This is a genomic window from Acidovorax delafieldii, from assembly GCF_007993815.1.
Lineage (GTDB): Bacteria > Pseudomonadota > Gammaproteobacteria > Burkholderiales > Burkholderiaceae_C > Acidovorax > Acidovorax delafieldii.
Genome location: NZ_VJWE01000012.1, coordinates 171,178 through 227,718 on the forward strand (window position 1 = coordinate 171,178; position 56,541 = coordinate 227,718).

General features: G+C 67.1%; 49 protein-coding genes (2 of these 49 cut by a window edge). 28 read left to right on the forward strand and 21 right to left on the reverse strand.

What is annotated here, in order from left to right; genetic code table 11:
- Positions 1 to 218: the 3' end of a DUF3592 domain-containing protein gene (locus ATF69_RS10130; protein WP_146870847.1), read on the forward strand. Its footprint begins 895 nt before the window's first position; the window shows 218 of its 1,113 coding nt (coding positions 896-1,113); the start codon falls outside the window, past its left edge; it ends in the stop codon at positions 216 to 218.
- A 25-nt stretch (positions 219 to 243) separates the two neighbouring features.
- On the opposite strand, the gene alkB is transcribed toward ATF69_RS10130, so the two are convergent.
- The 5 genes from alkB to ATF69_RS10155 all read right to left on the reverse strand — a co-directional run bounded on the left by alkB (position 244) and on the right by ATF69_RS10155 (position 6,787).
- Entirely contained in the window at positions 244 to 897 is a 654-nt protein-coding gene (alkB, locus tag ATF69_RS10135; protein WP_146870848.1) for a DNA oxidative demethylase AlkB, read from the reverse strand.
- A 55-nt stretch (positions 898 to 952) separates the two neighbouring features.
- On the reverse strand, positions 953 to 1,708 hold the full coding sequence (locus ATF69_RS10140) for a 2OG-Fe(II) oxygenase (RefSeq protein WP_146870849.1): 756 nt from the start codon (positions 1,706 to 1,708) through the stop codon (positions 953 to 955).
- Complete coding sequence (gene ada, locus ATF69_RS10145; protein WP_167514344.1) at positions 1,705 to 2,838, reverse strand: bifunctional DNA-binding transcriptional regulator/O6-methylguanine-DNA methyltransferase Ada; 1,134 nt, start codon at positions 2,836 to 2,838, stop codon at positions 1,705 to 1,707. Before ada ends, ATF69_RS10140 begins: the two co-directional genes overlap by 4 nt.
- 227 nt (positions 2,839 to 3,065) lie before the next feature.
- The gene (locus ATF69_RS10150; RefSeq protein ID WP_146870851.1) at positions 3,066 to 5,876 is read right to left on the reverse strand and encodes a DEAD/DEAH box helicase; all 2,811 of its coding nucleotides are present in this window, start codon (positions 5,874 to 5,876) and stop codon (positions 3,066 to 3,068) included.
- Between the two features lie 38 nt (positions 5,877 to 5,914).
- Positions 5,915 to 6,787, reverse strand: a complete 873-nt coding sequence (locus tag ATF69_RS10155; protein ID WP_233193752.1) for a helix-turn-helix transcriptional regulator — start codon at positions 6,785 to 6,787, stop codon at positions 5,915 to 5,917.
- A gap of 162 nt (positions 6,788 to 6,949) precedes the next feature.
- Between ATF69_RS10155 and ATF69_RS10160 the strand changes: the two genes are divergently transcribed.
- From ATF69_RS10160 to ATF69_RS10170, 3 genes are all read left to right on the forward strand, one after another.
- Positions 6,950 to 7,426, forward strand: a complete 477-nt coding sequence (locus tag ATF69_RS10160) for a DUF3237 domain-containing protein (protein WP_146870852.1) — start codon at positions 6,950 to 6,952, stop codon at positions 7,424 to 7,426.
- Positions 7,427 to 7,496: 70 nt separating this feature from the next.
- The gene (locus tag ATF69_RS10165) at positions 7,497 to 8,534 is read left to right on the forward strand and encodes a Bug family tripartite tricarboxylate transporter substrate binding protein (protein WP_208758714.1); all 1,038 of its coding nucleotides are present in this window, start codon (positions 7,497 to 7,499) and stop codon (positions 8,532 to 8,534) included.
- A 189-nt stretch (positions 8,535 to 8,723) separates the two neighbouring features.
- Positions 8,724 to 10,403 (forward strand): DUF6351 family protein, encoded by a 1,680-nt coding sequence (locus ATF69_RS10170; protein WP_146870853.1) that lies wholly within the window; start codon positions 8,724 to 8,726, stop codon positions 10,401 to 10,403.
- Between the two features lie 102 nt (positions 10,404 to 10,505).
- On the opposite strand, the gene ATF69_RS10175 is transcribed toward ATF69_RS10170, so the two are convergent.
- The 3 genes from ATF69_RS10175 to ATF69_RS10185 all read right to left on the reverse strand — a co-directional run bounded on the left by ATF69_RS10175 (position 10,506) and on the right by ATF69_RS10185 (position 12,138).
- Positions 10,506 to 11,000, reverse strand: coding sequence for a hypothetical protein (locus ATF69_RS10175; protein ID WP_146870854.1), 495 nt, complete (start codon positions 10,998 to 11,000; stop codon positions 10,506 to 10,508).
- A gap of 95 nt (positions 11,001 to 11,095) precedes the next feature.
- A complete protein-coding gene (locus ATF69_RS10180; RefSeq protein ID WP_056062936.1) occupies positions 11,096 to 11,347 on the reverse strand; it encodes a GlsB/YeaQ/YmgE family stress response membrane protein in 252 nt (83 codons plus the stop codon).
- A gap of 83 nt (positions 11,348 to 11,430) precedes the next feature.
- A complete protein-coding gene (locus ATF69_RS10185) occupies positions 11,431 to 12,138 on the reverse strand; it encodes an adenylate/guanylate cyclase domain-containing protein (RefSeq protein ID WP_146870855.1) in 708 nt (235 codons plus the stop codon).
- A gap of 160 nt (positions 12,139 to 12,298) precedes the next feature.
- On the opposite strand from ATF69_RS10185, the gene ATF69_RS10190 reads away from it, so the two are divergent.
- The gene (locus ATF69_RS10190; RefSeq protein WP_244303698.1) at positions 12,299 to 12,748 is read left to right on the forward strand and encodes a hypothetical protein; all 450 of its coding nucleotides are present in this window, start codon (positions 12,299 to 12,301) and stop codon (positions 12,746 to 12,748) included.
- Positions 12,749 to 12,792: 44 nt separating this feature from the next.
- Here ATF69_RS10190 and ATF69_RS10195 read toward each other — a convergent pair whose 3' ends face one another.
- Positions 12,793 to 13,380, reverse strand: coding sequence for a C40 family peptidase (locus ATF69_RS10195; protein ID WP_056062930.1), 588 nt, complete (start codon positions 13,378 to 13,380; stop codon positions 12,793 to 12,795).
- A 195-nt stretch (positions 13,381 to 13,575) separates the two neighbouring features.
- Between ATF69_RS10195 and ATF69_RS10200 the strand changes: the two genes are divergently transcribed.
- The 4 genes from ATF69_RS10200 to ATF69_RS10215 all read left to right on the forward strand — a co-directional run bounded on the left by ATF69_RS10200 (position 13,576) and on the right by ATF69_RS10215 (position 18,108).
- Entirely contained in the window at positions 13,576 to 14,748 is a 1,173-nt protein-coding gene (locus ATF69_RS10200; protein WP_146870856.1) for a PQQ-dependent sugar dehydrogenase, read from the forward strand.
- A gap of 222 nt (positions 14,749 to 14,970) precedes the next feature.
- On the forward strand, positions 14,971 to 16,500 hold the full coding sequence (locus tag ATF69_RS10205) for a thymidine phosphorylase family protein (protein WP_146871103.1): 1,530 nt from the start codon (positions 14,971 to 14,973) through the stop codon (positions 16,498 to 16,500).
- A gap of 2 nt (positions 16,501 to 16,502) precedes the next feature.
- A complete protein-coding gene (locus ATF69_RS10210) occupies positions 16,503 to 17,417 on the forward strand; it encodes a ribose-phosphate diphosphokinase (protein ID WP_146870857.1) in 915 nt (304 codons plus the stop codon).
- An 88-nt stretch (positions 17,418 to 17,505) separates the two neighbouring features.
- Complete coding sequence (locus ATF69_RS10215) at positions 17,506 to 18,108, forward strand: isochorismatase family protein (RefSeq protein ID WP_056062923.1); 603 nt, start codon at positions 17,506 to 17,508, stop codon at positions 18,106 to 18,108.
- Between the two features lie 85 nt (positions 18,109 to 18,193).
- On the opposite strand, the gene chrA is transcribed toward ATF69_RS10215, so the two are convergent.
- Positions 18,194 to 19,546 (reverse strand): chromate efflux transporter, encoded by a 1,353-nt coding sequence (gene chrA / locus ATF69_RS10220; protein WP_146870858.1) that lies wholly within the window; start codon positions 19,544 to 19,546, stop codon positions 18,194 to 18,196.
- 186 nt (positions 19,547 to 19,732) lie between these two features.
- Here chrA and ATF69_RS10225 point away from each other — a divergent pair, with 186 nt between their 5' ends.
- Positions 19,733 to 21,634, forward strand: a complete 1,902-nt coding sequence (locus ATF69_RS10225) for a propionate--CoA ligase (protein ID WP_056062917.1) — start codon at positions 19,733 to 19,735, stop codon at positions 21,632 to 21,634.
- 25 nt (positions 21,635 to 21,659) lie between these two features.
- Here ATF69_RS10225 and ATF69_RS10230 read toward each other — a convergent pair whose 3' ends face one another.
- The 5 genes from ATF69_RS10230 to ATF69_RS10250 all read right to left on the reverse strand — a co-directional run bounded on the left by ATF69_RS10230 (position 21,660) and on the right by ATF69_RS10250 (position 29,335).
- Positions 21,660 to 22,106 carry a GNAT family N-acetyltransferase gene (locus tag ATF69_RS10230; protein ID WP_146870859.1) on the reverse strand — a complete coding sequence of 149 codons (447 nt, stop codon included), beginning with the start codon at positions 22,104 to 22,106 and terminating at the stop codon, positions 21,660 to 21,662.
- 93 nt (positions 22,107 to 22,199) lie between these two features.
- Complete coding sequence (locus ATF69_RS10235) at positions 22,200 to 26,021, reverse strand: EAL domain-containing protein (protein ID WP_146870860.1); 3,822 nt, start codon at positions 26,019 to 26,021, stop codon at positions 22,200 to 22,202.
- Positions 26,022 to 26,178: 157 nt separating this feature from the next.
- Positions 26,179 to 27,105 (reverse strand): DMT family transporter, encoded by a 927-nt coding sequence (locus ATF69_RS10240; RefSeq protein ID WP_099730309.1) that lies wholly within the window; start codon positions 27,103 to 27,105, stop codon positions 26,179 to 26,181.
- Complete coding sequence (locus ATF69_RS10245; RefSeq protein ID WP_146870861.1) at positions 27,102 to 27,653, reverse strand: methylated-DNA--[protein]-cysteine S-methyltransferase; 552 nt, start codon at positions 27,651 to 27,653, stop codon at positions 27,102 to 27,104. The genes ATF69_RS10240 and ATF69_RS10245 overlap by 4 nt, the downstream gene beginning before the upstream one ends.
- 80 nt (positions 27,654 to 27,733) lie before the next feature.
- Complete coding sequence (locus ATF69_RS10250; RefSeq protein ID WP_244303699.1) at positions 27,734 to 29,335, reverse strand: DNA-3-methyladenine glycosylase 2 family protein; 1,602 nt, start codon at positions 29,333 to 29,335, stop codon at positions 27,734 to 27,736.
- A gap of 163 nt (positions 29,336 to 29,498) precedes the next feature.
- Between ATF69_RS10250 and ATF69_RS10255 the strand changes: the two genes are divergently transcribed.
- Genes ATF69_RS10255 through ATF69_RS10265 form a run of 3 tightly spaced genes read left to right on the forward strand, consistent with a single transcriptional unit; the run spans position 29,499 to position 33,057 of the window.
- The gene (locus tag ATF69_RS10255) at positions 29,499 to 30,887 is read left to right on the forward strand and encodes a phosphomannomutase/phosphoglucomutase (protein WP_146870863.1); all 1,389 of its coding nucleotides are present in this window, start codon (positions 29,499 to 29,501) and stop codon (positions 30,885 to 30,887) included.
- Positions 30,888 to 30,907: 20 nt separating this feature from the next.
- The gene (locus tag ATF69_RS10260) at positions 30,908 to 31,687 is read left to right on the forward strand and encodes a carbon-nitrogen hydrolase family protein (protein WP_108497001.1); all 780 of its coding nucleotides are present in this window, start codon (positions 30,908 to 30,910) and stop codon (positions 31,685 to 31,687) included.
- Positions 31,684 to 33,057, forward strand: coding sequence for a 3-deoxy-D-manno-octulosonic acid transferase (locus tag ATF69_RS10265; RefSeq protein WP_146870864.1), 1,374 nt, complete (start codon positions 31,684 to 31,686; stop codon positions 33,055 to 33,057). The genes ATF69_RS10260 and ATF69_RS10265 overlap by 4 nt, the downstream gene beginning before the upstream one ends.
- A gap of 52 nt (positions 33,058 to 33,109) precedes the next feature.
- On the opposite strand, the gene ATF69_RS10270 is transcribed toward ATF69_RS10265, so the two are convergent.
- The 6 genes from ATF69_RS10270 to ATF69_RS10295 form a co-directional block, all read right to left on the reverse strand.
- Positions 33,110 to 34,444, reverse strand: a complete 1,335-nt coding sequence (locus ATF69_RS10270) for a TolC family outer membrane protein (protein WP_056744773.1) — start codon at positions 34,442 to 34,444, stop codon at positions 33,110 to 33,112.
- A gap of 117 nt (positions 34,445 to 34,561) precedes the next feature.
- A complete protein-coding gene (locus tag ATF69_RS10275) occupies positions 34,562 to 34,915 on the reverse strand; it encodes a rhodanese-like domain-containing protein (RefSeq protein ID WP_055401749.1) in 354 nt (117 codons plus the stop codon).
- 33 nt (positions 34,916 to 34,948) lie between these two features.
- Complete coding sequence (locus ATF69_RS10280; protein WP_056744775.1) at positions 34,949 to 35,662, reverse strand: protein-L-isoaspartate O-methyltransferase family protein; 714 nt, start codon at positions 35,660 to 35,662, stop codon at positions 34,949 to 34,951.
- Between the two features lie 41 nt (positions 35,663 to 35,703).
- Positions 35,704 to 38,886: an efflux RND transporter permease subunit gene (locus tag ATF69_RS10285; protein ID WP_056062888.1), complete on the reverse strand. Its 3,183-nt coding sequence runs from the start codon at positions 38,884 to 38,886 to the stop codon at positions 35,704 to 35,706.
- A gap of 14 nt (positions 38,887 to 38,900) precedes the next feature.
- Entirely contained in the window at positions 38,901 to 40,070 is a 1,170-nt protein-coding gene (locus ATF69_RS10290; RefSeq protein WP_056062885.1) for an efflux RND transporter periplasmic adaptor subunit, read from the reverse strand.
- 2 nt (positions 40,071 to 40,072) lie between these two features.
- Positions 40,073 to 40,819 (reverse strand): TetR/AcrR family transcriptional regulator, encoded by a 747-nt coding sequence (locus ATF69_RS10295; protein ID WP_108496998.1) that lies wholly within the window; start codon positions 40,817 to 40,819, stop codon positions 40,073 to 40,075.
- A gap of 241 nt (positions 40,820 to 41,060) precedes the next feature.
- On the opposite strand from ATF69_RS10295, the gene ATF69_RS10300 reads away from it, so the two are divergent.
- The 15 genes from ATF69_RS10300 to msrA form a co-directional block, all read left to right on the forward strand.
- Positions 41,061 to 41,873, forward strand: coding sequence for a GntR family transcriptional regulator (locus tag ATF69_RS10300; protein ID WP_199737480.1), 813 nt, complete (start codon positions 41,061 to 41,063; stop codon positions 41,871 to 41,873).
- A gap of 47 nt (positions 41,874 to 41,920) precedes the next feature.
- A complete protein-coding gene (locus tag ATF69_RS10305; RefSeq protein ID WP_099730298.1) occupies positions 41,921 to 43,123 on the forward strand; it encodes an ABC transporter substrate-binding protein in 1,203 nt (400 codons plus the stop codon).
- Between the two features lie 96 nt (positions 43,124 to 43,219).
- Positions 43,220 to 44,092 carry a branched-chain amino acid ABC transporter permease gene (locus tag ATF69_RS10310; RefSeq protein ID WP_056062878.1) on the forward strand — a complete coding sequence of 291 codons (873 nt, stop codon included), beginning with the start codon at positions 43,220 to 43,222 and terminating at the stop codon, positions 44,090 to 44,092.
- A complete protein-coding gene (locus ATF69_RS10315) occupies positions 44,089 to 45,060 on the forward strand; it encodes a branched-chain amino acid ABC transporter permease (RefSeq protein WP_146870865.1) in 972 nt (323 codons plus the stop codon). The genes ATF69_RS10310 and ATF69_RS10315 overlap by 4 nt, the downstream gene beginning before the upstream one ends.
- Entirely contained in the window at positions 45,050 to 45,811 is a 762-nt protein-coding gene (locus ATF69_RS10320; protein WP_056744787.1) for an ABC transporter ATP-binding protein, read from the forward strand. The genes ATF69_RS10315 and ATF69_RS10320 overlap by 11 nt, the downstream gene beginning before the upstream one ends.
- Positions 45,808 to 46,545: an ABC transporter ATP-binding protein gene (locus ATF69_RS10325; RefSeq protein WP_146870866.1), complete on the forward strand. Its 738-nt coding sequence runs from the start codon at positions 45,808 to 45,810 to the stop codon at positions 46,543 to 46,545. The genes ATF69_RS10320 and ATF69_RS10325 overlap by 4 nt, the downstream gene beginning before the upstream one ends.
- Before the next feature lie 84 nt (positions 46,546 to 46,629).
- Positions 46,630 to 47,592, forward strand: a complete 963-nt coding sequence (locus tag ATF69_RS10330; RefSeq protein ID WP_208758715.1) for a tripartite tricarboxylate transporter substrate binding protein — start codon at positions 46,630 to 46,632, stop codon at positions 47,590 to 47,592.
- The gene (locus ATF69_RS10335; RefSeq protein ID WP_146870867.1) at positions 47,589 to 48,878 is read left to right on the forward strand and encodes a 3-isopropylmalate dehydratase large subunit; all 1,290 of its coding nucleotides are present in this window, start codon (positions 47,589 to 47,591) and stop codon (positions 48,876 to 48,878) included. The genes ATF69_RS10330 and ATF69_RS10335 overlap by 4 nt, the downstream gene beginning before the upstream one ends.
- Entirely contained in the window at positions 48,875 to 49,384 is a 510-nt protein-coding gene (locus ATF69_RS10340) for a LeuD/DmdB family oxidoreductase small subunit (protein ID WP_146870868.1), read from the forward strand. The genes ATF69_RS10335 and ATF69_RS10340 overlap by 4 nt, the downstream gene beginning before the upstream one ends.
- The gene (locus ATF69_RS10345) at positions 49,377 to 51,086 is read left to right on the forward strand and encodes a hydantoinase B/oxoprolinase family protein (protein ID WP_208758716.1); all 1,710 of its coding nucleotides are present in this window, start codon (positions 49,377 to 49,379) and stop codon (positions 51,084 to 51,086) included. The genes ATF69_RS10340 and ATF69_RS10345 overlap by 8 nt, the downstream gene beginning before the upstream one ends.
- Positions 51,083 to 53,155, forward strand: coding sequence for a hydantoinase/oxoprolinase family protein (locus ATF69_RS10350; protein WP_146870869.1), 2,073 nt, complete (start codon positions 51,083 to 51,085; stop codon positions 53,153 to 53,155). The genes ATF69_RS10345 and ATF69_RS10350 overlap by 4 nt, the downstream gene beginning before the upstream one ends.
- Positions 53,152 to 53,787 (forward strand): cysteine hydrolase family protein, encoded by a 636-nt coding sequence (locus ATF69_RS10355; protein WP_146870870.1) that lies wholly within the window; start codon positions 53,152 to 53,154, stop codon positions 53,785 to 53,787. The genes ATF69_RS10350 and ATF69_RS10355 overlap by 4 nt, the downstream gene beginning before the upstream one ends.
- A gap of 8 nt (positions 53,788 to 53,795) precedes the next feature.
- Positions 53,796 to 55,208 (forward strand): FAD-dependent oxidoreductase, encoded by a 1,413-nt coding sequence (locus ATF69_RS10360; protein WP_146870871.1) that lies wholly within the window; start codon positions 53,796 to 53,798, stop codon positions 55,206 to 55,208.
- 4 nt (positions 55,209 to 55,212) lie between these two features.
- Complete coding sequence (locus tag ATF69_RS10365; RefSeq protein WP_146870872.1) at positions 55,213 to 56,076, forward strand: isocitrate lyase/PEP mutase family protein; 864 nt, start codon at positions 55,213 to 55,215, stop codon at positions 56,074 to 56,076.
- A gap of 105 nt (positions 56,077 to 56,181) precedes the next feature.
- Positions 56,182 to 56,541, forward strand: partial view of a peptide-methionine (S)-S-oxide reductase MsrA gene (msrA, locus tag ATF69_RS10370; RefSeq protein WP_146870873.1) — the 5' portion only. It continues 183 nt past the right edge of the window; the window shows 360 of its 543 coding nt (coding positions 1-360); it begins with the start codon at positions 56,182 to 56,184; the stop codon falls past the right edge of the window.

A 56,541-nucleotide genomic window follows, 5' to 3' on the forward strand; every position in this document is an offset into this window, starting at 1 on the left:
TCCGCTGGCACCAAGTGCCCCCGCACGACATTGCCCGGCTGCGGGTGGTGGAGAGCTACACGGTCGAAAGCAACGGCAACCGCCAAGCGTACTTCCGCATCGTGGCTGAGCTGCGGGGTGGGCGGCAGCTCACCATCGCCCAGGACCTGAAGGGGCGCGCCCAAGCCGACAAGCTGCTGGCATCCATTGGCGGCTGGACCGGCTACGCTACGCGCTGAGTTCAACAGGGTGGCTCAGGCGACTTCAACCGGCCTTTCTGAAGGTGAGGTTGATGCGGTGTGCACCCGTCAGCGGGTGGTGTGCTTCGGGCAAGGGCAGCACACCATGAAACCGCAAGCGCGCAGGCCCGCCCCAGACCACCACATCGCCGTGCAGCAGCGCAATACGGCGGGTGTTGTCCGCCCGCTGCGCACCACCCCACAGAAACATCGCCGAAACACCCAGCGACACCGACACGATGGGGTGGGCGTAGTTGCCTTCGTCGCGGTCCTGGTGCAGTGACAGGCGTGTGCCGGGGGCATAGCGGTTGATGAGGCAGGCGTCGGGCGCAAAGTGGGCAAAGCCTGCGGCCTGCGCTGCATCGAGCGCCAGCTGGCGAAACAGCGGCGGCATGGGGGGCCAGGGCTGGCCGGTCTGCGGGTCCGTGGGGTCATAGCGGTAACCGCTGCGGTCACTCACCCAGCCCAGCGCGCCGCAATTGGTCATGGCCACCGACATGCGCAGGCCGCCGGGGGTGACGAGGTGCCTGAAGGGCGCCTGGGCGGTGATCTGCTGCACCGCAGCCAGCAAGTCCGTCGCCTGCGCCAGCGCAAAGCCGCGCAACACCAGGGCGCCGGGCTCCAGCACCTCGGGTGGCCGGGCGGGCTGGGGTGCGTCGTCGAACAGGCTGGCGGTCATGGCATCTGTCATCTTTGGCGAGGGGCTGCCTGCAACGGCTTTGGCGGTGACAACCTCATTGAGCATCATGAAAGATGATGCCCAGCGTGTGCCGCTGCCCGCTGCGCAAGCGGCTCACGCCATGGCGCATCTGCACGCGGTAGGGCCCGCGCGTGCCCTGCACGGGGCGGTGTTGCACGGCAAACACCACGGCGTCGCCGCGCGAGAGCGGCACCACCTCGGCCCGCGACTGTATGCGCGGGCGCTGTTCGGTCAGCACGAACTCGCCGCCGGTGAAGTCGCGCCCCGGCTCCGACAGCAGGATGGCCACCTGCAGCGGAAACACATGCTCGCCGTACAGGTCCTGGTGCAGGCAGTTGTAGTCGCAAGCGGCGTACTGCAGCAGCAGCGGGGTAGGGCGCACCTGGCCTGCGGCGTGGCAGCGGGCGATGAAATCGGCATGCTGCGCGGGGTAGCGCACGTCGACGCCCATCGCGGTGTTCCATTGGTTGGCGATGGGGGCCAGATGCGGATACAGCGCCCCGCGCAGACCCGCCACCAGGTCGGGCAGCGGGTAGCTGAAATACCGGTATTCACCCTGGCCAAAGCCGTGGCGCTGCATCACCACCCGGCTGCGAAAGGTGCCCTCTTGCGCGTGGCCGTACAACTGCGCCAGGGCGGCGCACTCGGCAGTATTCAGCAACTGGGGCAGCACGGCATTGCCTTGCTGGCGCAGGGCCTCGCTGGCGGTTTGCCAGTCGATGGTGGCCGCGCGTTGGTGCCACACGCTATCCGCCAGCGTGCCCGGGCCGTAAAGAGCCGCCACGCTCATGCCACCTTCTCCGCCAGCAGCGGGGCCGCTTCTGCGTCGGACTCGCGCGCCAGCAGGGCGCGTTTGCGCTCCACGCCCCAGCGGTAGCCCGACAGCGCGCCATCGCTTTTCACCACCCGGTGGCAGGGAATGGCCACCGCCAGCGCATTGGCCGCACAGGCCTGCGCCACGGCCCGCACGGCAGTGGGCGCGCCGATGCCCTGGGCCACCTCGGCATAGCTGGCCGTCTGCCCGGCCGGGATGGCCTGCAGCACCCGCCACACCCGCTGCTGGAACGCGGTGCCGCGCACATCCAGCGGCAAGTTCAGCCCCAGGCCCGGGGCCTCGACAAACGCCACCACCTGCGCCACCAGGGCTTCAAACGCGGTGTCGCCGCCAATCAGTCGGGCCTGCGCAAACCGGTCCTGCAGCTCGCGCAGCAGCGCGTCGGGGTCGTCGCCCAGCAAGATCGCGCAGATGCCCCGGTCGCTCTGCGCCACCAGAATCGCCCCCAGCGAGCACTGGCCGATGGCAAAGCGGATGTCTTGCGATGCGCCCCGCGCGCGGTAGTGGCTGGGCCGCATGCCCAGCACCTGCGCAGACTGTTCGTAAAACCGGCTGCTGGACTGGTAGCCCGCGCCATAGATGGCGTCCGTCACCGAGTCCGTGGTCGGGCTGTCGAGCGCACTGCGCAGCCGCTGCGCGCGCTGGGCCACCGCATAGGCCTTGGGCGTGAGGCCCGTGGCCTGCTTGAAGATGCGGTGCAGGTGCGAGGCACTCAGGCCCACACGTGCTGCCAGTGCATCGAGGGTGGGTGCCTGACCGGGCGCGGCGCTTTCGATGATGCGGCAGGCCTCCGTCACCAGCGCCGCGTGGTGCGACAGTGCGGTGGCCTGGCGCGGCTTGCAGCGCTGGCAGGGGCGAAACCCGGCGCGCTCCGCCTCATCGCAGCTGGTGTGAAACAGCACGTTCTCCGGCCGGGGTGTGCGCGACGCGCAGCTGGGGCGGCAGTACACGCCCGTGGTCTGCACCGAGTACCAGAACGTTCCATCGGCCCCAGTGCTGCGCTCTACCACCGCCGCCCAGCGCGGGTCGGCCTGGGTGGCGGCTGCCTGCGCGGCTTTGGTGTTGGGGCGGTGGCGTGTGGGCATGGGGGCGCTTTGGGGCAGAAGGGTGGACACGTTCATCATGGTGCACGGCTCACTAGGTGGGTTGCAATGCCATGCACTCTAGGGACGGAGGCTGTGGGGCGCACTCCGAAGCTTGCTTTTGAATTCTGCGCTTTTGCGCAAGGCTCCCCGCACGGATGAGTGCGCTCATTTATTGATAGCTGCCAGCGTGTGATTTACTAGCGCTACAAGGTAAAAACGCCCCAAACTCAGGTTTCAGGTGGCTGCAGCGGCCGGGGCCGCCGTTTGCCCGTGCCACCCCAGCGCAGCGCGTCTTCGCCGGGTATGCCCAGCGGGTTGTTGGCCGGTTCGGTCAAGGGGGCCAGCAGCGCGTGCAGGTCGGCCTCGCTGAACTTGACTGCGCCTTCGGCATCGTGCCCCAGCACGCCCTGGGCCAGCGCGCCCTTGCGGGCCTGCAGCTCCAGCATGCGCTCTTCGATGCTGCCTTCGACCACCAGCTTGTAGACAAACACGGGCTGGTCCTGCCCGATGCGGTGGGCGCGCGCGGTGGCCTGTTCTTCTACGGCAGGGTTCCACCAGGGGTCCAGGTGGATCACGGTGTCGGCGGCCGTGAGGTTCAGGCCCAGGCCCCCGGCCTTGAGGCTGACCAGCAGGATGGGGGCGCTGGTTGCGTCCTGCGACTGGAACTGCCGCACCACCGCGCCACGCTGGCGGGGTGGCGTCTGGCCGGTGAGTGTGAGGTAGGGCAGGGCCAGGGTGTCGAGCATCTCGGCTGCCAGGCCCAGCATTTCGGTGAACTGCGAGAACACCAGCACGCGGCGGCCTTCATCAACCAGGGCGGGTAGCAGGTCGGCCAGCAGTTCGAGCTTGGCGCGCTCCATGGCGTGGGCTGTCTTCGTCGTCCCCTTCACCAATCGCGGGTCGCAGCAAACCTGGCGCAGCTTGAGCAGTGCATCCAGGATGGCGATTTGCGAGCCTTCAAAACCCTGCCGCTCCAGTGCGCGGCGCACCTGTTTGTCGGCGGTGGTGCGCACGGCCTCGTACAGCTCACGCTGTTTGCCTTGCAATTGCACGCGCAGGATGGTTTCGGTGCGCGGCGGCAGTTCGGTGGCCACGTCCTGCTTGCGGCGGCGCAGGATGAAGGGGCGCACACGCTGCGACAGCAGCTGGGCGCGCAGGGTTTCGCCGTTTTCCTCGATGGGCTTGCGCCAGCGGGCGTTGAAGCTGCGCACATCGCCCAGAAAGCCAGGCATCAAAAAGTCGAACTGCGCCCACAGCTCGCCCAGGTGGTTTTCCAGCGGCGTGCCGGTCAGGCACAGCAGGTGCGGCGCCTGCAGCTTGCGCAGGGCGCGGGCACTGCGGCTGCCGGCGTTTTTCACCATCTGGGCCTCGTCCAGGATCAGCAAGTGAAAGGGCTCGGCGGCCAGCGCCTCCACATCGCGCCAGAGCAGCGGATAGGTGGTCAGCACCAGGTCGTGGTCAGCGATGTGCAGGTAACGTTTGCCACGGTCCGCGCCATGCAGGGCGAGCACGCGCAGGCTGGGTGCCATGCGCGCGGCCTCGGCCTGCCAGTTGAAGAGCAGCGAGGTGGGTAGCACCACCAGCGCCGGTCGCTTCAGCCGCCCGGCCTCTTTTTCGGTCAGCACATGGGCCAGCGCCTGTGCGGTTTTGCCCAGGCCCATGTCGTCGGCCAGGATGCCGCCCAGGCCCTGGGCGCGCAGGTACTGCAGCCAGGCCAGGCCTTCAAGCTGGTAGGGGCGCAGCTGCACCTGAAGGCCCTGCGGTGCGGCCACCGGCTGGGGCGCACCGATAGAGCGCAGGCGCTTGGCGAGCTGCGCCAAGCCCACGTCGCCTTGCAACTGCCAGTCGTTGTTCCAGCCGTTCACCGTGCCCACGCGGTGCACCTGCACGAGCCCGGCACGCAGGGCCTCAATGCGGCGGGCCTCCCACGCGCCCAGGCGCAGCGGGTCGCCGTCCTTCAGTTGTTTGCGGGTGGGGTCGGTCAGCAAGTCCACCATGGCGCCCACGATGGCCTTGAGTGGCCCGGCAGGCGCCTCGATGCGCTTGCCGCCGGGCGCACGCAGCGAAATGATGGCGATGTCATCGATGGCGGCCATCTGCCGCGCGTTGAGCCAGCGGGCGTCGCGGCGCAGCAGGTCGGCCAGCATGGGGGCCAGGTCCAGCGTTTCACCGTCGATCTCGATGCCCAGGCTGAGCAGCCAGGCGCCCTCGCGCTCGGGCAGCATGAGCTTTTGCACGGGGCGCTGGCGTGTGCCCAGCGGGCCATCGACTTCCTTGGCCAGCAGCTCGCCAGTGTCGGGGGCGATGACCAGCTTCCAGCGCGACACGGGCACGCTTTCGTGCGCAAAGCCGGGGTGTACCACCACGCTCCAGCCCTCGGTGCGCAGCTGGGGAACTACGTCGGCCCAAAAGTCGCCAAAGTGCGCCTCCTGCGCCAGCGTCCACACAGGGCCCAGCGTGGTGGCGGCTGCGCGGTGGCGCCACTGCAGGCTTTTGGGGTCCACGGGGGTCAGGCCCAGGTCCCACACGCGGTCCACGGCATCGGCTTCAGCCGCCAGGTTGCGCTGCATGCGCACCACCGGGCCACCGGTGTCGAACAGGTCTTGCACCGGGGCCGGGCGCGCGTTGAGGATGGAGGTGGGGGCCGGCGTCTGCCAGGTGGCGCCATCGTCGGTGCGGTAGGTCCAGTCAATCTGCACCAGCGTCACGCTGTCACCACGCGGGCCCAGCTTGCCCTGGGGCGCCATGCCCAGCAGGCCATCGCCCCGGCCCAGCGTCATGAGGGTGATGCGCGGGCGAAAGTGGCCGGGGACGACGCCATCGGGTGTGTTGGGCGCCGGGCTGTGGCCCGGCGGGTGGCTGCCATCGCCCCGCAGCTGGGCCATGACCTGCGCGGCCTCGGCGTCGGTCAGCGGGGGCAGCTGCTGCAGGGCGGCGCTGTCAGCACGGTTGCGCAGGGCCTGGGCCCATTGCGCAACCACATGGGCACGGCCTGCGGGGGGCGTGGGTGGAACGGGTGACTGCGGCAGGCTGGGCATGGGCTGGCATTGTGCCCATGCGTGGCGTGCCTTTTCGTCTAGACGCTGCGTTGGGTGCCCAGCGCCAGTGCAAACAGTTCGTTGCGAAAGTGGATGCCCAGGCGGCTGAATGCGCGGTTGCGGTAGGTTTTGACGGTGGGAAGGCTCAGGCCCAGGTCGCAGGCAATGCCCTCCTGCGTCATGCCTTGCAGCAGGCGGGCGCACACGTCCAGCTCGCGTTCGGTCAGCCCCGCGTGAGCCCGCAGCAGGCGTTCGCGCAGCGCGGGCAGGCTGTGGGACAGCGCGGGGGCCGTGGCCTGTGGCGGGGGCTGCAGTGCGGGTTGCAACACCCCGGGGCGCTGGGCTAGGGCGATGTGCTTGCGGGTCAGCGCCAGCAGCACCGGGGCCATGCCCTCAAAGTCGCTGATCTGCCGGTCCTGGAACGGCTTTTGGTGCTGGTGGCGGTAGAAGTTGACGGCAAAGACCGAGCCATCGCTCTCGTGTTCGACCACCGACACCCGCTCGGCCACGCCATGGGCCTCGTATACGCGGGCGCGGTGTTCTGCGTCCACCTCGGGCGCCGTCAGGTGGCACAACTGGGTGGGCGCTTCGGCCGGGGCGGCTTCGTCCAGCGAGCGGCCCCAGGTGCGGTCGGTGCGGTAGGGGCCTGACAGGTAGGCCCACCAGCAGTCCTGCGTGGTGTCGGGAATCCCGTAACTGGCCGACATGAACAAGGTGGGTTTGCAATGGCGCCCGGTGCGGTACACCGACCACGACGCTGCGGGCAGCACGGGTGCCAGCTCCTGCAGCATGCCGCAGGCAAACCCGTCATCGCCCAGCTGGTGAACCATGGCGCCCAGGGCCGAGCCCGTGAGGTTGGGCGGGGGCGTGATGCCGCCGCCGGATGTGCTTGCAGGGAGCCAGTGCCTCATGGGTTGCGCGGGGTATGCCGGGTGGGCTTTGTCATTGCTGTCATCTTCAGGGATGACAGGGGTCAAGCGCCACGGGATTTACGCTAGGTGCAACCCCGCAAGCAGGCTGGGTGCACGCCGCCCCTGGCCGCTTGCCTGCCAGACACCCGAAAGATGGAGCCCATGACCGAACCCGTGCTCTTTGTGGAACCCCGTTTGCGATTTTTTGCCGACCTGCGCGTGGAGGTGGGCGTGCCCCAGGAGGTGGGCCGCACCGTGCACGGCCTGCGTCGGCTCATCCCCATCCTGGGCGGTAAGGCCCAAGGCGATGGCTGGCAGGCCCGGGTGATGCCCGGCGGGGCGGATTTTCAGCTCATCGTGAGCGACACCCTGGCCGAGCTGGACGCGCGCTACACGCTGGAGGCGGATGGCGGCGACTTGATCTATGTGCAAAACCGCGCCGTGCGGTCCGGCCCATCCGAGCTGATGGCGCGCCTGGTGCGTGGCGAGGTGGTGGACCCGGCGCAGATCTACTTTCGCTGCAGCCCCCAGTTCGAGACAGCGTCTCCCGCACTGCGATGGATCGGGGAGCGCATGTTCACGGGCACCGGTGCGCGGTTTCCCGATGCAGTAGCCATGCGGTTCTGGGAGCTGATGTAGCCGCACAGCAGTCACGCATTTCGCTTTTTTGATGACCGACAGCACACAACAACTCCCTGGAGACCTTGTCATGACCTCTTTTTCCACGCTCACCCGCACCCTGTCCCGCAACTTCTCCCGTCGGCATGCCCTGCGCAGCGTCTGCCTGGCAGCCACGGTGGTGGCGGGCCTGGCCCCCGCCACTGGTGCCCTGGCGCAGACGGCGGGCTACCCCAACAAGCCGGTGCGCATCATCGTGGGCTTTCCGGCAGGCACCGGGCCGGACATCGTGGCGCGGCTACTGGCGCAGAAGCTGTCGGAAGGCTGGGGCAACCTGGGCGTGATCGTGGACAACAAGCCCGGCGCCGGGGGGCTGATCGCTGCGACCGAGGCCGCACGCGCCACCCCTGATGGCTACACGCTGATGCTGGGCGAAACCGGACAGCTCAGCATTGCGCCCAGCAGCTACAACAAGCTGCCCTACGACCCGCAAAAGGACTTCGCGCCCGTGAGCCAGGTGGTCACCGCCGACTTCGCGTTGCTCGTCAACCCACAAAAGGTGCCGTCGCGCAATGTGAAGGACTTTGTGGCCTGGACCCAGCAGCAAAAGGGCCTGTTCCTGGCCACCTTTGGCGCGGGTACCCCGGGGCACTTTGGCGCCTTCATGTTTGGCGAGGCCGTGAAGCTCAAGCCCGAACCGGTGCACTACAAGAACACCACCGACGCGCTGGGTGGCCTGTTCAGCGGTGATGTACAAGGCGTGTTTGCCAGCGTTGGCCTGGCTGCGCCCAACGTGAAGGCCGGCAAGCTGGTGGCGCTGGGCACCACAGGTGGCACCCGGTCCAACGCACTGCCCGATGTGCCCACCATCAAGGAGCAGGGCTACCCCAGCCTGGAGTTCAACTCCTGGTTTGGCATCGTGGCCCCGGCCAAGACGCCCCCCGAGATCGTCGCCAAGCTGAGTGCCGACATCATCAAGGCCGTGCAGTCGCCTGAGGGCAAGGCCAAGATGGAAGAGGCTGGTTTCCGCGTGACGGGCACCAACCGCGAGGAGTTCACCCGCATCATCGCGGCCGACACGGTGACCTGGGGCAAGGCCGTGGCCGCCACGGGCTTCAAGGCCGACTGAGTCGGCACTGCCCAGTGATTGCCGGGCGCTACGCATTCCGCTCGCAGGGCGGCGCCAGGCGATAGGGGCAACGCCCTTCGATTTCCAAAAAATCCGCGCACCTTCCTCAGCGACGCCCTGACGGTCGTCGCCGGGCGTTCCTGCGCCAATGGTTCAACCCCACAAGACCGATCAACCGAGGAGACCACCATGCCGTCCCTTTCGCTGGATACCCCCATCGCGCAACGCGTTGCGCTGCCCGCCGCCGTGCTGCTGCCGTTATTGCTCAGTGCCTGCGGCGGCGGCAACGCTGTGCTGGTTGCCGAGAGCGCCAACCCGGCCGCCGCTTGCGCCGCATTGAGCACCAACGCGCAGCTCAGCAACACCAACTTGTCCACCAGCTATGTGCCACCGGGCACGCGCCGCCCCGGTGGCGCTGCCACGGGCGACTTTTTGCCCGGGCACTGTGTGGTCACGGGGGCCATCAACCCGCGTGTGGGTGTGGATGGCAAGAACTATGCGATCGGTTTTCAGTTGAGCCTGCCCGACCGTTGGAATGGACGCTTTCTGTTCATCGGCGGGGGCGGCAACGACGGCATCCTGCGCGACACCTCGCTCAGTTCCAGCATTTCGGGCGGCACGCCATCGCCACTGGGGCAGGGCTTTGCGGTGGTGTCCACCGATGCGGGCCATACCGGCACCAGCGCCAGCTTTGGCGCCGACCCGCAGGCGCGCACCGACCATGCCTACAACTCTTACGACAAGACGGCCGTGGCCTCCAAGTCGCTGATCAGCACGCGCTACGGCCGCAAGCCCGACTACTCCTACTTCTCTGGCTGCTCCGGCGGCGGGCGCCAGGGCATGATGTTCTCGCAGCGATTCCCGGACTACTTTGACGGCATCACCGCCGGAGCGCCCGCCATGCGCGTGTCCAGCGGTGCCACGGTGGCCGCCATGTGGAACACCATCCAGTTCAACGCCATTGCGCCCCAAGACGCCAGCGGCAACCGCATCCTGTCGCGCGCCTTCAGCAACACCGACCTGAAACTGGTGGCCAATGCGGTCAATGCCCGCTGCGACGCGGCCGACGGCGTGGTGGACGGCCTGGCCCAGAACGTCAACGCCTGCAAGGCGTTTGACCCCAGCGTGCTGCAATGCGCGGGCGGCAAGACCGACAGCTGCCTGTCGTCCGCCCAGGTGGGTGCGCTCAAGAGCGTGTTCGCCGGGCCCCGCAACTCGGCGGGCAAGGCGCTGTATGCCGGCCAGCCTTGGGACGCCGGGCTGGCTGCTCCCGGCTGGCGGTCCTGGACGCTGGGTAACTCGACCAGTGCCACCCCGGACGCACGCTACATCACGCTGATGGTGGATGCCCTGGTCAACGAGTTCTTCACACCGCCCGGTCTCTCGTTCAACCCGCTGGCCTTCAACTTTGATACTGACCCCGCACGCATGGCCGCGTACTCTGCCGTCTACGACACCTATGCCGACGACAAACTGGCGGCCTACAAGCAGCGCGGCGGCAAGCTGCTGTTCATCCATGGCATGTCTGACCCGATCTTCTCGGCGTTTGACACGGTGGACTACTACGAACGTCTGGCCGCGAACAACGGCGGCATGGCGGCCACGCAGAACTTTGCGCGGACCTTCCTGGTGCCGGGCATGAACCACTGCTCGGGCGGCCCGGCCACCGACAACTTCGACTCGATCCAGACCATGGTGGACTGGGTAGAGAAGGGCATTGCCCCACAAAGCATCGCGGCCAAGGCGCTGCCTACCAACGCAGACTTTCCCAACCGCACGCGTCCGCTGTGCCCCTACCCGCAGTTTGCCAAGTACAAGGGCTCGGGCAGTGTGGAAGACGCCAGCAGCTTTGTCTGCTCGGCCAGCTGACGCGCTGCCTGAGCGACGCTGCAATAAAGCGGAAAGGGCCCTCGGGCCCTTTTTTTGGGTCTGTACACCCGGGTCCTGGGGTCAGCGCTTGACCGTTGAGGACTACACGGGCGGCGGCAACCGCAGCTGGGCTTGTTGTACCACGCGGATGCAGTCGCGCAAATGCTGCTCGCCCAGGTAGCGCAGGGTGGCGTAGCCAAGGGTGGCCGCGATGGCCTGTCCCGCCAGGGGCACGTACTTGGCCGCCTGCTTGGTGCTGAGGCGCAAACCCACCGTCTGGGTGGCACGGATGACCAGTTCGCGGGTGATGAGCTTGCCGATCAGCACCGAACCCACCAGGCCCACCGCCTTTTGCACCTGCTCTCGCTTTTTTGGATCCAGTTGGTCGATCTGCTCGGCCGACAGGCCGAACTCGGTATTGATCTGTGGGATCAGGCGGGAAAGCAGGGCAGCATCGACCGCCCAGTCCAGCCCCGGCACCGGGACCACGCTGGCCGCTGCCGCCACCATGGCGCGGCGGTGCAGCAGCTTGCGGGCGCGGCGTACAACCGCAGCCAGTTCAGGGTCTCCAGCGGCCATTTGCAATGAGGTGGGCATGGGTGACAACGTGATGGAGGGTGATAGGACGAAAGTGCGTGATTCAAAGCGCAGATGGCGGGCAGCTCAGCGAGCGGGGCAAGATCCAGGACCTCTCAGGACTTGCCCTTGACCAGGCCGTACACCACCAGCAGAGCGACAGCGCCCAACACGGATGCAATCCAGCCAGCGCTGTCGCCCTGCGCATACCAGCCCATGGCCATGCCCACGTAGCTGGCCAGAAACGAGCCCGCTACACCGAGCAGCGCCGTCATGATCCAGCCCAGTTTGTCGTCCCCGGGTTTGACGGCACGGGCAATCAAGCCCACCACCAAACCAATCAGCAACATCCCCAGAAGTGACAGCATGTTTTTCCCCTTGATAGTTGGTTCAGACGATAGAGTCACTTTACAGATGGGGCAGTCAAAGCGCTGTCGGACAATGCCCCCTGTCAGCGTCCCCCAGGCAAGGTGGTGCTGTGCCGTGTGGAGTTCCACGGATGCAGGGGGCGTTCAAAAAGGCAGCGCTCAAAGCGGTGCGCATGCAAATCCATGCCCGATATCTGGTGGTCGGTGCGCGAGCACACGTAGCGCCCGTTCGGCAGGCTGACCCAAGCCGCCTCGGTGAGCAGGATCTCGTTGGCTGTGGCAATGTCTTCGCCCAGTTTGCAGGCGCAGTTCATCTCGGGGCCAAACAGGTCCTCGCGTGCAATCACCAGGGTGGGCCCAAAGCCAATGCCTGCGCTCACGTTCAGCGTCCGCTCGGGCGGTAACACGGTGTTCATGGCGCCCAGGGCGCGCAGGGTGTCCAGCGCGGCCTCCAGGGCTTGCTCGGGCGTGGCGAACACCGCAAACAGGTTATCGGCCTCCTGCTTGATGACCTCACCGCCGTTGCCTTCGATCGCAGGGCGCGCTGCCTGCTCCATCTGGTGGATCATCGCCAGGAAGTGAATGATGCCGTGGCGCTGGGTGATGCGGGAGAAGCCGCACATGTCCAGCACCAGGATGGCGACACTGCGCACAAACGCCTGTTCAATGGCGGCGTCAATCGCCCCGGTGCCGCTGGTGGGGGTCTGGTTGCGCTCTGACAGCAGGCGCCGGAGATAGCCCTTGTCGTGTGCAGTCGCAGCATCGGGGGGCCGCGCGGGGGTGTGGTGCATGGCAACGCCCTGTGGGTGGTGTCCGACATGGTAGCGCGGCCGGTGCTGGCGCCGCGCAGGTTGCGCCCGGGGCTACAGTGAGGCTCGCAAAGGGTGGTGGGGTGCTTGTCGTCCCCACCACTGCCGCAGACTTATCTCAAGACAGAAAGGTGTACCCACCATGTTCACTATGTCATCCACCCCATTCATTTCGTACTCCGTTGCACCGGCTGGGGCCCAGCGCTCGTCATGGAGCAGGTTGGTGGCTCGCCCGGCCGCCGTATTGGTGGCCGCCATGGCCTTGGGCGGTGCGCTGTCGTTTCCCACTGCCGCCCAGGCGCAAAGCGACGAGGCATCCCTGGCGCGCGGTGCTTTGCCTGACACCACGCCGCAGCAGCGCTACCAGTCGGCCATTCGTGAAGCGGGGGGCGGGCTCAAGGTAAGCCTGGAAGAGTGCCGGGCCATGCCGACGGCTGAGCGCAAGCGGTGTGAGTCCGAGGCCCGGGCGCGTTATCAGGCTGACATGGCAGCAGCCAAGGCGCTGCTGCGGGGCGATCCGTCTGCCGGGCCGGTCAATGTGACCGGCGGCCCGATCCGCAGCACCGAGACGGTGTACGTGGTCAAGCCCTGATCACCACGGCCCGCCAACGAAGGAAGCCGGGAGCGTTTTACGATTTATTTCTGCGCCTGGGGTGCCTGGGCGCTCTCGACACCTTCGCCCGGCGTCACACGGCGCGCGCCGTTGAAACGGCGTGCCCAGTAGGCGACGCCCATGTCTTCCACCCGGATCTCTGAGCCGCTTCGGGGCGAGTGGATGAACTTGCCGTCACCCACATAAATGCCCACATGGCTGAAGTTGCGGCGCATGGTGTTGAAGAACACCAGGTCGCCGGGTTGCAGCTCTTTCTTGTCGATGACCTGGGTGGCGGCTGCCTGCTGATCAGCACGGCGGGGCAGCAAAAGCCCCACCGTCTGCTCATAGATAGCGCGCACAAAGCCGCTGCAGTCAAAGCCGGTCTCGGCACTGTTGCCGCCACGCTTGTAGGGCACGCCCAAAAAACCCATGGCGTTGACCACCAGGTCACCCGCGCGGCCTGCCACGGTCTGGGCCTTGTCAGCCACCTTGTGGCTCACGTCTTCGAGTCGGGTAAACAGCCCTTTGTCCGCGAGCAAGCGGTCCATATCGTCAGAATTGGTGCCCTGGGGCGCCGCATGCGCAGCGGTGGCGCAGGCAAGGATGAGGATGCAAAACCATCTGGACATGGGGGCGAAGGGTAACACGGTATGGTTATTTATCAAAAATAAGCATTTTTGCAAGCTGTTGATTTGATTCAGATAAATCGATGGGCGCAGTGTTTTCACAGGCAAAAGCCGCTTGCAAGATGCGCGCCAGACCGGCTTGCCTCCGTCCCAGGTGCGGTCGGCGGCAAGGCTATGGGCCAAAAGGAGCTTGAGAGCATGGGTTGGACTCTAAATCGGCAGGTAGTGCTAGTGAACAAAGCACGGGTAGCTATATGTTTGATAGCAGCCAGTGCGCACGCAGGCAGCCAGGCCCAAGGCGTCCCCGTGCCGCCGCCGGCGGTGTCGCTGGTGCCGGTGGCCACCGGCCTGGCCCACCCCTGGGCGGTGGCCTTTTTGCCGGGCGGGCAGTTCTTGGTGACCGAGCGGCCGGGGCGTCTGCGCGTGGTCAGTGCGGCCGGACAGGTGGGGCCTGCGCTGGCGGGAGTGCCGCAAGTGGCGGCAGGCGGGCAGGGCGGCCTGCTGGACGTGGTGACCGACAACGACTTTGCCCGCAACCGCCGCATCTACTTCTGTTTTGCCGAGCCCGCATCGGGTAGCGCGGCAGGCAACAGCACGGCGGTGGCGCGCGCCACCTTGTCGGCCGACGCCAGCAGCCTTCAGGAGGTGCGCGTCATCTTCAGCCAGCGGCCCAAGGTGGAGAGCGCGCTGCACTTTGGCTGCCGCATTGCCCAGGCCAGCGACGGCAACCTGTTTGTGGCGCTGGGCGAGCGCTACCACCGCAAGGACGATGCCCAAAAGCTCGACAACCACCACGGCAAGGTCATCCGCATCACGCCCGACGGAGCAGCGCCGCCCGACAACCCTTACGTGAAGCAGCCCGGGGCCTTGCCCGAGATCTGGAGCTACGGCCACCGCAACCCCCAGGGCGCCACGATGGCCCCCGACGGCAAGCTGTGGATGCACGAACATGGCCCGCAGGGCGGTGACGAAATCAATCTGCCCCAGCCCGGGCGCAACTACGGCTGGCCTGTCATCACCTATGGCGAGAACTACGGCGGCGGAAAGATGGGCGAGGGCACGGCCCGCCCCGGCATGGAACAGCCACTGCACCACTGGACACCGTCGATCGCCCCCTCGGGCATGGCGTTTCTGACCAGCACGCGCTACGGCGCAGCGTGGCAGGGCAGTTTGTTCGTAGGGTCGCTCAAGTTCGGCACCCTGCACCGGCTGGAAGTGTCTGGCGGCAAGGTGCAAAAGGAGGAGCGGCTGTTGCAAGGCAATGGCGAGCGCATCCGCGACGTACGCCAGGGGCCAGACGGCTTGTTGTACCTGCTGACCGACAGCCCGCAGGGACGGTTGCTGCGCTTGCAGCCCGCTGCGGCCCCATGACCGGTTTTGCTTGATGCAGGTCAAGCAAGCCCGGAGATGGGTGACCGATCCGGCGGACCCGGGGTGATCCCGCAGGCTGGGCGCGTATTTTCGGTATAGGCTGGCGCGATGCATGCTGAGACCACCACCTCTTCCCCTGCCACGCCCTCCGCTCCTCCTGCGGCCTCGGTCAATCCGGGCACCGCGCCCGACCATCTGGCGAGCACGCCGGCCCGGTCTCAATTGGCCCTGCGCCGTGTGGCGATCGACACCTGGCGAGAAAACGTCGCCTACCTGCACCGCGACTGCGCCGTATACCGGGCCGAGGGCTTCCAGGCCCTGTCCAAGATCGAGGTTCGCGCCAACGGCCGCCGCATCCTGGCCACGGTGAACGTGGTGGACGACCCTGCCATCGTGGGTTGCAACGAGCTGGGCCTGTCGGAAGACGCGTTTGCCCAGCTCGGCGTGGACAACGGCCACACCGTGTCGGTCGCCCAGGCCGAGCCGCCCGAGTCCATGGGCGCGCTGTTCCGCAAAATCGCCAGCGAACGCCTCACTCGCGAGGACTTCGGTGCCATCGTGCGCGACATTGCCGACCACCGCTATTCCAAGATCGAACTCACGGCCTTCGTGGTGGCCTGCCACCGCAACGAGCTGGACCGGGAGGAGGTCTTCTTCCTGACCGATGCCATGGTGGCCAGCGGCCGGCGGCTGGACTGGCACGAACCGCTGGTGGTGGACAAGCACTGCATCGGCGGCATTCCGGGCAACCGCACCACCATGCTGGTCGTGCCCATCATCGCAGCGCACGGCATGTTGTGCCCCAAGACGTCATCGCGCGCCATCACATCCCCTGCCGGCACGGCCGACACCATGGAGGTGCTGGCCAAGGTGGAGCTGCCGCTGGAGCAACTGGCCGATATCGTGCGCGATTACCGGGGCTGCCTGGCCTGGGGCGGCACGGCCAACCTGTCGCCCGCCGACGATGTGCTGATCTCGGTGGAGCGGCCGCTGTCCATCGACTCGGCCGGGCAGATGGTGGCGTCCATCCTGTCCAAAAAGGTGGCGGCCGGCGCCACCCACCTGGTGCTCGACATTCCCATCGGCCCCACGGCCAAGGTGCGGTCCATGCCTGAGGCGCAGCGTCTGCGGCGGCTGTTTGAATATGTGGCGCGGCGCATGGGCCTGTCGCTGGACGTGGTCATCACCGATGGCCGCCAGCCCGTGGGCAACGGCGTGGGCCCGGTGCTGGAGGCGCGCGACGTGATGCGCGTGCTGCAAAACGATCCGCGCGCACCCGACGACCTGCGGCAGAAGGCGCTGCGCCTGGCTGGGCGCCTGATCGAGTGCGACCCTGATGTGCGCGGCGGCGACGGCTACGCGATTGCGCGCGACATTCTTGATTCTGGCCGGGCGCTGGCGCGCATGAACGCCATCATCGCCGCCCAGGGCAGCACAGGGTTTGACCACAACCACCCGGCACTGGGTGTACTGACACTGGACGTGGTGGCCCCCGCCAGCGGCGTGGTCGCGGGCATCGACAACTACCAGATCGCCCGCGTGGCCCGGCTGGCCGGGGCGCCCAAGGTGCCCGGCGCCGGGGTGGATCTGATGCACAAGCTGGGCGACACCGTAGCTGCCGGGGACGTGCTGTACCGCGTGCACGCCAGCTACCCCGCCGACCTGGAGTTTGCGCGCCATGCGTGCGAGCGTGACACCGGCTACCGCCTGGGGACCGCCGACGAGGTGCCCAAGGTTTTTGTGGAGTTCTGACAGTGACTGTTGCCCCCCACCAAGCGTGCCTGCTGTACTTTGCCGACGAAGAGGCCCCTGCGCTGCGCCTGGCGCAGGCAGCTGGCATGACTGCCCAGGCCATCGAGCGCCACCGCTTCCCTGATGGTGAACTCAAGCTGCGTTTGCCCGTCAACGCGGCGGGCCGCCTGCCCCGGCGGGTGGTGCTGCTGCGCAGCCTGCACCAGCCCAATGAAAAGCTGGTGGAACTGCTGCTGGCCGCGCGCTCAGCCCGCAGCCTGGGCGCGCAGCAGCTCACGCTGGTAGCGCCGTACCTGGCCTATATGCGGCAGGACATCGCCTTCCACCCTGGCGAGGCCGTGAGCCAGCAGGTGGTGGGCGGGTTTCTGGCGGGCCTGTTCGACGCGGTGATCACGGTGGACCCGCACCTGCACCGCATCGAGCGGCTGGAGCAGGCCATCCCTGTGCCGCAGCCCGTGGTACTCAGCGGCGCCGAGCCGCTGGCCGACCTGATTGCTGAACGCCGCCCGAACGCGCTGCTGGTGGGGCCCGACGGAGAATCCGCCCAGTGGATCGCCCAGGCCGCTGCGCGCCACGGCTTTGACCATGCCGTGTGCACCAAGGTGCGCCATGGCGACCGCCATGTGGCCATCGAACTGCCACCACTCAACGCCCAGGGGAGGGCGGTGGTGCTGCTGGACGACATGGCCAGCACCGGCCGCACGCTGGCGCTGGCCGCGCGGCTGCTGCTGCAGGCGGGTGCCGCCTCGGTGGATGTGGCGGTGACGCATGCGCTGTTTGCGGGCGATGCGCTGCAGGTGCTGCATGAAGCCGGGGTGGGGGAGGTGTGGAGCACGGACTGCATCCCGCACCCGAGCAACGCCGTGGCCATGGCCGGGCCGCTGGCAACGGCGCTGCAGTCCGTCCTTCGCACCTGAAAACCCCGGGCTCGGGCTGCGACAATGCGCCATTGCCTTCCACGCTGCGCCCGCACAGCGATTCAACGAACACAGAAACGGTCCCACCATGCTGCTTGACGCCACCGAATCCCAACTCGTCCTGGTCGATTACCAGGAGCGCCTGATGCCCGCCATCCACGAAGGCCCCGCCGTGCTGGCCAACGCCCGCCGCCTGGCCGAGATCGCCCGCATGCTGGATGTGCCCGTGTGGGGCACTGAGCAAAACCCCTCGCGCCTGGGCGCCAACGACGCCGCGCTGCGCGCCCTGTGCCAGAAGACCCTGGCCAAGATGCACTTCAGCGCCGCCGAGGAAGGCCTGGGCGAATGGCTGCGCCCTCCCGCCAAGCCCCAGGGCGGCAATGCGCGCAGCCTGCCCAAGCACCTGCAAAAGCCCGCACCGCTGGCGGCAGAGCGCGGCACCATCGTCATTGCCGGGTGCGAAGCCCATGTCTGCCTGCTGCAGACCGCGCTGGACCTGATCGACGACGAGTTTGAAGTGTGGGTGGTGACCGACGCCTGCGGCTCGCGCACCGAACGCAACCGCGACGCCGCCTTCGACCGCCTGGCCGGCGCAGGCGCTGAGCTGGTGACCACCGAGATGGTGGCGTTTGAATGGCTGGGCAGCTGCGAGCACCCGGCGTTCAAGGACGTGCTCGGGCTGATCAAATAGCGCTTTTCAAGCCAAATTGGCTGCTAGCGCATGATTTTCATGCGCTGGAAGCTATCAAAATAATAGTGACTGATGCAGGTTCCGGTCAGGCGAAGTAGGGCGTTGCCAGCTTGACTGCCAGGCCCACCAGGGCACAGCCGCCCAGCAGCGGCATGACGCCCAGCTTGAAGCGGAACAGTGCCACCAGCGCACCCACGGCGATCACCGCCGACACGGCATCGAAGTGGCCGCCAAATCCTTGTGGCCACAGCAGGTGGTAGGCAAAAAACAGCGCCAGGTTCAGGATCACGCCCACCACGGCGGCGGTGATGGCCGACAGCGGCGCCGTAAAGCCCAGCTTGCCGTGCGTGGCCTCCACCAGCGGGCCGCCTGCCAGGATGAAGATGAACGAGGGCAAAAAGGTCACAAACGTCACCACGGCGGCTGCCGCTGCGGCGCCGGCAAACAGCGCGTCTGCCCCCCACACCTGTTGCAGCCAGCCGCCCACAAAACCCACAAACGCCACCACCATGATCAACGGGCCAGGGGTGGTCTCGCCCAGGGCCAGGCCGTCAATCATCTGCGGGCCGCTGAGCCACTGGTAGTGCTCCACCGCGCCCTGGTACACATAGGGCAGCACGGCATAGGCGCCCCCAAAGGTGAGCATGGCAGCCTTGGTGAAGAACCATCCCATCTGCGTGAGCGTGCCTTGCCAACCCTGGGTGGCCACCAGCAGGCCCATGGCGGCGAGCCACAGCGCCAGCCCCGCCGCCAGCACCTTGACCAGGTGGACGCGAGAAAAGCGCGCATGGGCAGGCGTTGGCGTGTCGTCATCGATCAGCGCGGGGCCAAAGCCCTTGTGGGCATTGGCATGGCCGCCCCCCAATGCAAACACAGTGGGCCAGCGCTGCGCGCCCAAGTAGCCGATGAGCCCGGCCGCCAGCACGATGGCGGGGAAGGGCGTGTCGAACGCGAAGATCGCCACAAACGATGCGGCAGCGATGCCCCACATCCAGCCGTTCTTGAGCGCGCGGGTGCCGATGCGGTGCGCGGCATGCAGCACCAGTGCCGTCACTGCGGGCTTGATGCCGTAGAAGATGCCTGCCACCACGGGCACATCGCCAAAACGCAGATACACCCACGACAGCCCGATCAGGATGAACAGCGAGGGCAGCACAAACAGCGCCCCCGCCACGATGCCGCCCCAGGTGCGGTGCATGAGCCAGCCGATGTAAGTGGCCAGCTGCTGCGCCTCGGGGCCAGGCAGCAGCATGCAGTAGTTGAGGGCGTGCAAGAAGCGGTTTTCGCTGATCCAGCGGCGGCGTTCCACCAGCTCGGCGTGCATGATGGCGATCTGGCCTGCAGGCCCGCCGAAGCTGATGAACCCGAGCTTCAGCCAGAACAGAAAGGCGTCGCGGAACGGGACGGACGTGGGGGCAGCGGACGGTGCTGGGTGCATGGTCCGGGAGTGTGACAGGCCGGTATGACGTTTGCCGACATATCAATATGCCTTCTGTATCTGGAGCCATGGATGACGAGGCAGAGGGTTGGCTGCGTCAGTTTGCCGCAAGCCCGTCATGAATAATTATGAATTCAAAACCTGCTGTCCTGGCAGGGCGAGAGAGATGCCGAGGAGACACCCACAATGACCGCACACAGCACCTACGCCGACTTCTACCGCCAGTCCATCGACCACCGAGACACCTTCTGGAGCGAGCAGGCGAAGTTGATCGACTGGAAGACGCCCCCGCAGCAGGTGTGCGACTACAGCAACCCGCCGTTTGCGAAATGGTTTGTGGGCGGCACCACCAATCTGTGCCACAACGCGGTGGACCGCCATCTGGCCACGCGCGCCAGCCAGGCGGCGCTGGTGGCGATATCGACAGAAACCGACACCGAACGCAGCTACAGCTTTGCCGAATTGCATGCAGAGGTGCAGCGCATGGCGGCGGTGCTGCAAGGCCTGGGCGTGAAGAAGGGCGACCGCGTGCTCATCTACATGCCCATGATTGCCGAGGCCGCGTTTGCCATGCTGGCCTGCGTGCGCATTGGCGCTCTGCATTCGGTGGTGTTTGGCGGTTTTGCCTCGGGCTCGCTGGCCTCGCGCATCGAAGATGCCGAGCCGGTGGCCGTGGTCAGCGCCGATGCCGGGTCGCGCGGCGGCAAGGTGGTGCCGTACAAGCCGCTGCTGGACGAAGCCATTGCGTTGTCCAAACACAAGCCCAGCGCCGTGCTGATGGTGAACCGAGGCCTGGCCCCCATGCACCTGCAGGCAGGTCGCGACCACGAATGGGCGCCGCTGCGCGAGCAGCACCTGAACACCGTGGTGCCCTGCGAATGGGTGGAATCCACCCACCCCAGCTACACGCTGTACACCAGCGGCACCACCGGCAAGCCCAAGGGGGTGCAGCGCGACACCGGCGGCTACACGGTGGCGCTGGCGGCAAGCATGAAGCACATCTTTGACGCCAAGGCGGGCGATGTGTACTTTGCGACCAGCGACATCGGCTGGGTGGTGGGCCACAGCTACATCGTTTACGGCCCGCTGATCGCGGGCATGACCACTATCATGTACGAAGGCCTGCCCACGCGGCCCGATGCGGGCGTGTGGTGGAGCATCGTCGAGAAGTACCAGGTCACGCACATGTTCTCGGCCCCCACGGCGGTGCGGGTGCTGAAGAAGCAGGACCCGGCCTATCTGGCCAAGTACAACGTGAAAAGCCTCAAGGCCCTGTGGCTGGCGGGCGAGCCGCTGGACGAGCCCACGGCCCAGTGGATCAGCGACGCGCTGGCCGTGCCCATCATCGACAACTACTGGCAGACCGAAACCGGCTGGCCCATCCTCACCCTTGCCAACGGCGTGCAGCAGCAGACCACACGCTTCGGCAGCCCCGGCAAAGCCATGTACGGCTATGGCGTGAAGCTGATCGACGAGGCCACGGGCGAAGAACTGACCGGTGCCAACCAGAAGGGTGTGGTCGCCATCGAGGGCCCGCTGCCGCCCGGCTGCATGCAGACGGTGTGGCGCGATGACGCCCGCTTTGTGAACACCTACTGGAAGAGCATCCCCGGCCGCCTCATCTACAGCACGTTTGACTGGGGCATCCGCGATGCCGACGGCTACCACTTCATCCTGGGCCGCACGGACGATGTGATCAACGTGGCCGGTCACCGCCTGGGCACGCGTGAGATCGAGGAGAGCATTGCCTCCCACCCCAACATTGCCGAAGTGGCCGTGGTGGGCGTTGCCGACAGCCTGAAAGGCCAGGTGGCGATGGCGTTTGCCGTGGCGCGCGATGCGTCAGGGCTTACCGATGACGCTGCACGCCTCAAGCTCGAAGGCGAGGTGATGAAGCAGGTGGACCACCAGCTGGGCGCCGTGGCGCGGCCGTCGCGTGTGTACTTTGTGACCGTGCTGCCCAAGACCCGCAGCGGCAAACTGCTGCGCCGCGCCCTGCAGGCCGTGGCCGAGCGGCGCGACCCCGGGGACCTGACAACGATGGAAGACCCGGCGGCGCTGCAGCAGGTGAAGGACCTGGTGGGCTGAGTTCAGGCCCGCCCGGGCCGGCGGGTCACTGCGGTGGCCTGGCAACAAATGCCTGTTTACCCTGCCGGTCAAACCCCGCCTGCTCGTAAAAGCGCAGGGTGTTTTCGTCCTTGCGGCCCGTCATCAGCATGACCTTGTAGCAGTGCTCTCGCCAGGCATGGGCCAGGGCGTGCTGCAGCAGCGCATGCCCCCAGCCCTGGCCGCGATGGGACGAGTGCGTCACGACGTTCTCGATGACGCCGCAGGGACGGCATGCACGCGTGAGGTTGGGGATGACGGTCAGCGTGCAGGACGAGACCAGCGCACCCTCATCCCACCCACCAAAGTACCGAATGCGTGGGTTGGCGAGCGCCTCGGCCCACACGGTCTGCACCTCGGGTAGTGGGGGCAGCGGGTCGTCTTGCGCGTGCAGGTGGGTGTACAGACTGAGCAGGGGGGCCAGGTCTTCGGCGCTGAGTTCACGGATGTTCAAGGCCAGCCTCCAGGGGGCGAAGAATATGCTTGATTGCTACCAAACTCATAGCTGCTGACGCATACGATACTAGCACCTGGCAAGGTTTTAATGCTACAAAACCGGCCGGTTCCGCTGCCACCCCGCAGGCGGCTGCCAGGTGGGCGTCCAGCCGATAAAATCCTCCAGCGGCATGGGCCGGGCAATGCAGTAGCCCTGCGCCTGCAGGCAGCCCAGCTGCAGCAGCATCTGCCCCTGTTCGACGGTTTCCACCCCTTCGGCGATCACCCGGTAGCCGAACGAGCGTGCCAGGCCGATCACACCCTGCACGATGGCCAGATCCCCCGGATCGCCCATCATGCCGTGCACAAAGCTCTGATCGATCTTGAGCGTGTCCATGGGCAGGCGGCGCAGGTAGGTCAGCGATGAATAGCCGGTGCCAAAGTCGTCCAGCGCCACCGTCACGCCCATGGCGCGCAGGGCGTTCAGGGTGTCGGCGACGGCGCTCAGGTCGTACAGGGCGGCGCTTTCCGTGATCTCGATCTCGACCAGGTGCGCGGGCACCCGGGGGTGGCGCGCCAGACAGCCGGCCACCCAATCGGCAAAGTCTGGTTGCTGCAGGTGCTGGGCAGCAATGTTGATGCTCAGCGGCATGGGCATGCCCCGGTCCTGCAGCTGCTCCAGCACCGTGAGCGCGGCCTCTGCCACCCATTCGCCAAAGCCGATCTCCAGATCGGTGCCCTCCAGCAGTGGCAAAAATTCGCCGGGAGGCACCAGGCCGCGCTCGGGGTGCTGCCAGCGTGAGAGCACTTCGGCGCCCACCACCGTGCCACTGCGCATGTCCACCTTGGGCTGCAGGTACAGGATGAACTGGGCTTGCGCCAGTGCCTCGCGCAGGTAGTGCCCCTGCGCGCGCAGCAGCTGCAGGGCGCGCTCCTGGGCGGCGTCAAACTGGTGGAAGCGGTTGCGCCCCGCCTGCTTGGCGGCATACATGGCCTGGTCGGCATGGCGCAGCAGGGTGTCGGCGTCGGCGTCGTCCTGCGGAAAGATGGTGTAGCCGATGCTGGCCGTGACGACCACGCGCTCGGTGTCCAGCGTGTACGGGGCCGAGACGCTTTCCATCACGCGTTCCAGCATGCGTTCGCAGTCGCTCACCGAGCCGAGGCCAGGCATGAGGATCACGAACTCGTCGCCACCCAGCCGGGCCACCGTGTCCAGCGGTTGCAGTGCCCGCGTAAGCCGCCCGGCCACCACCACCAGCAAGCGGTCGCCCGCCCCGTGGCCCAGGCGGTCGTTGACCGGCTTGAAGCCGTCCAGGTCGAGGTAGGCCACACCCAGCTGCTTGCCGGTGTCGCGGGCCTGGGCCATGCATTCCTGCAGCTTGCGCGCCAGCAACACCCGGTTGGGCAGGCCAGTAAGGGCGTCGTACAGCGCCAGGCGCTGCAGCATGACCTCCTGCTCGCGCTGGGGGGTTACGTCGATGGCCACACCGAGCATGCGGGCCGGGCGGCCTTGCTCGTCAAAGCCCACGATCTTGCCCAGGTTGCGCACCCAGCGCACGGGCTCGTTGGGCTGGTTCAGCCGCCAGGTGGCGTCAAACGGGGTGCCCAGGTGGGCGGTGTGGCGCGACAGCTCGGTGGTGATGCGGTCGATGTCGTCCGGCGCAATGGCCGTGGTCCATTGCACGGCCGCCGAGGTGTCGCCGGTCACCGGCAGCCCGCGCATGGCACGCCAGCGGCGGTCGCCCGTGACCAGGCCGGTCTGCAGGTCCCAGTCCCACAGTCCCAGCGATGCGGCGGAGATGGTGAGCGACAGCAGGGCCTCGCGTTCACGCACCTGCACCTCGTTGCGCTTGCGGTCGGTGATGTCGTGCACCGAGAACAGCCAGCAGGGCTCGCCATCAAACTCGGTGGCGCGCATGGACTGCAGCACGGTGCGCCGGGGACCATTGCGCACGTTCAGCGTCACTTCGTAGTCGCTGAGGTGGCCGGTCTGGCTGACCTGCTCCATCAGGCGCTGGCGGTCTTCGGCGGTGAAGATGCCCAGCTCCACTGCGGTGCGGCCAATGGCTTCCTCGCGGGGAATGCCCAGCATGTCGACCCAGGCGGGGTTGAGGTCCACATAGCGGCCATCGCTGCGGTGCGACAGGCCCATGGGGTAGGGCATGAGATGGAAGATGCGCGAGAAGCGCTCCTCGGACTGGCGCAGGCGCTGCTCGGCACGCTTGGCTTCGTCGATGTCCTGCATCACGCCGCGCACCCTGACCACGCGGCCGTTCTCGATCACCGGCTCGCCCCGGGCGCGCACCCAAAAAAGATGGCCGTCGGCGTGATAGACCTCCATCTCCATGCTCCACTCAGCGCGTGAACGGATGCTCTGGCGGAATTTTTCGCGCAGCGGCTCGCGGTACTGCGGGGCCACATGGCGGTCGATGTAGTCGCTGGGGGGCGGCTGGTTGGGTGACAGGCCGTGGATGTCAAAACACACGTCCGACCAATACACCAGGCCGCGGCCACGCTCGTCCTCCCATGCGCCCAGCCGGGCCAGTCGGCCGGCTTGCTGCAGCTGGTTGTAGAGCGCCCGAAGTTCGTCGCTGGTGCGTTGGGCTTCGGTCATGTCGTGGAAAACGAAAACAAAGCAGTTTTCGCCATTCACAAGCACAGAGCGTGCCGACATCAGGCCCGGAACCTGCACCCCCTTGCTTTGCGCAACCAGGGGCAACCGGTCCACCTTGCCTTCTCGCTGGTAGGTGTCCAGCAGCCGCTTGCGCTCGTGCTCGTTGGCCCAGATGTGCAGCTCCGACGAGGTGCGGCCCAGGACCTCCTCGCGTGTGAAGCCCAGCAGCTCGCAGAACGCCGGGTTCACATCGATGTAGCGCCCGTCGGCTATGCGGGTGATGCCTGCCGGGTCGGGCAGCGTCTGGTAGAAGGTGGTGTATTTGGCCTCGGCAGACTGAAGGGCCTCCTCGGCCTCGCGGTGGGCGGAGATGTCCACGTCCATGCCGATCAGGCTGGCCGGGCGCCCCTGCGCATCGCGCCGGGCGACGGTGCCACGGGACATCAGCCAGCGCCATCGGCCCTGGGTGTCCATCACGCGGAACTCGGCCTCGTAGCTTTCCTCCGCCCCGTCCATGGCACGGGCCAGCTTGGAGGCATTGCGTTCAGCGTCCAACGGGTGGCGCCGGGCGTACCAGCGCTGCCAGAGGTCGGGCGACTTCAAGTCGGCACTGGTAATGCCATAGGCCTCGTAAAACCGGCCATCACAGAAGAATCGGCGTTCGACCACATCCCATTCCCAGCGGCCGCCGCCCAGGGCATCCAGCGCCAGGCGCAGCTGGTGCTCCTGCTGGCCCAGCGTCTGCTGGATCTCGTTGCGCGCCAGCTCGGCGCGGGCCCGGCTGGCAATCACCAGCCAGCCAATCCCGAGCATCAGCACGCCCGCGCCGTGGTGCCAGTGCATGTTGCTGGTGCCTTCAGGGGCCGTGCTGGTGGCCGTTGTGACCAGCGAAACCACGAGCGGCAGCGTGAGGGTCAGTCCGGCCAGTGGCGCCCAGTCGGGCCAGGCCCAGCGCTGGCTCAGGCTGCGCCACGCCCAGCCGGTAGCCAGCGCGCCGCCCAGAACGGTGGTGGCGGGCCAGACGGCCGAGGTGTCTGTCCAGAGCGCGGCCTGCAAGGCCAGCACGGCGGTGATGGCCGCCGCCGGCACGCCAAAAAACAGCGCCACGAACGCCGTGGCGGTGGGGTAGGCCACGATGTGGAGTTCCGGCGCATTCCAGCGCAGCGCCTCGAAAGCTGCGATGGAGACCAGCCCGCCCGCCACGCCGAGCAGGATCAGGGTGCGCCGGGACGGGTGCAGAGACTCCTGCGGCGACAGCCAGACCGGCACCAGCAGCAGCAGCATGAGGGCAGTGCCCGCCAGCAGCGTGTTGTTACCCATGGTGTTTTCCCTGGGTGGTCTGGTCGCTGAAGCGGGCGGCTGCGGGTCTGGAACGTGGCGGACAAGCCAAAAGAAGGAGCGGGTGCATGTCGCGACCTGTGCCGCATGTGGCCTTGCTCAGAAGGCATGCACCCGATAAAAAAACCATCCGCCAAGTTTAGGCCTGTTCTGAGGTGGGCCGGGCGGGCCGCAGCGTCCTGATAAGTCCGGTTGACAACAAAGTGCCGCACACGATCACCAGCGCGCAGCCCACCATCCACGGCGTGATGGTTTCGCCCAGGAACAGCGTGCCATACAGCACGGCGAACACCGGGGTGATGAAGGTCACGGCCAGCGCGCGGCTGGGGCCCGCGTGCTCGATCAGGCGAAAGTACAGGATGTAGGCAATGCCGGTGCACAGCACGGCAATGGCCAGGATGGCCGCCCAGGCGCGTACTCCGGGCATCTGCGCCGGCCACAGCCACAGCGTGGGCAAGGCCAGGCCCAGCGCGGCACCCAGCTGGCTGCCTGCGGCCGTGGCCAATGGCGGCAGCCCCGTGAGGTGGCGCCGCGCAAAACTGGCCGACACGCCATAGAACGCCGACGCCAGCAGGCAGGCCGCAATCGCCCAGTGGGCGTGGTCGGTCTTGAACCCGGTGCCGGCGGGTGCGCGCCATGCCAACAGGGCCACGCCCACAAAACCCAGGGCCAGGCCCACCCAGCGCAGACGGTTGATGCGGTCGCCCAGCCACACCCAGGCGATCAGCGCACCAAACAGCGGCACCGTGGCGTTGAGGATCGAGGTCAGGCCCGTGGCGATGTGCAGCACCGCCCAGGAAAACAGCGAGAACGGAATCGCCGAATTGATGACCCCCGCAAACAGGATGGGCCGCCAGTGCTGGCGCAGCGCAGGCCAGTGGCCCTGGCGCAGCATGATGGGCCACAGGAACACCGTGGCCAGCGCCACCCGCAGGCCGGCAGTGGGCAGGGGGCCAAAGTCCGACGCACCCAGGCGCATGAACAGGAACGACGCGCCCCAGAGTGCGGCCAGCAGGATGAATTCGCCGATCCAGGTGGAGACGGGCCGGGTGGCGGGGCTGTTCATGCGGTGGCTTTCATGGGATGGGCTGCGGCGGCCAAAAGGGGTGCATTCTCCAGCGTCAGCAAAGCCCTCTTGCGATCGAGGCCGCCTGCATAGCCCGTCAGGCTGCCATCGGCACCCAGCACACGGTGGCAGGGCACCACCACGCTCAGTGGGTTGCGGCCCACGGCGGCACCCACGGCCCGCACGGCGCTGGGGTTGCCCAGCTGGCGGCCCAGCGTGCCGTAGCTGATGGTCTGGCCCCGGCCAATCTGCAGCAGCGCGCGCCACACCGATTGCTGGAATGCCGTGCCCCCCGACAGGTCCAGCGGCAGGTCGAAATGCTGGCGCTGCCCGCCCAGGTATTGCTGCAGCTGGTGGGCGGCTTCTTGCAGCACAGGGTGGTCGCCACGGGCCAACGCCCAGGCCTCGGAACCGTGCAAGTGGGCGGTGGGCTCGTGGCGCTGGCCTTCAAACCAGACGCCCGACAAGCCGTTGGGGGAAGCGGCCAGCCGCACGGGCCCCAGCGGGGTGTCGGCCCGTGCCTGCACGGTGAAAGAGTGGAACTGCATGCTGAGAGGTCTTGAAAGAGTGGGAGAGGCCGTTTCGGGTCGAAATTGGCACTATGCGCCAGTGTTTATTGCCTTGTTTGCTACTGTTTTGATAGTGTCTGAGCATCTGTAGGCTGAGCCGCTCTGGCACTGCTGCCACCGGCAGCCCAGGCGCGCAGCACCGCGTAGCTGCGCCAGGGTCGCCAGGCCTGCGAGGCCTCTTGCGCGGCGCGTGCGGGGTTCTTGTGCTGCTGCACCCCCAGCGCCTTGTGCAGCGCTACGTCCCCCGCCGGGAAGGCGTCGGGCCAGCGCAGCACCCGCATGGCGATGTACTGCGCCGTCCAGTCACCAATGCCGGGCAGGGCGCACAGGGCGGCGGTGGTGCTCGGCACGTCGGCTCCCGCGTGCAGGGGCAGGGTGCCGCTGTCCACCGCGCGGGCCAGCGCCACGATGGCCGCTTGACGCTGGCGCACGATGCCCAGCTGGCCCAGCGTGTCGCCATCGGCGCAGGCCAGGGTGGCTGCGGTGGGGAACAGCCGGTGCAGCCCGGGCCAGGGCGTGGCGATGGGTTCACCCAGCCGCTCCACCAGCCGCTGGCCCAGCGTGCGCGCGGCCGCCACCGTGATCTGCTGGCCCAGCACGGCGCGCACGGCCAGCTCAAAGCCGTCAAACGCTCCGGGCACACGCAGGCCATCACCCTCCGGAAAGTGCGGGTGCAGTACGGCGTTGATGGCCGCGGGGTCGGCGTCCAGGTCGAGCATGGCACGCACGCGGCGGATGACGAGCGGCAGCACGGGGTACAGGCTGTCACTGGTCTGCAGCAGCACCTGGTGGCGCGCCAGGTCAAAACGGGTACTCAGCCAGCCGGTGGTCTCCTGCGGCAGGCCGGTGCAGGTCCTGGCCATCCGCACGGTGCGGCGCAGGCCGGGGCCGTCCGCACCATGCACCACGCACTCCACGCCATGGAACTGCCGCTTTTCAAAAAAGGCCAGCAACGCCGCCACGTCCAGTGGCGGGCGCCACGCCAGGCGCACGGCGCTGGTGCGCCCCGCGCCCGATGCGGCGCTGCCACCGCCGTTGCGCCGCAGCTGGGTGGGGTTGAGCCCGTAATGCCCCACAAAGGCGGCATTGAAGCGGCGCACGCTGGCGAACCCGCTGGCCAGTGCGACCTGCGTCACGGGCATGGCGGTGTCGGTGAGCAGCTGCTTGGCCGTGAGCAACCGCCGTGTCTGCAGATATTGCAGTGGCGATACGCCCAGGGCCGCTTCAAAAATGCGGCGCAGATGCCGGTCGCTCACGCCCAGCCGCTCGGCCAGGCGGGCCACGGTGGCGCTGCCCTCGCCGGGTGCGGCCGGTGTGGGCCAGAGGTCGGGCGCGTCCAGCAGGCGCACGGCTTGCTGCACCAGAATGCCGCTGGCGTCCTGCACCGACCACACCATCGCCTGGGGGGCCAGCTCCGGCCGGCAGCGCAGGCAGGGGCGAAACCCGGCGCTTTCGGCCTGCGCCGCCAGCGCAAAAAACCGGCAGTTCTCGCGCCGGGGTGTGCGCACGGCGCAGACGGGGCGGCAGTAGATGCCGGTGGAGGTCACTCCGGTGAAAAAATGCCCGTCAAACCGCGCGTCGCGCGCCTGCAGCGCCAGGTAGCGGCCTTCGTCGGATGCCACATCCGTGGCGGTGTACGAGGGGGGGGCGGTCGGGGTCATGGGCCAGATCATAGGAGCCTGGCTTCGCACCACTGGCCGTTTTCGGACCTGTGCCTTTGGCAAGGGCAGGGCGCACGTCTGAGGCATCGACTGACAATCACCCCCAGGGCCGCCGCCTACAATGCAGCGGACTTTTCAACCCCATCACGAAAGGCCCCCCTGCGTGCAACCGACCCCCGCCATCTTCAAAGCCTATGACATCCGCGGCATCGTGCCGTCCACCCTGAACGAAGACGTGGCCTTGGGCCTGGGCCGGGCCTTTGGCACCGCAGCACGCGCTGAAGGGCAGACCACCGTGGCGGTGGGGCGCGATGGGCGCCTGTCCGGCCCCGCGATGTCGGCGGCGCTGATCCGGGGGCTGGTGGAGGCGGGCATCGAGGTGATCGACGTGGGCCTGGTCACCACGCCGCTGCTCTACTTTGCGGCCAGCACGCTGTGCACCAGTGGTATCCAGGTCACCGGCAGCCACAACCCCAAGGACTACAACGGCTTCAAGATGGTGCTGAACGGCCGCGCCATCTATGGCGATGAGATCCAGGACCTGCGCCGCACCATGGAGCAGGAAAGCTGGCAGCTGGTGGCCGGTGGCTCGGTCCGCCACGTGGATGTGCTGCCCGCATACCGCGAACGCATTGTGGGTGACGTGAAGCTGGCCCGGCCGCTCAAGATCGTGGTGGACTGCGGCAACGGCATTGCCGGCGCGTCGGCCCCGGCCATCTTCCGCGCCCTGGGCTGTGAGGTGATCGAGCTGTTCTCGGAGGTGGACGGCAACTTCCCCAACCACCACCCCGACCCGAGCAAACCTGAAAACCTGCGTGACCTGATCGACGCCCTGAAGGCCAGCGATGCCGAACTGGGCCTGGCCTTTGACGGCGACGGCGACCGCCTGGGCATTGTGACCAAGGACGGCACCAACATCTTCCCCGACCGCCAGATGATGCTGTTTGCGCAAGACGTGCTTTCGCGCGTGCCCGGCGGCGAGATCATCTTCGACGTGAAGTGCACCCAGCGCCTGGCGCCCGCCATTGCAGCGGCCGGTGGCGTGCCGGTGATGTTCAAGACCGGCCACTCGCTGATCAAGGCGCGCATGAAGGAGACGAACTCTCCCCTGGGTGGCGAGATGAGCGGCCACATCTTCTTCAAGGAGCGCTGGTACGGCTTTGACGACGGTACCTATGCCGGCTGCCGCCTGCTGGAGATCCTGAGCCGCAGCAGCGACCCGAGCGCCGTGCTGAACGCGCTGCCCACCAGCTTTTCGACCCCCGAGCTGAATGTGGCCTGTGCCGAGGGCGAGCCGCACCGCCTGACGGCCGAGCTGCAGGCCCTGGCCGCAGAAACCTTTGCCGCGCCCGCCGCCATCAGCAGCATCGACGGCTTGCGCGTGGACTGGCCCGATGGCTTTGGCCTGATCCGCGCCAGCAACACCACCCCCGTGCTGGTGCTGCGCTTTGAGGGCCACACGCCCGAAGCCCTGGCACGCATCGAGGCCGCCATGCTGGCGCTGCTGCACCGGGTCAAGCCCGACGCCCATGTGGGCGCAGCCAGCCACTGATATTGCCTGCCGCACGCCCGATGCTGTCGCTCTCCACCCCTTTGTGTGTCGCTGCCGCCCAGACGCCGTCGGCGCCGGGCGACTTGGAGCGCAACCTGCAAGCGCACCTGGCCTGCGTGCGGGCTGCCGCCCACCAGGGCGTGCAACTGCTGCAGTTCCCGGAGCTGTCGCTCATGGGCTACGAGCCCGCGCTCATGGCAGACCATGTACTGACGGCCGACCACCCCGTGCTGCTGGCCTTGCGCCAGGCCGCCCAAAGCCATGGCATGGCCCTGGTGGTGGGTGCTCCGGCTGAGCCTGCGGAGCAGGGCGCATTGCCCGCCATTGGTGCCTGGCTGCTGGGGCCGGACGGCAGCGTGGCGCTGTACCGCAAGCGCCATCTGCACGACAGCGAAGAGCAATTTGCCAGCGCGGGCACGGACGACGCGCAGGTGCAACTGGTGGCCGGCGAGCCCACGGCACTGGCCGTGTGCGCCGACATCACCCATCCCGAGCATGCCCAGGCGGCCCGCGGGGCGGGCGCAGCCCTGTATGCGGCGGGCGTGCTGATCTCCGAAAAGGCCTATGCGGCCGAATCGGCCATGCTGGAAGGCTACGCGCGCGACCACGACATGGCGGTGCTTGCCGCCAACTACAGCGGTACGTCCGGTGGCTACGTGAGTGCGGGGCGCAGCGCCTTCTGGGCGCCCGGTGGCCGCTGTGTGGTGGCTGCGCCGGATGACGCGCCCTGCATCGTCTGGGCACAGCGCAGCGACAGCGGCTGGGCGGGTGGTGTGCTGAGCCTGTCTGTGCCCGCATGAACGCCGCGCGGGCCCTGTATTCGCTGCTGACCTGGGGCGCGCAGCCGCTGCTGCGCCGCAAGCTGCGCCGCCGTGCAGTGGCCGAGCCGGGCTACGCCTACGCGGTGGGAGAGCGCTTTGGCCGCTACCCGGCGCCCATCGACAGCCTGATGCCCCACAGCAGCACCGACCCGCTGGGGCGGTTTGTGTGGGTGCATGCCGTGTCGCTGGGCGAAACCCGGGCCGCCGCCATCTTGCTGGCCCAGTTGCGTGAACAGCTGCCGGGCATGCGCCTGTTGCTCACCCACGGCACCGCCACAGGGCGGGCCGAGGGCGAAAAGCTGCTGCTGCCGGGCGATGTGCAGGTGTGGCAGCCCTGGGACACGCCGGGCGCCGTGGGTCGGTTTTTGCGCAAGTTCCGCCCGGCCATCGGCATCCTGATGGAAACCGAGGTGTGGCCCAACCTGGTGGCGGGCTGCCGGCAGCGGCGCATTCCGCTGGTGCTGGCCAATGCGCGCTTCAACGAGATATCGCTGCGCAAGGCGCAGCGCCTGTCGGCCCTGGCGCGACCTGCCTACGGAGGGCTCGCGGCCGTCTGGGCCCAGACCCAGGAGGACGCCACGCGGCTCGCGGCCATGGGCGCGCCGGTGCGTGGAGTGCTGGGCAACCTCAAGTTTGACGTGGTGCCCGATGCACAACTGCTGGAGCGGGGCCGCGAGTGGCGCACCCGCACCGGCCGCCCCGTGGTCTTGCTGGCCAGCAGCCGCGAGGGCGAAGAGGCCATGTGGCTGGAGCAGATCCAGAAAATACGGCAAAAATCGCCCCAGGCGCTAGTGGATCATGCCTCGGCAGCTATCAATAGTGAAGCGTCTGGCGATGATCTGCCGCCCGTGCAATGGCTCATCGTGCCGCGCCACCCGCAGCGGTTTGACGAGGTGCACCATTTGCTGCAGCGCGCAGGCCTGTCGGTGTCGCGCCGCAGCACCTGGGCCGCAGCGCCTGGAGCGGCTGACGTGTGGCTGGGAGACTCCATCGGCGAAATGGCGCTGTATTACGGCTTGGCCGATGTGGCCTTGCTGGGCGGGAGTTTCGCCCCGCTGGGCGGCCAGAACCTGATCGAGGCGGCCGCTTGCGGTTGCCCTGTGGTGCTGGGCCCGCACACCTTCAACTTTGCCGAGGCGGCCGAACTGGCGTGCGCGGCGGGGGCAGCACAGCGGGTGCCCGACCTGGCACAAGGAATGGCACAGGCTGCAGCGCTGGCGGGGGACGCCCGCGCCCATGAACAGGCCAGCGAGCGGGCCACCCGGTTCGCGGCCACGCACCGAGGGGCTGCGCAGGCCACGGCGCGTGCGATTGTGGCGCTGGTGCAGCCCGAGGGCGGCCTGCACTAGGCTTCAGCAATTCATGCACGGGATGCACCCCGGCGCGGGGTGCAAGGCCCCATTACTTGGCCAGCAGTGCGTTGACCGCTTCGATGTCCTGCTGCGACAGCGTGCCTGCCGCCTGGCGCAGCTTGAGCCCGCCCAGCAGCACGTTGTAGCGGGCCTGGGCCAGGTCACGCTTGGTCTGGTAGAGCTGGCTTTGGGCGTTGAGCACGTCGATGTTGATGCGCACACCCACCTGGTAGCCCAGCTTGTTGGCGTCCAGCGCGCTCTGGCTGGAGGCTTCGGCCGCTTCCAGGGCCTGCACCTGGCCCTGGCCGGACTGCACGCCGTAGAACGCCGCGCGCGTGGCCTGGGCCACGTTGCGGCGGGCGGTTTCGAGGTCGGCCTCGGCCTTGGTTTCGAGGGCCAGGGTTTCCTTCACGCGGTTTTGCACGGCAAAGCCTGCAAACAGGGGCAAGTTCAGCGCCACGCCCACGCTGGCGGCATTGCTGCGGGCCGTGACGCCGGGCGAGGTGATGGTGCCGTGCAGGTTGCGCGTGACGTTGTAGCCCGCCTGCAGGTCCACCGTGGGCAGGTGGCCGGTTTCGGCTTTTTTGGTCTCCAGCCGCGCAATGTCCAGCGCAATGGCGGCCTGGCGCACGCCGGGCTGCTGGTCGCGGGCGGTGTCCACCCAGGTGGCAAGGTTGTCCGGCACTACGCCAGGCAGTTGCACCGGCAGTGCCAGGGGCTGCGGCTTGGTGCCGGCGATGCCGACCAGCTGGTCCAGCGCCAGGCGCTTGACGCGCAGATCGTTCTCGGCGGCGATCTCCTGGGCAATCACCAGGTCGTAACGGGCCTGGGCTTCACGCGAATCGGTCACCGTGGTGGTACCGACCTCGAAATTGCGCTTGGCGGCGGCCAGTTGCTCGGACACGGCGGCCTTCTGGGCCTGCACAAAGGTCAGCGTGTCTTGTGCAGCCAGCACGTCGAAGTAGGCCTGGCTCACCCGCACCAGCAGGTCTTGGGTGGCGGCATCCAGCTGGGCCTGGGCCACATCCACGCCGCGTTGGCCTTGTTCCAGCGTGATGCGATTGGCAGGCCGGTACAGCGGCTGGGAGGCATTGACCCCCACGGTCTGTGCCGTACCGGTGTTCTCGATCTTGGGTTTACTCAGCTCCACGTTGGAGCGGGTGAGGCCCCCGGTGAGTGCGGCGGACGGCAGCAGGCCGGCGCGGGCCTGGTCGGCCTTGCGGGCTGCGGCGTCCAGTTGCGCACGCGCCGACTGCCAGGCCGTGTCATAGGTGCGGGCCGATTCCACCAGTTGCAGCAGGCTTTGGGCCTGGGCTGGCGCACACAGCGCTGCGCCCAGCGCCAGGGACAGGATGGACAGGGACAGGGGCCTAAACGGTGTCATTGGGGGTCCTTCGGAAGAGTCTGCGAATCGAATCGGGGTGGGCAGCGGCGGGCAGCACTGGGGCATGGGTGCGGCAAGTGCGGTCCATCAACAACGGTCCATCAACCACAAAGGGCGTCAGTAGCGCGGCACCGCCGGATCGCTTTCGTGCGACCAGGCGTCAATACCGCCGGTGATGTTGGCCAGATGCTCGAACCCGTGGTGCTGCAAGAACGAGGCCACGCGCAGGCTGCGGGCGCCGTGGTGGCATAGGCAGGCAATAGGGCGTTGCGCCTGGCGGGCGGGCTCCAGCTCGGCCAGCCGCGCGGGCAACTCGCCCATGGGGATGGCCACCAGCTCAAACCCGTCGGCGCGCACGCTGGCGGTCTGCAGCTCCCAGGGCTCACGCACGTCCAGCACCAGGGGCTGGCTGCCTTCAGGTGCTGCGGCAAACCAGGCAGACAGCTGGGCGGGGCGGACGTGATCGATCATGCAAAACTCCGAAGGCAACCGAAGGGCAGGGGGTCAGAACGTGAAGCCAGAGGGCTCGGGGAAGTTCACCAGGCGCGGCGCGATGGTGTCCCACGGCGATGTGGTCTCAAAGCGGTCGCCGGTGCGGCGGGTCAGGGTGAAACGCATCACGGGCTCGCCACCCACGATGGCGCCCAGGCGGCCCCCATCGCGCAGCAGGGACAGCAGGTGGCTGGGCACCTCGGCCACGGAGCCGCTGAGCACAATCACGTCAAACGGGCCGTCAGGGATGGCATCGCGGGCTCCATCGGCCTGGCGAACGTCGGCGTTCTGCACGCCCGCGTCGCGCAGGTTCTCGCGGGCCATTTCGGCCAGCTCGGGGTGGATTTCGAGGGACACCACACGCTCGGCGCGGGCGGCCAGCAGGGCGGCCATGTAGCCCGAGCCGGCGCCGATTTCGAGCACACGGTCAGTGGGCAAAATCCGCAGGTCTTGCAGGACGCGCGCTTCCACGCGGGGTTGCAGCATGCTGTGGCCTTTGCGCACGGCTTCTTCAGCGTCGTTGCCCAGCAAGGGCACTTCAATGTCCATGAAGGCCAGGCTGCGGTAGGCAGGGGGGACAAAGTCTTCGCGGCGCACCACGGCCAGCAGGTCCAGCACGTCGGCGTCGAGCACATTCCAGGGGCGGATCTGCTGCTCGATCATGTTGTAGCGGGCCTGGGCGATGGGATCGCTGATGTTGGCGGACGTGTTCAGGGGCAGGTTCATGGGATTTCTCCGTGGGGCAGATGCAAGGCCGATCGGGGCGATCAGGACAAACCTTCGATTTTAGGCGCTGCCGGGGCGCGTCCCATCTTGCGAAGCGCCCACTGGGCCAAGTCGTCCATGTAGCAATACACCACTGGCACCACCACCAGGGTCAAGAGAGAAGAGGTAATGACCCCGCCGATCACGGCCTGGCCCATGGGCGCGCGCTGCTCTGACCCTTCGGACAACGCGAACGCCAATGGCACCATGCCAAAAATCATGGCCAGCGTGGTCATGAGGATGGGGCGCAGCCGCACCCGGGCGGCCAGCAGCAGCGCGTCAGCGCGGGGCAGGCCGGGCACGGTCTGGCCCTGGTCATTCACGTGTTCCTCGCGGGCACGGATCGCAAAGTCCACCAGCAGGATGGCGTTCTTGGTCACCAGCCCCATCAGCATGACCACGCCGATGATGGAGAACATCGACAGCGTGGAGCGGAACATCAGCAGCGCCAGCACCACACCGATCAGCGTGAGTGGCAGCGAGGTCATGAGCGCCAGCGGCTGCAAAAAGCTCTTGAACTGGCTCGCCAGGATCATGTAGATGAAGATGATGGCCATGGCCAGTGCCGAGATGGCATAGCCAAACGATTCGGCCATGTTCTTGGTGGAGCCGCCAAACTGGTAGCGGTAACCCGGCGGGAAGGTCACGGTCTCCAGCGCCTTCTTGATGTCGTTCGACACTTCACCGGCCGAGCGTTGGGACACGTTGGCGTTCACCGCCACTTCGCGGGTCAGGTCGCGGCGGTTGATCTGGTTGGCGCCGGTGGATTCTGTGACGCTGGCGACCTGGTTCAGGCGCACGATGCGGGTCGTACCGTCGGTGGCGGCCAGGGCAAAGGGCAGGCGCTCCAGGTCGGCCGGGGTGGTGCGCGCCTCGGGGGCCAGGCGCACATTCACGTCATAGGTCTGGTCGTCGGGCGCACGCCAGTTGCCCACCGTGGTGCCTGCCACCAGCGTGCGCAGCGAGGCCGCCATGGGCGCCACCGACAGGCCCAGGTCCGACGCCACTTCACGCTTCACATCCAGCGCAATCACGGGCTTGTCAGGCTTGGCGCTGGTGTCAAGGTCCACGAGGCCGGGGATGCCGCGGATCTTCTCGGTGACGATTTTGGTCAGGCGCTCCAGTTCGCGCAGGTCGGGCCCCTGCAGCGAGAACTCCACCTGCTTCTGGCCGCCCACCGCGTCCAGCAGGCCCACATGGGTCACGGTGATGCCGGGCACGGTCTTGAGGCGCTCGCGCAGCACGTCGGACATCTGGTCCACGCTGCGGCTGCGGTCCTTGCGGTCTACCAGCCGCACGTAGATGCTGGCGTACATCTTGCCCTGGGCGTTGCCGGTGTTGATGGTGGCCAGTGTGTAGCGCACTTCGGGCATCTCGCGCAGGATGCCTTCCACCTGCCTGGCCTTGGCCTCGGTGGCCTCGAGCGACGAACCCACGGGGGTGTAGAAATTGAGGGAGGTCTCTGAAAAATCGGCCTTGGGCACAAACTCGGTGCCCAGCAGCGGCACCATGACCACGCTCAGCACGAACACCGCCAGGGCGATGACCATGGTGGCCAGCTTGTGCACCAGCGACCACCGCAGGATGTGCTGATAGCCCTCTGCCAGCGCATCGGTGGCGCGGTCAAACCAGCCGGTGACGCGGCCAATGGTCTTGTCGTAGAAGGTGACGGGCGCCGTCTTTTGGCCGTGCGCATGAATGCTCGGGTCGTGCCAGATGCTCGACAGCATCGGGTCGAGCGTGAAGCTCACAAACATCGAAATCATCACCGCCGCGACGATGGTGATGCCGAACTCGTGGAAAAACTTGCCGATGATCCCGCCCATGAAGCCGATGGGCATGAACACTGCCACGATTGACAGCGTGGTGGCCAGCACCGCCAGGCCGATCTCCTGCGTGCCGTCCATGGCAGCCGCGTAGGCGCCTTTGCCCATCTGCACGTGGCGCACGATGTTCTCGCGCACCACGATGGCGTCGTCGATCAGCAGCCCCACGCACAGGCTCAGTGCCATGAGCGTGATCATGTTGATGGTGAAGCCAAACATGTTCATGAACAGGAACGTGCCGATCAGCGCGATGGGCAGCGTCAACCCGGTGATCACAGTGGAGCGCCAGGAGTTCAGGAACAGAAAGACGATGAGCACCGTGAGGATGGCCCCCTCGATCAGCGTCTGTCGCACATTGTTGACCGCCACGCGGATCGGGCGGGCGCTATCGCCAATGGTTTCGAGCCGCACCCCGGGTGGCAGCTGGTTCTTCAGTTCCACCACGGCGGCGTTCAGGCCATCGACCACCTCAATGGTGTTCTCGCCCTGCGATTTTTGCACCGACAGCAGCAGCGTGCGCTGGCCGTTGTAGAGCGCCAGGCTTTCCACTTCCTGCGCGCCGTCGTTCACGCGGGCCACCTGGTCCAGGCGCACCGGCGCCCCGTTCTTGCGGGCCACGATGATCTTGCCGAAATCCTCGGGCCGCTCCATGCGCGCGTCGATCTGCACCACGCGCTCCTGCGCCAGCGAGCGGATCGCACCCACGGGAAGGTCCTGGTTCTCGTTGCGCACGGCATTGGCCACCTGGTCGGGGGTCACGCCAAAGGCTTCCAGGGCCTGCGGGTTGAGGTAGATGTTGATTTCGCGCTTGGTAGCACCCACCAGGTTCACCGCGCCCACGCCGCGCACGTTTTCCAGGCGCTTCTTCAGGATCTGCTCGGCCCAGGTGGTCAGTTCCACCGCGCTGCGACCCGATTTTTCGTCGGGCAACACGGCCAGCGACCATACGGCGCGGCTGGCGGGGTCAAAACGCAGCACGCGTGGCTCCTTGACCTCGGTGCGCAGCAAGGGGCGCACGGTGGCGACCTTTTCGCGCACATCCTCGGCGGCCTTGCGGCCGTCGATGTGGAGCTGGAACTCGATGATGACAACCGCCGTGCCCTCATAGCTGCGCGAGGTGAGGGCGTTGATGCCCGCAATCGAGTTGACACCTTCCTCGATCTTCTTGGTGACCTCGCTCTCGACGATTTCAGGCGACGCACCGGGGTAGTCCACGGTGACCACCACCACCGGGAAGTCGATGTTCGGAAACTGATCGACCTTGAGGCGCTGGTACGAGAACAGGCCCAGCACGACGATGGCGAGCATCACCATCGTGGCGAACACGGGGTTTTTAAGACTGACTTTGGTGAACCACATGGCGCGTCAGCTGGTCAGGGCGCAGTGCGCGAGGCGGGAACGGCTTGCGGCGCAGCAGCTGCCGCCGCCACGGGCGTGCCCTCGCGCAGCGAACCCATGCGGCCTGCAATGACCGTCGTGCCCACGGGTACGCCGTCCACCGCGACCAGGGTCTGCCCATTGACCACGGCGCGCGCTCCCGTCTGTACCGGCGCATAGGCCACGCGGCCCTCCTTGATCGTCTGGAGATAGGGTGCCGGTTTGTCGGTGCGCACGGCATCCAATGGAACGGTCAGTACCTGCGCACTGCCGGTGGCCAGAAGGCCTTGCACAAACAGGCCTTGGCGCAGGCTTGCGTTGTGGGGTGCCTGGTCCACCCGCAAATAGACTGGCACGGTGCGGCTGCCCGCCTGGGCGCTGGGGTTGATGCGCACGACGGTGGCTTGTACCGGCGCCGAGGCGCCTTCGACCGTGAGCTGGGCCTTCTGACCCACACGCACGCCGACGGAGTCAGCCGGGGTGAGCAGCGCTTCGAGTTCCAGGCGGGAGAGGTCCACCACTTCGATGATGCGGGCGTCGATGGGCACCCGCTCTCCCGGCTGGGCCAGCCGCTGCGCCACCAGGCCGCTGATGGGGCTTTTGAGGACGGTGTCTTCCAGCGCCTTGCGGGCGACGTCGGCGGCCGATACGGCGGCCTGGTAGCTGGATTGGGCCGCTTCCAGGCTGGCTTGCGAGGTGACCAGCGCCGTGGCAGAGATAAAGCCCTGGTCTACCAGTGCACGGTTGTTGTTGTACTGCCGCTGGTTGATGTCCACCTGCGATTTTGCTGCATCGGCCTGCTGCTGGGCCTGGCGCAGGCGTGCACGGGCTTCGGTCGGGTCGATGCGTGCCACTTCCTGTCCCGCCTTGACGCTGTCGCCCTCACGTAAAGTCAGGCCCTGCAGCTCGCCGGCCACGCGTGCCTTGACCATGGCCGAGTCCACGGCACGCAACGAGCCTGATACCGGTACCCCCAGAGAGAGTTGGGACGATTGCACGGTGATCACTTCGTCGGCCGCCAGTTGCAGCGGTGCCTCGGCCCGTTGTGTGGACGCCTCGGCCAAAGCCTTTTGCTGCGCCTGCCGCGCCGCCATGGCACGCCAGACACCGCCACCGAGCAGCACGACAACGACGGCCGCAGCCATCCAGGGAATCCAGCGTTTCATGGTCAGGGTGTGCGCGAGCGCGTGAAAGAAGGGGGAGGGGACGGCTTGTCAGACGGCAATGTGCCTGCCGCGCCGGAAGCTGCAGGCGCCTCCGAGCGCACACACAGGCCGTGCAGGATGTTGTCGATCTGCGTCTCGATGTATTGCTCAGGTGTCAGCTCCTGGGCATCAGGCACGCAGGCGCCCACAGAGTGCTTCCACATCATGAGGAAGATCATGGGGGCCAGCACCAGGTACACGGCGTAGTCGAGGTTCACGGGGCGGAATTCGCCCCGCGCAATGCCACGCTCCAGGATGCGGCGAATCAGCGCCTGGCCGGGCAGGATGACTTCGTGCTGGTAGAACTGCGCAATCTCGGGGAAGTTCTGCGCCTCGCTGAGCATGAGCTTGGTAATGCCTGAGGCCTTGGTGCACCCGATGCGTTCCCACCAGACCTGGTAGCAATAGCGCAGGACCTCGCTGGTGGTTCCCACAAAGGTCTCCAGCTCGCTGTTCCACTCGGCAAAGCGGCCGGCGATGTTTTCGCGCACCACCGCCTTGAAGAGCTCTTCCTTGCTGGGGAAGTACAGAAACAGTGTGCCCTTGGATACCCCTGCGCGCGCCGCCACCTCATCCACCCGTGTGGCGGCAAACCCCTTCTCGACGAACAGGTCGAGGGCAGCCTCCAGCAGCTCTCCCGGGCGGGCTTCCTTGCGGCGCTCGCGTTTGGTGCTGGTCGTGGCAGAGGAGGGTGGGGGGGGAGTGGTCAAACCGGCTATTTTTAATGACTGACTGGTTAGTAATGTAGCCAGTGCCTGTGGGCGCGTCAATGCGGCCTTGTCATATGCCGCCAAAAAGCGCGCCGTTTCGCATTGCTGCGGTGCACATCTCTCCTTGCTGGCACGGTGGTTGCGTGCACTCGGTGCAGTGCACCGGTGCCGCAAATGTCTGCAGCAAGACAAATTTCGCTCCTAAATGTCTTATTGACAGGACATTAGAACTATTCCTAATATGACCTCCATGCCGTCCAACAATCTGCCGCTCCCCAAGTACCACCAGATCTATCTGGTGCTGCGGGAGCAGTTGCAAGAGGGGCGGTTTGCCGATGGTCTGCCGGGCGAACTGGCGCTGATGCGGCAGTTCGCGGTGGCGCGTGTCACGGTGCGCCGCGCGCTGGAGCTGCTGGAAGGCGAGGGCATGATCTCCCGCGAGCCCGGCCGGGGCACCCGCCCTTTGGCTCCCGCCCCAGCCACCGCCAACGGCGCGGGCGGTGAGGGCGAGAGCAGCCGCGCGCATCTCACGGGTCTGCTGGAGAACCTGGTCAGCATGGGCCTGCGCACCTCCGTCAAGGTGCTGGATGTGGACACAGTCACAGCATCGCGTGCCGTGGCCGGCGCGCTGAACATCGCGGTGGGCGACGCCGTGCAAAAGGCTGTCCGGGTGCGCAGCACCAAAGAGGGGCCGCTGTCCCATATCACCACCTATGTGCCCGCCGACATTGCCCGCCAGTTCGGACGGCGCGAGCTGGCGCGCAAGCCCATCCTGGTGCTGCTCGAAGAGTCGGGCGTCAAGGTGGGCCGCGCGCACCAGACCATCTCGGCCAAGCTGGCTGACGCTGTCGTGGCCCGCCACCTGGATGTCTCGGTGGGCTCGGCACTGTTGGCTGTGCGCCGTCTCATCTATGACGACCAGGAGCGCCCCGTGCAGTGGCTGCACGGCCTCTACCGGCCGGACCGCTACGAATACGAAATGCAGCTGTCCCGTGTGGGCAGCATCGACGCCAAGGTCTGGGTCAGCAAAGAGCTGTCGGCCCAGTTCCACTGAATCCGTTCCCCCAACCTCAATCCGACCCACCTGCCAGGAGAATGCCCATGAGTACTCGCCGTCATTTCATGTCCCAGTCGGCTGCCGCCGCGTCGGCGCTGGCCTTCCCACTGGTGGGCGGGGCGCAGGCCAAGTCCGTCAAGGTGGGGGTGCTGCACCCGGTGACCGGCGCACTGGCCTATTCGGGCCAGCAATGCCGCGAAGGCGCGATGATGGCCATTGAAGACATCAACAAGGCTGGTGGCATCAAGGCTCTGGGCGGCGCCAAGCTCGAAGCCCTGCTGGGCGATGCGCAGTCACAGCCTCAGGCCGGTGCCGCCGAGGTAGAGAAGATGAACGAAGCGGGCGTGTCCGCCGTGGTGGGGGCGTTTGCCTCGGCCATCTGCCTGGCCACTACGCAGGCCGCCGCCAAGTACAACCTGCCGCACATCGTGGATGTGGGCGTGGCCGACCAGATCGTGGAGCGCGGCCTCAAGAACACCTTCCGCTTTGGCCCCGGCTACAAGAAATGCGCCGAGACTGCCGTGGCCAACCTGCATGTGCTGAACACGGCGGCAGGCAAGCCCGCCAAAACAGTGATGATCATCCATGAAGAATCGCTGTTTGGCACCGGCACTGCACAGCTGCTGGCGCGGGAGCTACCCGGCTACGGCTACGAGGTCAAGGAAGTCGTCAAGCACGCCAACCCCACGCGCGACTTCAACAACATCGTGCTGCGCATGAAGGCGATCAACCCCGACATTGTCATCCCCGCCAACTATTACAACGAGTACGCGCTGCTGGTGCGCACCATGCAGCAGCAAAAGGTCACGCCCAAGGCGATCTACTCGGTGTTGGGTGGGGCGGCGTCGAGCTACAAGTTCGTCAAGGAGTTTCCGGACGCTGCCAACGGCATCATCGACTGCAACCACTGGTTCAACCCCAAGGACAAGCGCGCGCAGGACCTGAAGAAGCGGGTCGAGGCCAAGGGCCTGTTCTTCAGCTACGAGCTGTTCATGACCTACACCTCGATGTGGCTGCTGGCCGATGCGCTGGAGCGCGCCAAGTCGATGGACCGTGCCGCCCTCATCGACGCACTGGAAAAGAGCACCTTTGCCGATCACATCATGCCGTACGGCCCGACCAAATTCGTCAATGGACAGAACCAGGGTGCCCAGCCGCTCATGACCCAGGTGCTGAACAAGGACATCAAGGTCATCATCCCGCGCGACTATCGCGAAGCGGACCCGCTCTTCCCGCTAAAGGCCTGACACCCACCACTTTTCGGCCCTGAATGCAGGGGCTGCGGGGCGCTCCCACGCGGAGCGCCAGGCCGCGCCTTTGCCTGAACGCCGGACTCCACACCCATGTTCGAGCTCAGCATCCTCTTTCCCTCCCTCCTGAACGGCCTGACGACGGGCGCGGTCTACGCCCTGATCGCGCTCGGGCTCACGCTGATCTACGGCGTGCTGCACATCATCAACTTCGCGCATGGCGCGTCGCTGATGCTGGCGCTGTACGCCGTGTACCTGCTCAAGCAGCACTTCGGGCTCGACCCCTACCTGGCGCTGCCCATCCTGGTGCCTGGCATGTTCGCCCTGGGCTATGGCCTGCAGCGCCTGGTGATCAACCGCGCCAGCCACGGCAAGGACGAGAACATCCTGCTGGTCACGCTGGGCATCTCCATCGTGATGGAGAACCTCGCCCTGCTGTTCTTCAAGTCCGACACGCGCACCATCGAAACGGCCTACACGCTGACCACCGTCGCTGTAGGCCCCGCCATGATTGCGCTTCCGAAGCTGGTGGCCTTTGCCGGGGCGCTGGTGGTGTCGGGCGTGTTGCTCTGGATCGTCGGCAAGACCGACCTGGGCCGCGCCATCCGTGCCGTGGCCAAGGAAAAGCATGGCGCCAAGCTCATGGGCATCAACGTGGACCACGTGTACGCGATGAGCTTTGGCATCGGCCTGGCTTGCCTGGGGGCGGCCGCGTGTTTTCTGCTACCGGCCTACTACGTGAATCCGCAGGTGGGCAGCGGCTTTGTGCTGGTGGCTTTCACCATCGTGGTGCTGGGCGGCATGGGCAGCTTTTCCGGCGCGCTGGTGGGAGGGCTGCTGATTGGGGTGGTGGAGTCGCTGGGCGGCCTGTATCTGGGCGAATCGCTGGGGCAGATCGGCATCTTTGCCATCTTCATCGCGGTGTTGCTGTTCCGCCCGCAGGGCTTGTTTGGAGCCAAGGCATGAAGCAACTCTGGACCATTGGAGTGTTCGCGGCCATCGTGGCGGCCGTGACGGGCGTGTCGGACTCCGGCGTGCTGCTCAACTTCGTGATGATGGCGCTCTACGCCGCCTTGCTGGCCCAGGCATGGAACATTCTGGGCGGCTTTGGCGGGCAGTTCTCGTTTGGCCATGCACTGTTCTTTGGCACGGGAGCGTACATCCAGGCCATTGCGCAGATGCAAGGCGGCATCAACCCCTGGGTGGCCTTGCCCATGGCCGTGGCGGGCAGTGCGCTGGTGGGGTTGTTCGTGGGCGGGCTGTCGTTCCGCTACGGGCTCAAGGGTTCGTACTTTGCGCTGGTCACACTGGCCTTTGCCGAGGTGTTCCGCATCCTGGCGCTGTCGGTGCCGTTCACCGGGGCGGGTGTGGGCCTGATGCTGCCGCTCAAGGAGTCGCTGGGCAACATGCAGTTCGGATCGCGCAAGGGCTATGTGTTTCTGATCCTGGCGCTGGTCACGCTGGCGCTGCTGGTGAGCTGGTGGCTGAAGAACTCGCGCTTTGGTGCCTGGCTGCAGGCCGTGCGCGACAACGAAGACGCGGCGCGCGCCATTGGCGTGAATCCTTTCAACGTGAAGATGGGCGCCATCGCACTGTCGGGCGGTTTCATGGGCGCAGCCGGTGCGTTTTATGTGCAGGTGTTCCAGTACATCGACCCGGGCATTGCCTACGGCTCCGTCACGTCGGTGGAAGCCCTGGTGGCCGCCATCGTGGGCGGCATCGGCACCATTTGGGGGCCCGTGCTGGGCGCCCTGGTACTGCACATCCTGGCCGACATCACGCGCAACCTGTTCGGGCAGCTGCCGGGCATCAACATGGTGATCTACGGCGTGGTGCTGGTGCTCATCGTGATGTTCCTGCCGCGTGGTATCGCAGGCATTGGGCAGTCGGTGGTGGCGGTGTGGAAACGTTCGGGAGGCCGCCATGGCCAATGACCTGTTGCAGCTCAGTGGCCTGAGCAAATCCTTCGGCGGCCTGAAAGCCGTGCAAAACGTGAGCCTGGCGGTGCCAGAAGGTTCGTTAACGGCGCTGATTGGCCCCAATGGCGCAGGCAAGACCACGCTGTTTGCCCTGATGTCGGGCTTTGTACGGCCCGACGCAGGCACGGTGCGCTTCGCAGGCCAGGACATCACCGCCCAGGCGCCCCATCTCAATGCCCGGCTGGGCATGACGCGCACCTTCCAGATCGTGCAGCCGTTTGCGGCACAAACCGTGCGTGAAAACATTGCCGTGGGCGCGCACCTGAAGGAGCCCAACCGCCGCGCGGCGCTGGCGCTGGCCAGCGACGTAGCGGCCCGCGTGGGCCTTTCGCCCCAGCTGGACAAGCCTGCAGCCGACCTCACGGTGGCGGGCCGCAAGCGGCTGGAGCTGGCGCGCGCGCTGGCGACACAACCGCGCCTGCTGCTGCTCGATGAAGTGCTGGCGGGCCTCAACCCCCAGGAGATTGCCGAGATGATTCCCGTGGTGCGCGGCATCGCCGATGGTGGCGTGACCGTGTTGATGATCGAGCACGTGATGCAGGCCGTGATGAACCTGGCCGAGCATGTGTGGGTGCTGGCGCAGGGCCAGTTGATTGCCGAGGGCAGCCCGGGCGTGGTGACGTCCGACGAGCGCGTGATCGAGGCTTACCTGGGCCACGGCACGGCGGCGCGCCTGCGTGCCGCTGCCGCGAAGGAGGCCGCATGAGCAGCGCCGTCCCATCGTCCGCATCCAGTCCCTTGCTCAGCGTGGCGGGCTTGCGCGGCGGCTACGGCCGCGTCGAGGTCCTGCGGGGCGTGGACCTGCAGGTTCAGCCCGGCGAGACCGTGGCCCTGCTGGGCAGCAACGGCGCGGGCAAATCCACCTTCAACAACGTCGTGTGTGGCATTTACAAGGCCTGGGACGGTACTGTCGCTTTTGGCGGTGCGGACCTGAGCGGCGCGCACTACACCGAGGTCGTCAAGGCCGGGCTGATCCAGGTGCCCGAAGGGCGCAAAATTTTCCCGAACCTCAGCGTGCTCGAAAACCTCTCGCTGGGCAGCTTCACCCGCGCGCGGGAGCGCCGGGCCGACAACATTGACAAGGTGTTTGCCACCTTTCCGCGCCTGAAGGAGCGCACCACCCAGCTCGCGGGCACCATGAGCGGCGGCGAGCAGCAGATGCTGGCCATTGGCCGGGGCCTGATGGCCGAACCCCGCCTGCTGATCCTGGACGAGCCCTCCCTTGGCCTGTCGCCCCTGCTGGTCGAGGAGATGTTCGGCCTGATTTGCCAGCTGCGTGCCACCGGGCTGGCGGTGTTGCTGGTCGAGCAGAACGTGGGCCAGTCGCTGGAGATTGCGGACCGTGCCTACGTGATGGAAAACGGCAGCATTCGCTTTTCCGGCGCGCCCGACGAACTGCTGCGCAGCGACGACCTGCGCCGCGCCTATCTGGGCCTTTGAATCCCAGGTTCCTCGCCCATGCCATCCCGTTTGACCAAGGCACGGTGATGCCTGCGCTGTGACTGAAGAAGGAGACCCCACACCATGATCCAACGCCGCAGAATCCTCCAAGCTTTTGCCCCTGTGCCGGCCATGCTGATGGATGGGCGGGCCTTTGCCCAGTCCACACCCATCCGCATCCTGGTTGGCGCCCCGGCCGGCGGCTCCACCGACACCCTGGCGCGCACCCTGTCCATCGAAATGGGCCGCCTGCTGGGCCGCACCGTGATTGTCGAGAACCGGCCCGGTGCGGGCGGCAACATCGCGGCCGATGCGGTGGCCAAAGCCGCACCCGATGGCAACACGCTGCTCATGAGCTTCACCAGCCATGCCATCAACGCTAGCCTCTATCCCTCGCTGCCGTTTGACCCTGTCAAGGACTTCACCCCGCTGACCTGTGTGGCCACCTCGCCCTCGGTGCTGGTGGCCCACCCCTCGCTGCCTGCCAAAGATGTGCGTGAGCTGATCGCGCTGGCCAAGGCCAAGCCAGGCAAGCTCAACTTTGCGATTGGCGCGGTGGGTTCATCGCTGCACCTGGCGGGCGATGCCTTCAAGATGCAGTCGGGCGCCTACATCGTCAACATTCCGTACCGGGGCACTGCGCCCGCGTTGCAGGATGTGCTTGCCGGGCAGGTCGACCTGATGTTCGCCGCCGTCGGCAATGCACAGGCGCAGATCCGCGCGGGCAAGCTCAAGGCGTTGGGCGTGACCAGTGCCAAGCGCCTGCCCGCCTTTCCGGATGTGCCTGCGATTGCCGAGGTGCTGCCGGGCTACGAATCCAGCGCCTGGTTTGGCCTGTTTGGCCCGGGGCAGATGAACCCCGAGCTGGCCAAGCGCCTGAGCGATGCCGCACGCCAGGCCATTGCCACCCCCGACGTGAAAAAGCGCCTGGAGCTGGAGGGCGCCGTGCCCGTGGGCAACAGCCCGGACGAGTTTGCGCGTTTTGTGCAGGCCGAAATCCCACGCTGGGCCAAGGTGGTGAAGTTTGCCGGAGCCAAACCCGAATGACCGCCACCCCTTATGTTGTGGCCAGCACCCTGGCCCAGAAGCTGGTGGCCTGCGCCAGCGGCCGCGCCAGCGTCACACCCGGTGAAATCGTGAACTGCCGGGTGGATCTCGCCATGTTCCACGACTCGTCCGGCCCCCGGCGCCTCAAGCCCATGCTCGACGAACTGGGCGCGCAGATCTGGGACAAATCGCGCGTGGTCCTTGTCATGGACCACTACCTGCCCGAGCGCGACGAAGAATCCCGCCGCATCGTGCGCATCGCCCGCGACTGGGCGCGCGAGCAGGCTTTGCCCCATGTGTATGACGGCCAGGGCATCTGCCATGTGGTGGTGCCCCAGCACGGACATATCCGCCCCGGCATGTTCTGCGTGGGCGGCGACTCGCATTCGCCCACAGGCGGTGCCTTTGGTGCCTACATGTTTGGCATCGGCAGCACCGAAATGCTGGGCGTGGTGGTGACCGGCGAAATCTGGCTGCGCGTGCCCCACACCTTGCAGATGCATTGGAGCGGACAGCTGGCCCCCGGTGTGACCGCCAAGGACATGATGCTGTACATGATTGGCCGCTTTGGCATGAACGGCGGCCAGTACCAGGCCGTGGAGTTTGCCGGCCCCGCCGTGCAGGCTCTGGGCATGCAGGAGCGCATGACGCTCTCGAACATGAGCGCCGAGCTGGGCGCCCAGGCCGGGCTGATTGCCCCCGACGCCACCACACGCGAGTGGTTGCGGGCGGCGGGCGTGCCCGACGCAGACCTTCAGGGGCTGGATGCCTGGCGCACGGATGAAGGCGCAGCCCTCACGCGCCACACCTTCGACGCCACCACGCTCACGCCGCAGGTCGCCGCGCCCCACAGCCCGGCCAACGCCGCCCCCGTGGCACAGCACGCAGGGCAGGGCATCGACGTTGCCTACATCGGCGCCTGCACGGGCGCCAAGCTGGACGACCTGCGCGCTGCGGCCTCGGTGCTACGTGGCAAACGCGTGGCCAGTGGAGTGCGCCTGATGGTAGCCCCTGCCAGCCAGCAGGACCAGGCCGCCGCACGCGACGAGGGCGTGCTGCAGGTGCTGCAGGACGCGGGGGCCGAACTGTTCCCTACCACTTGCGGTGCCTGCGCTGGCTATGGCGACACGGTAGGAGACAACACCACCGTCATCTCCAGCACCGCCCGCAACTTCAAGGGCCGCATGGGCTCGGCCACCGCGCAGGTGTATCTGGCGTCGCCGTACACCGTGGCGGCATCGGCCGTGCGCGGTTGCATCACCGACCCCCGCGAGGTACTGGTATGAAAAACACCCACAGGGTCTGGAAACTGGGCGCTGACATCGACACGGATGTACTCGCCCCCGGCCATGCCATGAAGCACGGCCTGGACGTGCTGGCGCGCCACTGCCTCGAATCGGTGCGGCCAGATTTCGTGGGCGGCGTGCGCAAGGGCGATGTGATCGTGGCTGGCCCCAACTTCGGCATTGGCTCCTCGCGCGAGCAGGCGGCCGCCGTGCTGGTGCGGCTGGGCATCGTCGCGGTCATCGCACCGTCGTTCAGCGGTCTCTACTTTCGCAACGCCTTCAACCTGGGCCTGCTGCTGCTGACCTGCGCCGAGGCCGATGCACTGGGTGCGCTGGGTGACGGCGATGCCGTCACGCTCGACTGGCAAGCGCCCGCTGTCATCACCCCCCAGGGCCGCGCGCTGGCCTGCGATCCGATTCCCCCGTTTCTCATGGACATGGTGCGCGCTGGCGGTCTGCTGAACCAGCTGCGCACCCGCTTTGGCAAGGAGGCCGTCAATGGCTGAACACAACAACACCACCACCGCACCGCCCTCGATGGACCCCGTCACCCTGGCCGTCTTGCGCGGCCGCCTGGAACAGATCGCCGACGAGATGGACGCCACGCTGTACCGCAGCGCGTTCAACCCCATCATTGCCGAGGCGCACGATGCCTGCCACGGCCTGTACGACGCCATCAGTGGCGACACGCTGGTGCAGGGCAAATCGGGCCTGCCCGTGTTTGTGGGGGCGATGGCTTTCGCCGTGCGCGCTGCCATGCGCGCAGCGGGCGAGCGCGGTGGCATCACGGCCGGCGACACCTGGTTGTTCAACGACCCCTACGAGGGTGGCACGCACGCCAACGACTTCAAGCTGGTGCGGCCCTTCTTTCGCGGTGGCACGCTGTACTGCTTTCTGGCATCGGCCGCGCACTGGCACGATGTGGGCGGCAACGTGCCCGGCAACTACAACCCGGCCGCCACCGAATGCTGGCAGGAGGCCGTGCAGATCCCGCCCGTGCGCATCGTGCGCGGCGGCGTGTTCGACGACGACGTGCTCGCCATCCTCAAGGCCAACACCCGCCTGCCCGACAGCCTGTGGGGCGACCTGAACGGTCAGCTGGCCGCGCTGGACCTGGGCGAGCGGCGCCTGCACGACCTGCTGGACCAATACGGTGACGCCCTGGTGCAACAGGCCATGGGCGAGCTGCGCACGCGCGCCGTCAAGCTCATGCAATCGCACATCGCGGCGCTGCCCGACGGGCGCTATAGCTTCAGCGACATCCTGGACAACGACGGCGTCAAGGACGAGCCGCTGACCATCGCCCTCGACATGACGGTGCAGGGCGAGCGCCTCACGCTCGACTTCTCGCGCACCTCGCCGCAGTGCGCGGGGCCGGTCAATATCTCGCGCGCCACGGCGATTGCGGCGTGTTACGTGGCGCTCAAGCATCTTTTCCCTGATGTGCCTGCCAATGCCGGTGTGCTGGACGCGGTGGACTTTGTATTGCCCGAGGGGCTGGTCATCAGCGCCGCACGGCCACGCCCGGTGGGTGGCTACACCGAGACCATCCTCCGCATGATCGACGTGATCTTCAGCGCCACAGCGCAGGCCGACCCGAAGCGCGCCATGGCCCAGGCCTACGGCACCATCAACGCGCTGTCCATCGCCGGGCTGCGCACCGATGCCGCGCGCAAGGGCCAGCGATGGGTCATGTTCAGCTTTTTTGGCGGCGGCCACGGCGGGCACAGCGATGGCGACGGCCTGAGCCACGGCAACGCGCCGATTTCCACCGCCACCATCCCGCCGCTCGAAATTCTGGAGGCTGCGTACCCCGTGCGCTTTACGCAATGGGCGCTGCGCCCCGATTCGGGCGGTGATGGCGAGCACCGGGGCGGCCTGGGTGCGATCTATGAAATCGAGCTGCTGGAGCAGGACGCCGAGGTCTTCATCTTTGGCGAGCGCGGCAAGGCCGCACCCCAAGGCATTTCGGGCGGTAGCGCAGGTTCAATGAATGTTTTTAGCTATGAAAACGATAGTGAGTGGAAGCAACCGCCCATGCGCTCCAAGATGATCGGCATCCGCCTCAAGCAGGGCGAGCGCGTGCGGCTTGAAACCCCCGGCGGCGGTGGCTACGGTGCCCCCGCCGCGCGGGATGCGGCAGCGCGTGAGAAAGATCTGGCGATGGGCTACGTCACTGCCCCCGCCACAGCGAAAGGCAAGGAATGAGCAGCGGCAAGGTTTCGGATCAGGCTTCTTATGTGGTGGGCGTGGATGTGGGTGGCACGTTCACCGACCTGTTTGTACTGGACGAGCGCGACGGCAGCGCCCGCATCGTCAAGGTGCCCAGCACCCGGGGCGAGGAGGCGCGCGGTTTCATGAACGGCGTGGCACGTGTGGCCGATTCGGCCGCGCAGATCGCCACCATCGTCCACGGCACCACCGTGGGCACCAATGCGCTGCTGGAGCGCAAGGTGGCGCGCACCGGCATCATCACCACCCGCGGCTTTCGCGACGTGCTGGAGATGCGCCGCCGCGACCGGCCGCAGACCTGGGGCCTGCGCGGCAGCTTCGAGCCCATCGTGCCGCGCAACCTGCGCCTGGAGGTGGACGAGCGTGTGCTGGCCGATGGCACGGTGCACACGCCCGTGGACATCGAGCAGGTCAAGGCCCAGGCGCGCGCGCTGCTGGAGGCGGGCTGCGAGGCCGTCTGTGTGTTCTTCATCAACACCTACGCCAACCCCGCCAACGAACAGGCCGCCGTGGCCGCCGTGCGCAGCGTGTGGCCCAACCCGCACGTGACGGCCGCCAGCGAGGTGCTGCCCGAGATCCGCGAGTTCGAGCGCTGCTCCACCGCCACGCTCAACGCATCCCTGCAGCCCGTGGTAGGCAGCTACCTGGAGCGGCTGGAAGGCGACCTGCGCACGCAGGGCTTTGGCGGCGAGCTGCTCATTGTGCAAAGCAACGGCGGCGTGATGTCGCGCCAGACGGCCTGCGATGTGCCGGTGCGCACCGCGCTCTCCGGCCCGGCGGCGGGTGTGATTGCCTGTGCAGCGATAGCGCGTGCGGCAGGCTTCCCCGATGTGATCACCGGCGACATGGGCGGTACCTCGTTCGACGTGTCCCTCGTGGCGAAGGGCGAGGCGACCCTGGCCGCACAGACGGCCATTGAATTTGGCATGGTGGTGCGTTCGCCCATGATCCAGATCGAGACCATTGGCGCAGGCGGCGGATCGATTGCCTCGGTGGACGCCAGCGGCATGCTGCAGGTGGGCCCCGAGTCTGCCGGCAGCATCCCCGGCCCGGCTTGTTATGGACGGGGCAATACGCGCCCCACGGTGACGGATGCCAACGTACTGCTGGGCCGCATCGCCGCCGACCGGCCCCTGGGCGGTGGCCTGCTGGCCGCCATGGACGCGCAAAAGTCGCGCGACGCCATCGAGACCCATGTGGCCCAACCCCTGGGCCTGGATGTGATGGCAGCCGCCGAAGCCATCCTCACGGTGGCCAACGCCAAGATGGCGGGCGCCGTGCGCGTGGTGTCCATCGAGCGCGGGCACGACCCGCGCCAGTTTGCCTACATGCCGTTTGGCGGCGGCGGCGCGCTGCATGTGTGCGCCATGATGCGCGAGGTGGGCGTGGGCACGGGCATCGTGCCGCGCTACCCCGGCGTCACCTCCGCCCTGGGCTGTGTGATGGCCGACATGCGCCACGACGCGGTGCAGACGCTGAACAAACCCCTGGCCGACCTGGACGTGGCCGACCTGCGCCAGCGCGTGGCCACACTCGCAGCCACCTGCCAGCAGCGCCTGGATTCGGCGGGCGTGAAGTTTGTGGAAGTGCAGGAAATCATTGCGCTCGACATGCTCTACGCAGGGCAGACCCACACCGTGCAGGTGCCTGTGGCGGCCGATGCGCTGAGCCACGAGGGCATCCGCGCCGCATTCGAGGCCGCCTACCGCGCCGCTTTTGGCCGCGTGCTTGACGGCATTGCCGTGCGGGTGATGAACCTGCGCTACGCCCGCGTGGGCGTGCGCCCCAAGTTCGACCTGACGGTGCTGGCACCGCAGACCACTACCGTGAACCCGTCGCTGGGCGTGCAGCGCGTGTTCCACGCTGGCCGCTGGTGGGACGCCGTGCGCCACGCACGGCTGGACCTGCCCGTTGGCACCCGCATCGACGGCCCCGCCATCCTGGAGCAGCCCGACACCACGGTGTGGCTGGAGCCTGGCTTCAGCGCCACGGTGGACCCGCTGGGCAACCTGCTGGTGCGGGCCGACGGGGAGGGCGCAGCATGAGCCACGGCACGCCTAACCCGAGCATCGACCCGCGCCACACGGCGCTGGTCATCATCGACCTGCAAAACGACTTTTTGGCCCCGGACGGTGCCTATGCACGCGGTGGCGCGGTGAGCTCTGCCGCACAGGCCTTGCCACCCCGGGTGGCAGCAGTGGCCAAGGCACTCAAGGCGGCGGGCGGCATGGTGGTGGGCAGCCAGTTCACCCTGTGGCCCGATGCGCAGGGCGACCCCATGGTGTCGCCGCACCTCAAGGCTCTGCGCCCGTTTCTGCGGCGCGGCGACTTTGCGCCCGGCAGCACAGGCCAGGCCCATGTGGCCGAGATCGCAGCGTGGGTGGACGTGTCGGTGTGCAAGGTGGCGTATTCGGCCTTCTTCAACACCCAGCTCGACTGGGTGCTGCGCCGCGCGGGCATCACCACCGTGGCGGTGTGTGGCATCGTCACGAACGGGGGCGTGGCCAGCACGGTGCGCGATGCGCACATGCGCGACTACCAGACCCTGGTGCTGTCCGACGGCTGCGCGGCCTTCAAGCAGGCAGTGCATGACACCTCGGTGGCCGACATGGCCAACGTGGCCCAGGTGCTGACCTGCGCCGACTTTGCTGCCGCTGTGGCCGCCCCTTCCGCATGAATGCGCCCATGAGCACCCCCCGCATCTGCCATGCCGAGCACATGCCCGGCACCGTGGCGCAGGACGCACATGTGCCCGTGCTCATCGTGGGCGGCGGCGCCTGTGGCCTCACGGCGGCGCTGATGTTGCACGATGCCGGCGTGGACTGCGCGGTGCTGGAGCGCGATGCCACGCCGCTGGGCTCGTCGGCCCTCTCATCCGGCTTTATCCCCGCGCCTGGCACGCAGGCGCAGCGCGCGGCGGGCATTGATGACAGCCCGGAGCGGTTTGCCGCCGACATCAGCGCCAAGGCCAAGGGCAGGGCGGCGCCCCATTTGGTGCAGGCCTATGCCCAGGCCATCGGCCCGGCGCTCGATGCACTGCAAGCGCGCCATGGCCTGCAGTGGCAGGTTCTCGATGGATTTTTGTACCCCGGCCACAGCGTGCGCCGCATGCACGCCACGCCCGAGAAAACCGGCGTGGGCCTGATGGGCCGCCTGGCCAACGCGGTGACGGCGGTGGACATTCCCCTCATTACCGAAGCCACCGTGCGCGAGCTGTGGGTCAATGCTCAGCAGCGCGTGATCGGCGTGGGCTACGGGCGGCCTGATGGCACGCTGGAGCACCTGGCCTGCGACGCACTCATCCTGGCCTGCAACGGCTTTGGCGGCAACCCGGCCATGGTGCGCGAGCTGCTGCCCGAGATGCGCGACGCCCTGTTCGCCGGCCATACCGGCAACGATGGCAGTGCCATCGCCTGGGGCCAGGCGCTGGGCGCCCGGCTGGCGGACCTGGGCGGCTACCAGGGCCACGGCTCCTGGGCCATTCCGCAGGGCGCGCTGATTTCGTGGGCGCTGATGATGGAAGGCGGTATCCAGGTCAATGCGCTGGGCGAGCGCTTTCACGACGAGACGCAGGGCTACTCCGAAGCCTCGGTGCATGTGCTGGCGCAGCCGGGCGGCGTGGCGTGGAATGTGTTCGATGCGCCCATCCTCGCATTGGCGCGCAGCTTTCCGGACTTTGTCGATGCCGAGGCAGCCGGTGCGGTAAAGCACTGTGACAGCGTGCAGGCGCTGGCGGCATTGATCGGCTGCGAAGAATCAAAATTGATAGCAACCCTGGCAAGTACCACTAGCGCTAGCGGCCAGAACGAAGACAACCGACGTGTGTTTGCCCGCCCATTGCAGGCGCCGTTCTGCGCGGTCAAGGTGACCGGCGCGCTGTTCCATACCCAGGGCGGGCTGGACATCGACGCCCAGTGCCGTGTGCTGGGGCAGACCGGCCAGCCATTTCCCAATCTTTTGGCCGCAGGCGGCGCGGCCCGCGGCGTGTCGGGCGATGCGGTGTGGGGTTATCTCTCCGGCAACGGCCTGCTCAGCGCCGTGGCCGGTGGCTACATCGCCGCGAACACGGCGGCCAGGCTGAACCGTCAGAAAGTGTGAAGACATGACCCCTTCATCGTTCAAAGAACGCCTCCATGAACCCTGCGCCATCCTGGCCCCCGGCGTCTACGACGCCCTGAGCGCCCTGGTGGCCGAGCAGGCGGGCTTCGAGGCGCTCTACCTCTCGGGCGCATCGATTGCCTACACCCGCCTGGGCCGCTCCGACGTGGGCCTGACCACCTACACCGAGGTGGAAGACACCCTGGCACGCATCACCGAGCGCGTGCGCACGCCGGTCATCGTCGATGCCGACACCGGCTTTGGCAACGCGCTCAACACCCAGCGCACCGTGCGCGGCTTTGAGCGTGCGGGCGCGGCCATGGTGCAGATCGAAGACCAGGGCTTTCCCAAGCGCTGCGGGCATCTGGATGGCAAGACGGTGGTGCCGGTGGGCGAGATGTGCGGCAAGCTCAAGGCCGCGCTGGACGCACGCCGCAGCGCCCACACCCTGATTCTGGCCCGCACCGACGCGCTGGCCGTGGAGGGCATCGACGCCGCATTCGACCGCGCCGAGGCGTACCTGGAATGTGGTGTGGATGCGCTTTTCATCGAAGCCTTGCGCACCCCCGAGCAGATGGACGCGGCCTGCCAGCGCTTTGCCCACCGCATCCCGCTGCTGGCCAACATGGTCGAAGGCGGCAAGACACCGATCCAGAGCGCGGCCGAGCTGCAGCAGCGCGGCTTTCGCATCGTGATCTTCCCCGGCGGCACCGCCCGCGCCGTGGCGCACACGCTGCAGGGCTACTACGCCAGCCTGCACACGCACCAGACCACAGCGCCCTTCAAGGACCGGATGATGGACTTTGACGGCCTGAATGCGCTGATCGGCACGCCCGAACTGATGGCACAGGGTCGCCAGTACGAGTAGCCCCCCAAGGGGTAAAGGCCAATGCCCCCGCCCGCACTGCGGCGGGTGAGGGCGCGTACCATGCCGTGAACGTTTTTCCCCCGAAACTGCATGGAGACCTCCCACATGGCCCACAACCCACAAACCATCACCCTGGGCGGCGGCTGCTTCTGGTGCACCGAAGCCGTGTTCGACCGCGTGCGCGGCATCACCGATGTGGAAAGCGGCTACACCAACGGCCACACCATCAACCCCAGCTATGAGCAGATCTGCCAGGGCGACACCGGCCACGCCGAGGTGGTGCGACTGACGTTCGATGCCGACGAGATCAGCCTGGAGGAGATCCTGGAAATCTTCTTCCACACCCACGACCCGACCACGCTCAACCGCCAGGGCAATGATGTGGGCACGCAATACCGCAGCGGTATTTACTACGACAACCCCGAACACGGCGAAATCGCCAACACCATGATCCGCCAGATGTCG

Bases quoted from the DNA above. Each gene is read 5' to 3' on its own strand.
- ATF69_RS10175 (WP_146870854.1), bottom strand. From the start codon at position 11,000: ATGCCCACCTCATTGCAAATGGCCGCTGGAGACCCTGAACTGGCTGCG.
- ATF69_RS10300 (WP_199737480.1), top strand. From the start codon at position 41,061: ATGACCTCCATGCCGTCCAACAATCTGCCGCTCCCCAAGTACCACCAG.
- ATF69_RS10150 (WP_146870851.1), bottom strand. From the start codon at position 5,876: ATGCCCAGCCTGCCGCAGTCACCCGTTCCACCCACGCCCCCCGCAGGC.
- ATF69_RS10290 (WP_056062885.1), bottom strand. From the start codon at position 40,070: ATGAAACGCTGGATTCCCTGGATGGCTGCGGCCGTCGTTGTCGTGCTG.
- ATF69_RS10315 (WP_146870865.1), top strand. From the start codon at position 44,089: ATGAAGCAACTCTGGACCATTGGAGTGTTCGCGGCCATCGTGGCGGCC.
- ATF69_RS10320 (WP_056744787.1), top strand. From the start codon at position 45,050: ATGGCCAATGACCTGTTGCAGCTCAGTGGCCTGAGCAAATCCTTCGGC.
- ATF69_RS10260 (WP_108497001.1), top strand. From the start codon at position 30,908: ATGCTGTCGCTCTCCACCCCTTTGTGTGTCGCTGCCGCCCAGACGCCG.
- alkB (WP_146870848.1), bottom strand. From the start codon at position 897: ATGACCGCCAGCCTGTTCGACGACGCACCCCAGCCCGCCCGGCCACCC.
- ATF69_RS10180 (WP_056062936.1), bottom strand. From the start codon at position 11,347: ATGCTGTCACTTCTGGGGATGTTGCTGATTGGTTTGGTGGTGGGCTTG.
- ATF69_RS10250 (WP_244303699.1), bottom strand. From the start codon at position 29,335: ATGACCCCGACCGCCCCCCCCTCGTACACCGCCACGGATGTGGCATCC.
- ATF69_RS10200 (WP_146870856.1), top strand. From the start codon at position 13,576: ATGGGTTGGACTCTAAATCGGCAGGTAGTGCTAGTGAACAAAGCACGG.
- ATF69_RS10325 (WP_146870866.1), top strand. From the start codon at position 45,808: ATGAGCAGCGCCGTCCCATCGTCCGCATCCAGTCCCTTGCTCAGCGTG.
- ATF69_RS10160 (WP_146870852.1), top strand. From the start codon at position 6,950: ATGACCGAACCCGTGCTCTTTGTGGAACCCCGTTTGCGATTTTTTGCC.
- ATF69_RS10185 (WP_146870855.1), bottom strand. From the start codon at position 12,138: ATGCACCACACCCCCGCGCGGCCCCCCGATGCTGCGACTGCACACGAC.
- ATF69_RS10235 (WP_146870860.1), bottom strand. From the start codon at position 26,021: ATGGGTAACAACACGCTGCTGGCGGGCACTGCCCTCATGCTGCTGCTG.
- ATF69_RS10195 (WP_056062930.1), bottom strand. From the start codon at position 13,380: ATGTCCAGATGGTTTTGCATCCTCATCCTTGCCTGCGCCACCGCTGCG.
- ATF69_RS10355 (WP_146870870.1), top strand. From the start codon at position 53,152: ATGAGCCACGGCACGCCTAACCCGAGCATCGACCCGCGCCACACGGCG.
- ATF69_RS10165 (WP_208758714.1), top strand. From the start codon at position 7,497: ATGACCTCTTTTTCCACGCTCACCCGCACCCTGTCCCGCAACTTCTCC.
- ATF69_RS10360 (WP_146870871.1), top strand. From the start codon at position 53,796: ATGAGCACCCCCCGCATCTGCCATGCCGAGCACATGCCCGGCACCGTG.
- ATF69_RS10170 (WP_146870853.1), top strand. From the start codon at position 8,724: ATGCCGTCCCTTTCGCTGGATACCCCCATCGCGCAACGCGTTGCGCTG.
- ATF69_RS10345 (WP_208758716.1), top strand. From the start codon at position 49,377: ATGGCTGAACACAACAACACCACCACCGCACCGCCCTCGATGGACCCC.
- ATF69_RS10280 (WP_056744775.1), bottom strand. From the start codon at position 35,662: ATGAACCTGCCCCTGAACACGTCCGCCAACATCAGCGATCCCATCGCC.
- ATF69_RS10365 (WP_146870872.1), top strand. From the start codon at position 55,213: ATGACCCCTTCATCGTTCAAAGAACGCCTCCATGAACCCTGCGCCATC.
- ATF69_RS10330 (WP_208758715.1), top strand. From the start codon at position 46,630: ATGATCCAACGCCGCAGAATCCTCCAAGCTTTTGCCCCTGTGCCGGCC.
- ada (WP_167514344.1), bottom strand. From the start codon at position 2,838: ATGCCCACACGCCACCGCCCCAACACCAAAGCCGCGCAGGCAGCCGCC.
- ATF69_RS10340 (WP_146870868.1), top strand. From the start codon at position 48,875: ATGAAAAACACCCACAGGGTCTGGAAACTGGGCGCTGACATCGACACG.
- ATF69_RS10190 (WP_244303698.1), top strand. From the start codon at position 12,299: ATGTTCACTATGTCATCCACCCCATTCATTTCGTACTCCGTTGCACCG.
- ATF69_RS10245 (WP_146870861.1), bottom strand. From the start codon at position 27,653: ATGCAGTTCCACTCTTTCACCGTGCAGGCACGGGCCGACACCCCGCTG.
- ATF69_RS10265 (WP_146870864.1), top strand. From the start codon at position 31,684: ATGAACGCCGCGCGGGCCCTGTATTCGCTGCTGACCTGGGGCGCGCAG.
- ATF69_RS10285 (WP_056062888.1), bottom strand. From the start codon at position 38,886: ATGTGGTTCACCAAAGTCAGTCTTAAAAACCCCGTGTTCGCCACGATG.
- ATF69_RS10305 (WP_099730298.1), top strand. From the start codon at position 41,921: ATGAGTACTCGCCGTCATTTCATGTCCCAGTCGGCTGCCGCCGCGTCG.
- chrA (WP_146870858.1), bottom strand. From the start codon at position 19,546: ATGCACCCAGCACCGTCCGCTGCCCCCACGTCCGTCCCGTTCCGCGAC.
- ATF69_RS10240 (WP_099730309.1), bottom strand. From the start codon at position 27,105: ATGAACAGCCCCGCCACCCGGCCCGTCTCCACCTGGATCGGCGAATTC.
- ATF69_RS10215 (WP_056062923.1), top strand. From the start codon at position 17,506: ATGCTGCTTGACGCCACCGAATCCCAACTCGTCCTGGTCGATTACCAG.
- ATF69_RS10275 (WP_055401749.1), bottom strand. From the start codon at position 34,915: ATGATCGATCACGTCCGCCCCGCCCAGCTGTCTGCCTGGTTTGCCGCA.
- ATF69_RS10350 (WP_146870869.1), top strand. From the start codon at position 51,083: ATGAGCAGCGGCAAGGTTTCGGATCAGGCTTCTTATGTGGTGGGCGTG.
- ATF69_RS10155 (WP_233193752.1), bottom strand. From the start codon at position 6,787: ATGAGGCACTGGCTCCCTGCAAGCACATCCGGCGGCGGCATCACGCCC.
- ATF69_RS10310 (WP_056062878.1), top strand. From the start codon at position 43,220: ATGTTCGAGCTCAGCATCCTCTTTCCCTCCCTCCTGAACGGCCTGACG.
- ATF69_RS10270 (WP_056744773.1), bottom strand. From the start codon at position 34,444: ATGACACCGTTTAGGCCCCTGTCCCTGTCCATCCTGTCCCTGGCGCTG.
- ATF69_RS10140 (WP_146870849.1), bottom strand. From the start codon at position 1,708: ATGAGCGTGGCGGCTCTTTACGGCCCGGGCACGCTGGCGGATAGCGTG.
- ATF69_RS10225 (WP_056062917.1), top strand. From the start codon at position 19,733: ATGACCGCACACAGCACCTACGCCGACTTCTACCGCCAGTCCATCGAC.
- ATF69_RS10335 (WP_146870867.1), top strand. From the start codon at position 47,589: ATGACCGCCACCCCTTATGTTGTGGCCAGCACCCTGGCCCAGAAGCTG.